This is a genomic window from Pseudomonas sp. AC532, from assembly GCF_979258965.1.
In genome coordinates this window covers 3837715-3894103 of sequence record NZ_OZ409888.1, presented here as the reverse complement: position 1 = coordinate 3894103, position 56389 = coordinate 3837715, and the positions used below count along the sequence as shown (strand labels likewise).

Here is a 56389-nt window from a genome sequence, read left to right as displayed (position 1 = left end):
AGCGACGCCGTGCGCATCATCGGCGCCTATGCCTACATCGACGCCGAGGTGACCAAGGGCGACGCGGCACTGCCGGCAGGCAGCGACCTGCTCGGCATCGCGCGCAACAGCGCCAGCCTGATGAGTGTGTATGAATTCCAGGACGGCGCCCTGCGCGGCTCCGACCTCGGCGCGGCGCTCAACTACGTCGGTGAACGCTCCGGCCAGGCCGGCAGCAGCTTCACGGTGCCGTCCTACAGCACGGTCGATCTGCTCGCGCACTACAAGGCCAGCGAGGACGTCACCGTCGGCCTCAACCTCAACAACCTGTTCGACCGCAAATATTACGAGCGCGCCTTCAACAGCGTCTGGGTGCAACCTGGCGAGCCGCGCAACCTCAGTGTCAGCCTGACCCTCAACCTCTGATCGAAAGGACGCATCATGCGCATCTCAAGCAAAACCGCCGCCCTGCTGGCACTTCTCACCCTGGCCGGCCAGGCCGGCGCCCACGGCCTGTGGACCGAACAACGACGCGGCAACATCGAAGTCGTTTATGGCCACGGCGCCGAAGACGACGCTTTCAAGGCCGACAAGGTCAGTCGCGCGTGGGCCTTCAATGCGGCGGGCAAGACCATCCCGGTGACCATCGAGCGCCTGGCTGACCACGCCCGCCTCAACCCCCTCAGCGCCCCGGCCTCGTTGGCAGTGGCACTGGACAATGGCGCCTGGTCGAAAACCGCCGACGGCAAGTGGCTCAACCAGGGTCGCAGCCAGGTAAGCAATGCCGTGGAGGCTCTGCACACCTATAAATACAGCCTGTCGATCCTCGAGGCGCATGCCCACCTGCCAGACCTCAAAGGCCTGCGCATGGTAATCGTGCCCCTGGCCGATCCGCTTGAAATCGGGGTCGGCAAGCCGCTGCCCGTGCGTGTGCTGATCGATGGCAAGCCGGCCGCCGGCATCAAGCTGATCGGTGATTACCGCAGCGCGCCGGACCAGGTCAGCGCCACAACCGATGCCAAGGGTGAAGCACAGGTCGTGGTGCGCAACGAAGGCCTGAACATCATCGCCGCCGAGGCCAGCCAGGCCGTCAAAGGCGATGCCGACATCGACAGCAACGGCTATTTCACGTCGCTGACGTTCATCGGCCAAGGGCATCATCACTGATCCGATACCCCGCGGTTCGCGCCAAGCGTGGCGGCGAACCGGCAGAAAAAAGCCAGGGCATTTGCCCTGGCTTTTCCGTTCACGCCGACAATCAGACTGAGGCGAGGGCGTCGAGCAGCGCCTGATTCTGCTCTGGCGAACCGATGCTGATACGCAGGAACTGGGCGATGCGTTCCTGCTTGAAGTGACGCACGATCACCCCCTGCTCGCGCAGCGCCGCAGCGATACCCGCGGCGTCATGCTGCGGGTGGCGGGCAAAGATAAAGTTGGCCGCCGACGGCAGCACCTCGAAACCCAGCGCCTGCAAACCGGCGGTGACCTGCTCGCGGCTGTCGATCACCGCGGCGCAGGTCTGCTCGAAATAGCCACGGTCCTCGAAGGCTGCCGCGGCGCCGGCGATGGCGATGCGGTCCAGCGGATAGGAGTTGAAGCTGTTCTTGATCCGCTCCAGCGCCTCGATCAGGTCCACGTGCCCAACCGCCAGGCCGACGCGCAGGCCGGCCAGGGAGCGAGACTTGGACAGCGTCTGGGTGACCAGCAGGTTCGGGTACCTGTCCACCAGGCTGATCGCCGAAACCCCGCCAAAGTCGATATAGGCCTCGTCGACCAGCACCACACTGTCCGGGTTGCCCTGCAGCAACCGCTCGATGGCCTCCAGCGGCAGCAGGCAGCCGGTCGGCGCATTGGGGTTGGGGAAGATGATGCCGCCATTGGGCCGGGCGTAATCCTCGATGCGGATCTGGAACTGCTCGTCCAGCGCCAGCGGCTCGGCCTGAATGCCATACAGCCCGCAGTAGACCGGGTAGAAGCTGTAGCTGATGTCCGGGAACAGCAGCGGCTTGCCGTGCTGGAACAGGCCATGAAACGCGTGGGCCAGCACCTCGTCCGAACCGTTGCCGACGAATACCTGAGCCGGCTGCACGCCGTAGAAGTCGGCAACGGCCAGTTTCAGGCGGTCACCATTGGGGTCGGGGTACAGACGCAGGTCGTCGTTCAGCTCTTCGCGCATGGCAGCGATTGCCTTGGGCGACGGACCATAGGGGTTTTCATTGGTATTGAGCTTGACCAGCTTGCTCAGCTTGGGCTGCTCGCCGGGCACATAAGGCACCAGGTTCTTGACGAAGGGGCTCCAGAATCTGCTCATTTACCCTTCTCTCCTCGCATTCGATGGGGTCACTGGGGGACCGGCTGACGAACCGGTTCCACCCTGCCTGCAATCAGTTCTTGATGCGGTATTCGGCGCTACGTGCGTGGGCGGTCAACGACTCGCCACGGGCCAGCACCGACGCGACCTTGCCAAGCTCGGACGCGCCTTCGGCCGAACACTGGATGATCGACGAACGCTTCTGGAAGTCGTACACCCCCAGCGGCGACGAAAACCGCGCCGTGCCCGAGGTCGGCAGCACGTGGTTGGGACCTGCGCAGTAATCGCCCAGCGCTTCGGCCGTGTAGCGACCCATGAAGATGGCGCCTGCATGACGGATCTGCGGCAGGTAGTGCTCGGGGTCCTCGATCGAGAGTTCCAGATGCTCCGGTGCGATGCGGTTGGCCACTTCGATGGCCTGCGCCATATCGGCTACCTGAATCAACGCTCCGCGGCCTTCGAGCGAGGTGCGGGCAATCGTCTCGCGCTCCAGGCTGGGCAGCAACCGCTCGATGCTCTCGGCGACCCGGTCGAGGAACGCCGCATCAGGGCTGACCAGGATCGACTGCGCGTCTTCGTCGTGCTCGGCCTGGGAGAACAGGTCCATGGCGATCCAGTCGGGATCGGTCTGGCCGTCGCAGACGACGAGGATTTCCGACGGCCCGGCGATCATGTCGATGCCCACCTTGCCGAACACGTGGCGCTTGGCGGTGGCCACGTAGATATTGCCGGGACCGACGATCTTGTCCACCGGCGGTACGCTCTCGGTGCCATACGCCAGCGCGGCTACGGCCTGGGCACCACCGATGGTGAACACCCGATCGACACCGGCGATCGCTGCCGCGGCCAGCACGATCTCGTTGATTTCACCGCGCGGGGTGGGCACCACCATGACCACTTCCGACACCCCGGCGACCTTGGCCGGAATCGCATTCATGAGTACCGAAGACGGGTAGGACGCCTTACCGCCCGGCACGTAAAGACCGGCACGGTCCAGCGGCGTGACCTTCTGCCCCAGCACCGTGCCGTCGGCCTCGGTGTAGGTCCAGGAATCCTGCTTCTGCTTTTCGTGGTAACTGCGCACCCGCTCGGCAGCGATTTCCAACGCCTGACGCTGCTCGGCGGTAATGCGCGTGAGCGCCAGCTCCAGGCGCTCGCGAGGCAGGATCAGGTCGGCCATCGATGCCACCTCGAGCGCATCGAAACGCTGGGTGAATTCGACCAGCGCCGCATCGCCGCGCTCACGCACGGCCTTGATGATGTCCAGCACACGCTGATTGACGCCCTCGTCCGACACGCTTTCCCAGCTCAGCAGATGATCCAGATGATGAGCGAAATCCGCGTCGGCAGCGTTGAGTCGGCGAATGGCAACTGGAGCGGTCATGGCTGAAGCCTCATCTGGAGTTTTTTCAGGCGCCACATTAACAGGCCTCTCCGTGTGGGCACCTGAAAAATTGGCTATGGCACGGATAGGCGTTGCGCGGCCCAGAGCAGGCCGCGCCGGAGAGCATCAATGCGGATGGTGCGTCTCGACCGCTTCGCGCAGCGTATCGATGAGGGCCTGGATACGGCCATGCTGCATCTTCATGGACGCCTTGTTGACCACCAGGCGCGAACTGATGTGGGCGATCAGCTCCTGCGCTTCCAGGCCGTTGGCACGCAGCGTGTTGCCGGTGTCGACCACGTCGATGATCTTGTCGGCCAGGCCCACCAGCGGGGCCAGCTCCATGGAGCCGTACAGCTTGATGATATCGACCTGGCGCCCTTGCTCGGCGTAGTAGCGCTTGGCGACATTGACGAACTTGGTGGCCACGCGCAGACGGCCCTTGGGCTCAGCGGCGCCGACCGCACCGGCGGTCATCAGCTTGCAGCGGGCGATGCGCAGGTCCAGCGGCTCGTAGAGGCCCTGGCCGCCGTATTCGAGCAGCACGTCCTTGCCGGCGACGCCGAGATCGGCAGCGCCGTGCTCGACGTACGTCGGCACATCGGTGGCCCGCACGATCAGCAGGCGAACGTCGTCCTGGGTGGTGGGGATGATCAGCTTGCGGCTCTTGTCCGGATTCTCGGTCGGCACGATGCCTGCCGCCGCGAGCAGCGGCAGGGTGTCATCGAGAATGCGGCCTTTGGACAGGGCAATGGTCAGCATGGGGTCAGCCCGGCACGCGGCGAATCTTCGCCCCCAGTAATTGCAGTTTCTCCTCGATGCATTCGTAGCCACGGTCGATGTGGTAGATGCGATCGATCAGCGTGTCACCCTCGGCTACCAGCGCGGCGATCACCAGGCTCGCCGAAGCGCGCAGGTCGGTGGCCATCACGGGCGCGCCTTTGAGCTGCGCGGTGCCGGTAACGATGGCGGTGTTGCCTTCGACCTGGATCTGCGCGCCCATGCGGCTCATTTCGTAAACGTGCATGAAGCGGTTTTCGAAGATCGTCTCGATCACCGTGCCCGTGCCTTCGGCAATGGCATTGAGGGCAATGAACTGCGCCTGCATGTCGGTCGGGAACGCCGGGTACGGCGCGGTGCGTAGGCTCACGGCTTTGGGCCGCTTGCCTTTCATGTCCAGTTCGATCCAGTCGGGACCGGTGGTGATCTCGGCGCCCGCTTCCTGCAGCTTGGCGAGCACCGCTTCCAGGGTGCTCGGGTCGGCGTCCTTGACCTTGACACGACCGCCGGTGGCGGCAGCGGCGACCAGATAAGTGCCGGTTTCGATCCGATCGGGCATCACGTTGAAACGCGCGCCGTGCAGGCGCTCCACGCCATCGATGGTGATGGTGTCGGTGCCGGCGCCCTGAATCTTCGCGCCCATGGCGATCAGGCAGTTGGCCAGGTCCACCACTTCCGGTTCACGGGCGGCGTTCTCCAGCACGGTACGACCCTTGGCCAGGGTGGCGGCCATCAGGATGTTCTCGGTGCCGGTAACGCTGACCATGTCGAAGAAGAAGTGCGCGCCGCGCAAACCGCCTTCCGGCGCCTTGGCCTTGATGTAACCACCTTCGACGTCGATCACCGCGCCCATGGCTTCGAGGCCGCGGATGTGCAGATCGACCGGACGCGAACCGATGGCGCAGCCGCCGGGCAGCGCCACTTCGGCTTCACCGAAACGCGCGACCATGGGGCCGAGCACCAGGATCGAGGCGCGCATGGTCTTCACCAGCTCGTACGGCGCGACCAGGGTTTTCATGGTGCGTGCGTCGACTTCGACGCTGAGCTTTTCGTCGATGATCGGCTCGATGCCCATACGGCCGAACAGCTCGATCATCGTGGTGATGTCGTGCAGGTGCGGCAGGTTGCAGATGGTCACCGGCGCATCGCCAAGCAGGGTCGCTGCCAGAATCGGCAACGCGGAGTTCTTGGCGCCGGATATGCGGATCTCGCCGTCGAGGCGCACGCCACCGGTAATGCTTAATTTATCCATAGCTAATTCGTCGTCTCAGGAGCGCGCGGCCCAATCGGCACGGCTGAAGAATTTCATGCTCACGGCGTGGATACTGCCATCGGCGATCCAGGGATTGAGGTGAGCGTAGACTTGCTGTTGACGCTTGACCGGGCTGAGGCCCGCCAGCTCATCGCTGATCAGGTTGAGCTGAAAATTGCAGCCTTCGCCCTCGACCTCCACCTGAACATCCGGCAGTTGGGTCTCCAAGAAACTTTTTACCTCAAGGGCCTGCATGCTCAACCTCGATCAACGTATTCAATAAGCGTAAACGCCGCAGAGCAGCGCCTGTTTACTGCGTTTGCCGGACATTGCGCGGAGGTCGGGCAGCTACGATGCTGGCCACACGATCCGCCTGCGGCCTCGGCAAGCGCCTGTAGACATGGGGGCAGGCATCATACCAAAAATTTGCCGGGAGCAATTTTCGGCGTGGTCAGTGTCGCCAAAGGCCGCGGCCCGAGCCGAAGCGCCAACTGGCCGACGGCGCCTTCAGGCTTGCAGGGGCAGCACGTGGTGCAATTCGCACACCTTGGCGATCCCACTCATGTCCTGCGGCAGGTTGCGAATGCTCAGCACCTTGCCCGCAGCCCGGGCGTCTCGGGTGTAGCACAGCAGCAGGGACAGGCCGACGCTGCTGGACTTCTCCACTGCCGAACAATCCACCACACAGGCATCACCCCGGGTGTCGCGAATCAGCCGGCCGCCCTGCTCGCGCAACGCGGGGCCACTCTGGTAGTCGAGCACACCGCAAAGCGCCAGCAGACCCGGCGCCTGTTCGACGATCGCTGACGAACTCACGACGTACCCCGCGCCTGACGGGCCCGTGCCACGGTGTCGGCCCAGGTGTCGATAACCTTGTCGAGGTCGTTGCGGTTGGTCTGCATAGACTGGGCGAACTGGTCGCGGAACAGCTTGCCGACGTTGATGCCGTTGATCACCACGTTGCGCAATTTCCAGGTACCGTCCATGGCGACCATGGTGTACGACAGCGGGTAGACCGTGCCCTTGCCGTCGCGGATTTCCATGTTCACCGAGGTGCGCTGCGGATCCTGCTTGCCGGACGCCGGGATCACGCGGATGTCCTGATTGTTGTATTCGAGCAGCGCGTTGCCATAGAACTGCATCAGGCTGCGCTTGAAGTTTTCCTGGAAGCGGGCCATCTGCTCGGGCGTGGCGTCACGCGAGTAGCGCACCGTCATCACGCTGCGCGACACGCCGTCGACATCCACCACCGGCCCGAGGATCTCGTTGAGCGAGTTGTAGAAGGCATCCGGGTTCTTGCGGTATTCGTCCTTGTTGGCCTTGAGGTCGGCCAGCAGCGTATCGGTGGTTTCCCGCACGACCTCGTGGGCGGCGGGTGCGGCCAGGGCGAGCAGCGGCAAGCTGGCCAGCAGAGCGACTAGGCTGTTGCGCACGGTCTTGATCATCGTCGGGTACCTCATTGGCTGTCCTGATCCCGGTTGACCGAATTGAGCAGGAACTTGCCAATCAGGTCTTCGAGCACCAGAGAAGACTGGGTGTCGTGAATGGTTCCACCATCGGCCAGCAGCTCTTCGTCGCCGCCAACGCTGATGCCCACGTACTTTTCACCGAGCAGCCCTGCGGTCAGGATCGACGCGGTGGAGTCCACCGGAAGATTGTCGACATTGCCATCAAGTTCCATCGTTACGCGCCCGGTGTAGCTGTCGCGGTCCAGATCGATGGCCGTCACACGGCCGATGCTGACGCCCGCCATGGTCACCTTGGCACGCATGGTGAGCCCGGCGATATTGTCGAAGTGCGCATACACCTTGTAAGTATCCACGGCACTGCCAGGGGCCAGACCACTGACCCGCAGCGCCAGCAGCAGCAGGGCCAGCAAGCCGGCGAGGAGGAACAGGCCGACACCGATTTCCATCGTGCGGTTTTGCATCAGAAATCTCCAAACATCAAAGCGGTCAGAATGAAATCCAGCCCCAAAACGGCCAGCGAGGCGTACACCACCGTACGGGTGGTGGCGCGGCTGATGCCTTCCGAAGTCGGCTCGCAGTCGTATCCCTGAAACACGGCGATCCAGGTGACGACGAAAGCGAAGACCAGGCTTTTGATTATCCCGTTGAGTACGTCTTCGCGGAACGAAACACTGTTTTGCATATTGGCCCAGAACGAGCCCTCGTAAACGCCCAGCCAGTCGACGGCGACCATCGCGCCGCCCCAGATGCCCACCACGCTGAAGATCATGGTCAGCAGTGGCATGGAAATGAACCCGGCCCACAGCCGCGGTGCGACGATGTGCTTGAGCGGGTCGACGCCGATCATCGCCAGGCTCGACAACTGCTCGGTGGATTTCATGTTGCCGATCTCGGCCGTCAGCGCCGATCCGGCGCGCCCGGCGAACAGCAGCGCCGTGACCACCGGCCCCAGCTCACGCAGCAGGGTCAGCGCCACCATTTGCCCCACCGCCTGCTCGGAGCCGTACTTGGCGAGGATGCTGAAGCCCTGCAGCGACAGCACCATGCCGATGAACAGCCCGGAGACGATGATGATGGCCAGCGATAGCACGCCAACCGAATACAGCTGCTTGATCAGCAGTTGCAGCGAATTGCCCGATGTGCCGCGCCCGAACAGCGCGCGCAACAGAAAGATCGTCGAACGCCCCAGCGCGGCGACCACATCGATGCCCGCACGCCCGAACAGGCGCACGCGCTCGAGTGAAGATGTCCTGCGCATCAGCGCCCTCCCAATAGATCGTCGTGGTAGCTAGGCGCTTGAAAATGGAAAGGTACCGGTCCGTCCGGTGTGCCCTGCATGAATTGACGCACTCGTGGATTATCCGAGTCACGCAGCTCGGCCGGCGTTCCCTGGCCCAACACCTGGCTGTCGCCCACCACATAGATGTAGTCGGCAATGCTCGCGGTCTCGGCCAGATCGTGAGACACCACGATACTGGTGATGCCCAGCGCGTCGTTGAGCAGACGGATCAGGCGCACCAGCACGCCCATGGCGATCGGGTCCTGCCCGACGAACGGCTCGTCGTACATGAGGATCTGCGGGTCCAGGGCGATCGCCCTGGCCAGCGCGACCCGTCGCTTCATGCCGCCGGAGAGCTCATCGGGCATCAATTCGATGGCCCCACGCAAGCCAACCGCCTGCAGCTTCATCAGAACAATGTCACGAATCATTTCTTCGGGAAGCTGGGTATGCACACGCAGCGGGAAGGCCACGTTTTCGAACACATCGAGGTCGGTGAACAGCGCGCCACTCTGAAACAGCACGCCCATCTGCTTGCGCATGTCGAACAGCTCGCTGCGCGACAGATCGGGCAGGTTCAGGCCATTGACGTGGATTTCCCCGGCACTGGGGCGCAACTCGGCGGCGATCAGCCGCAACAGGGTGGTCTTGCCGCAGCCCGAGGGCCCCATGATCCCGGTGACCTTGCCCCGCGGGATGCAGATGTCGACATTCTTGAAGATATGACGCGCGCCGCGCTGGAAACTCACGTTTCTCAGTTCGACCGCGTACTGATTTTCGGCGCTCATCGGAACTCCATTGCGTACAGCCTTCCTAATAGACGCCGTGCATGGGGATAAGGGCACGACCATCAGTCATACGGGCCGAAAATTGGCTGCGGACTATAGCATTTGCACTATGGCCCGCCAAAGCCAAGCGGCGCGCACGTTCAGGTATGTGACAGTTTTACCATTTCGCAGGCGCAGCATGAATGGTGAGTCCGGTGGCCTTTCCCGCTATAATCCCTGTCTTTTTCGTCCAGCAGCCCAAGCCGAGCATGAACCAGACCCGCGACCTTATTGATTCCGCCCAACGCACCATCCGCCTCGAGATCGAGGCGGTACAGGAGCTGCTGCCTCGCATCGACGCCAATTTCGTCAAGGCCTGCGAGCTTATCCTGGCCAGCAAGGGTCGCGTGGTCGTGGTAGGGATGGGCAAATCCGGGCACATCGGCAACAAGATCGCGGCGACCCTGGCGAGCACCGGCACCACCGCCTTTTTCGTTCACCCGGCCGAAGCCAGCCATGGCGACATGGGCATGATCACCCGTGAAGATGTGGTGCTCGCACTCTCCAACTCGGGCTCCACGGCCGAGATCGTCACCCTGCTGCCGCTCATCAAACGCCTCGGCATCACCCTGATCAGCATGACCGGCAACCCGGAGTCGCCGCTGTCCAAGGCCGCCGAGGTGAACCTCGACACCCGCGTCGCCAAGGAAGCCTGCCCGCTCAATCTGGCGCCGACCTCCTCGACCACCGCTTCACTGGTGCTCGGTGACGCACTGGCCATCGCCCTGCTGGAAGCCCGCGGCTTCACCGCCGAAGACTTTGCCTTCTCGCACCCGGGCGGCGCCCTCGGCCGGCGCCTGCTGCTCAAGGTCGAGAACGTCATGCACGCCGGCGCCAGCCTGCCGCAGGTCAAGCGTGGTACCGGGCTGCGCGATGCGCTGCTGGAAATGACCCAGAAAGGCCTGGGCATGACCGCCGTGCTCGAAGAAGACGGCCGCCTGGCCGGTGTATTCACCGATGGCGACCTGCGCCGCGCCCTGGACAAGGGCATCGACGTGCGTGACGCGCGCATCGACGACGTCATGACCCCGCGCGGCAAGACCGCCCGCGCCGACATGCTTGCCGCCGAGGCCCTGAAGATAATGGAAGACAACAAGATCAGCGCCCTGGTGGTGGTCGACTCGAATGGCTACCCGGTAGGCGCCTTCAACCTTGGCGACCTGCTGCGTGCGGGGGTAATGTGATGAACGAACTGCTACAGCGCACGCGCGCCATCAAACTGGCCATCTTCGATGTGGATGGCGTGCTCACCGACGGCAAGCTGTACTTTCTGGTCGACGGCAGCGAGTTCAAGACCTTCAACACCCTGGACGGCCAGGGCATCAAGATGCTCATCAACTCGGGCGTGCGCACCGCCATCATCAGCGGCCGCAAGACTCCGGTCGTCGAGCGCCGCGCACAGAACCTCGGCATCCAGCACCTGTACCAGGGCCGCGAAGACAAACTCGACGTGCTCGACGAACTGCTCGCCGAGCTCGGCCTGGACTACCAGCAGGTCGCGTACCTGGGCGATGACCTGCCCGACCTGCCGGTGATTCGCCGGGTCGGCCTGGGCATGGCGGTCGCCAGCGCCAACGACTTCGTCCGCGAACACGCCCACGGCGTCACCCAGGCCCGCGGCGGCGAAGGTGCGGCGCGCGAATTCTGCGAACTCATCATGCGTGGCCAGGGCACTCTCGAAGCCGCCCAGTCCGCCTACCTCTAGGGCCTGCCGATGCTGCGCAAATTCATCACTCCCGTCCTGCTGATCCTTGGCGCCCTGCTGCTGGTCGCCGCAGGCTACTGGAACATCAACCCGGACAGCTTTTCCGGCCGCCCCCAGCAGACAGGCCCGGACAACCCGATCGATTTCTACGCCATCAACGCCCGTAGCGTGCAGTACCTGCCGGACGGCAAGGTACAGAGCGATATCACCAGTGACCGCCTCGAGCATGTGCAGAGCACCGATGTGACGATGCTCACCGAGCCGCGCATGAACCTCTTTCGCGGCACCGAGTTTCCCTGGAAGGTACGCAGCGCGCGCGGCGAAGTCGGCCCCGATGGCGATCAGGTCGAACTGATCGACCAGGTACGCGTGGAGCGCACCGACGAAAAAGGCCGCCCCACTATACTCACCACCAGCCGCCTGACCGTATTCCCGCAGAAGGAATATGCGCAGACCGAGCAAGCCGTTAGAATCGACGCAGCCAACGGGGTGACCACGGCACAAGGAATGAAAGCGTACTTGAATGACGGCAGGATGCTCCTGCAGTCCAACGTAAGAGGCCAGCATGAGGTTCGTTAAAACCCTCCCCCTACTTCTCAGCCTCGGCGCAACGCTAGGAAGCGCAAGCGCCTGGGCTCTGCCGAGCGATCGCGATCAGCCGATCCGCGTGCAGGCCGACAGCGCCGAACTGGACGACAAGCAAGGCGTGGCGGTGTACCGCGGCGACGTGGTGATCACCCAGGGCACCCTGAAGATCACCGGCGACACCGTCACCATCACCCAGAACGCCCAGGGCGATATCGACGTGTTCACGTCGGTCGGCAAGCCGGCCTATTACGAGCAGCAGCCAGCGGCCGACAAGCAGATCGTCAAGGCCTATGGCCTGACCATCCAGTACTTCGCGGCCAATGAGCGCATCGTGCTGATCGACCAGGCCAAGGTCGTGCAGGAAGGCAATACCTTCGAAGGCGAGAAGATCGTCTACGACACGCGCCGCCAGATCGTCAACGCCGGCCGCGCCACAGGCACCAACGTGTCGAGCCCGCGCCCGCGCATCGACATGGTGATCCAGCCGCAGAAAAAACCCGCAGCCGAGCAGGGCCAATAACCATGGCCACCTTGAAAGCCCAGCATCTGGCCAAGAGCTACAAGGGCCGCCAGGTCGTGCGCGACGTCAGCCTGAGCATCGACAGCGGACAGATCGTCGGCCTGCTAGGCCCCAACGGCGCAGGCAAGACCACCTGCTTCTACATGATCGTGGGCCTGGTTCAGGCTGACCAGGGTCGGGTACTGATCGACGATCTGGACATCAGCCACCAACCCATGCACGGCCGTGCTCGCGCCGGGATCGGCTACCTGCCGCAGGAAGCCTCAATCTTCCGCAAGCTCAGCGTCGCCGATAACATCATGGCCATCCTGGAGACGCGCAAGGACCTGAACCGCGACCAGCGGCTGCAGGAACTCGAGAGCCTGCTGCAGGAATTCCACATCACGCACATCCGCGACAACCTGGGCATGAGCCTGTCCGGCGGTGAACGCCGCCGCGTGGAAATCGCCCGGGCGCTTGCCACCTCGCCGAAATTCATTCTGCTCGATGAACCCTTTGCCGGTGTCGACCCGATCTCCGTTGGCGACATCAAGCAGATCATCCATCACCTCAAGGCCAAGGGCATCGGCGTACTGATCACCGATCACAACGTGCGTGAAACCCTGGATATCTGCGAAACCGCCTATATCGTCAGCGACGGGCAACTGATCGCCGAAGGTGACTCCGCCGCCATCCTCGCCAATCAGGTGGTCAAGGAAGTCTATCTGGGCCACGAATTCCGTCTGTGACAGGCTTCCCCATCGATGAGCGCCTGCTGGAGCCAGCTACCATCGCCGCCGTATCGGTGTGACGAAATGGTAACAGCCCCTAGGCAAAGCGCTCGGGTTCAGGCATATAATTTGCTTTATAGTGGCGCTTTGTCGCCATGCCGTCGATTGCGCACAGACGCCGGATAAGGTCTGCAATGAAACCATCGCTAGTCCTGAAAATGGGCCAGCAGCTGACGATGACACCGCAGCTGCAACAAGCCATTCGCCTGCTCCAATTGTCGACCCTGGACCTTCAACAGGAAATCCAGGAGGCGCTGGAGTCCAACCCGATGCTCGAGCGTCAGGAGGAAGGCGACGACTTCGACAATTCGGACCCCATGGCCGATGGCGCAGAAAGCGCCACGACCGCCGCCGCCCAGGAAGAAAAGTTTCAGGAACCGACCTTCCAGGAAAATACGCAGACCGTCGACAACCTGGAAGAAGGCGAATGGGGCGAACGCATTCCCAGCGAGCTGCCTGTCGACACCGCCTGGGAAGACGTCTACCAGACCAGCGCCAGCAGCCTGCCAAGCAGCGACGACGACGAATGGGACTTCACCACCCGCACCTCGGCAGGGGAAAGCCTGCAGAGCCACATGCTCTGGCAGCTCAACCTGGCACCGATGTCGGACAAGGATCGCCTGATCGCCGTGACCCTGATTGATTGCATCAATGGTCAGGGCTACCTGGAAGAGACGCTCGAAGAAATTACCGATGCCTTCGACCCCGAACTCGATGTCGAGCTCGACGAGGTCGAGGCGGTGCTGCACCGCATCCAGCAGTTCGAGCCCTCGGGCATCGCGGCGCGCGACCTGCGTGAATGCCTGCTGCTGCAACTGCGCCAGTTGCCTTCCAGCACGCCATGGCTGAGCGAAGCCCTGCGCCTGACCAGCGATTACCTCGACCTTCTCGGCGGCCGCGATTACAGCCAGCTGATGCGCCGCATGAAGCTCAAGGAAGATGAGCTGCGCCCGGTCATCGAGCTGATCCAGAGCCTCAACCCGCGGCCCGGCTCGCAGATCGAATCCAGCGAGCCCGAGTACGTGGTGCCTGACGTCATCGTGCGCAAACACAACGACCGCTGGCTGGTGGAGCTCAACCAGGAAGCCATGCCGCGCCTGCGCGTCAATGCCCAGTACGCCGGCTTCGTCAAACGCGCCGACTCCAGCGCCGACAACACCTTCATGCGCAATCAGTTGCAGGAAGCACGCTGGTTCATCAAGAGCCTGCAGAGCCGCAACGAAACCCTGATGAAGGTCGCTACGCAGATCGTCGAGCATCAGCGTGGTTTCCTCGACTACGGCGACGAGGCCATGAAGCCGCTCGTGCTGCACGACATCGCCGAGGCGGTGGGCATGCACGAGTCGACCATTTCACGCGTCACCACGCAAAAGTACATGCACACCCCGCGTGGTATTTACGAGCTGAAGTATTTCTTCTCCAGCCATGTGAGCACCTCCGAAGGCGGTGAATGTTCTTCCACCGCCATCCGCGCGATCATCAAGAAACTGGTCGCGGCGGAAAATGCGAAAAAGCCATTGAGCGATAGCAAGATCGCTGGTTTACTGGAAGCACAGGGCATTCAAGTGGCGCGCCGAACAGTCGCCAAGTACCGTGAATCGCTCGGTATAGCACCTTCGAGCGAACGCAAGCGACTGATGTAAGGTGCCCTTGTAGCGGTATCTCTAAAGACGTTGGCGAGGCAGTTAGCGCAAGGAAAAAACAGGCGAAAAGCGCAGTTTACGAGCTGTAAATGAGCATTTGAGTCTGTTTTTGACGCAGATGGCAACGTAGGTAGTTTTTAGAGGTACCGCGTAGCAAGCCCCAGTGTTCCTGTGGCAGGTTCTCCAACCTGCCACTCACACACGGCAACAAGGAGAAGCGGTATGCAAGTCAACATCAGTGGGCACCAGCTGGATGTGACAGACGCACTACGCAGCTACATCGAGGAGAAACTCGGACGCCTCGAGCGGCACTTCGACAAGATCACCAACGTGCAGGTCATCCTGGAGGTCGAGAAGCTCAAGCAGAAGGTCGAAGCGACCTTGCACATTGCCGGAGGCGAAGTGGTCGCCAACGCCGAGCACGACGACATGTATGCAGCCATTGATCTACTGACCGACAAACTCGACCGCCAACTCATCAAGCACAAGGAAAAACAGCTCGACCGTCAGCAGGGTGCAATGGCCCGCTGACCTCGTCCTTCTCCTATGATCCGACTTGAAAACATACTGACCCCCGGCCGTTCCCTCGTGAACGTGCCGGGCGGCAGCAAGAAGCGTGTACTCGAACAGATTGCCGCCGTGATCGCGCGTGACCTGCCCGATCTCGATGGCCAGATCATCTATGAAAGCCTCGTCGCCCGGGAGAAACTGGGGTCGACCGGCTTTGGCAATGGCATCGCCATCCCGCACTGCCGCCTGCCTGGCTGCACCACCCCCATCAGCGCCTTGCTCAAGTTGAGCACCGCGGTCGACTTCGACGCCATCGACGGCGCTCCCGTCGATCTGCTGTTCGTCCTGCTGGTTCCTGAGGCAGCGACCGACGAGCACCTCGAGCTGCTGCGTCAGATTGCGAGCATGTTCGACCGTGAAGAAGTTCGTGAGCAACTTCGCCAGGCCCAGGACAGCGCCTCCCTGTACCAGACCGTCGTGAACGTGCAGAACGGCCACTAGCCCCACAGGATGAGCCCATGCGCCTGATCATCGTCAGTGGCCGTTCCGGCTCGGGCAAGAGCACAGCCCTCGACGTGCTCGAGGACAACGGTTTCTATTGCATCGACAACCTCCCCGCCGGCCTGCTGCCCGAGTTGGCGGAACGTGCGTTGTTGCATACCGAGCTGTTGCACCCGCAGGTGGCGGTATCGATCGATGCGCGCAACCTGCCCAGCCAGCTGAAGCGTTTTTCCGAATTGCTCGACGAGGTGCGAGGTCGCAACATCCACTGCGATGTGCTGTACCTCGATGCCAGCGAAGAAACCCTGCTCAAGCGCTTTTCGGAAACCCGCAGGCGTCATCCGCTGACCAACGAACAACGTTCGCTGGCCGAAGCGATGAGCGCCGAAACCAAGCTGCTGACGCCGATCATCGACCGTGCCGACCTGAAGATCGACACCACCCACCTCAACCTCTACCAGTTGCGCGACACGCTCAAGCTGCGCCTGCTCAACCAGCCGGAGCCGGGAACCGCCTACCTGATCGAATCCTTTGGCTTCAAGCGCGGCATGCCGGTCGACGCCGACCTGGTGTTCGACGTGCGCTGCCTGCCCAACCCCTACTGGAAACCCGAGCTGCGTGATTTCACCGGCCTCGAGCAGCCTGTCGAGGAGTACCTGGCAGCCCAGGCCGATGTCGAGGACATGTACCAGGATATCTTTGCCTACCTGCATAAGTGGTTGCCGCGTTTTGCCGCCAGCAATCGCTCCTACGTTACGGTCGCGATAGGCTGTACCGGCGGCCATCATCGCTCGGTCTACCTCGCCAACCGTCTGGGCAACGCCCTCAAGCCACTGCTGAAGAATGTTCAGATCCGCCACCGCGACCTCAGTTAAGGAACAGCCGCGATGCCTGCCCGTGAAATCACCATCATCAACAAACTCGGTTTGCACGCACGCGCGGCCGCCAAGTTCGTCGGCGTGGCGGGGCGCTTCCCGTGCCAGGTGAAAATCGGTCGCGACCCGCAGAGTCTGGTCGACGGCAAAAGCATCATGGCGGTGATGATGCTGGCTGCAGGCAAAGGTACTCCGGTGCACCTGCACACCGACGGCGAGCGGGACGAGGAAGCACTGCAGGCGCTTGTCGACCTGATCAACAACTACTTCGACGAGGGCGAATGAAGGCTGGGCGCAGGAAGGGTAGCGCGCGGGATTTCAGCCTGCATACATGAAGAAGGGCCGGCAATTGCCGGCCCTTCTCATATCCAGGCCTGAAACTTCGAGGCAAGAACGATCACGCCCACGAAGAGCAGCATCACACCCAGCGCGTAACGCAACCAACGACGATTGGCGACGATGAACCCGTGAAACGGGCCCATGCGTAATCCGGGTCGATTGCGCTGCATCGCTCAGGCCAGGGCAGCCTGGTAACGACGCGCCACTTCGGCCCAGTCGACGACATTGTAGAATGCGCCGATGTACTCCGGACGGCGGTTCTGATAACGCAGGTAGTACGCGTGCTCCCAAACGTCCAGGCCGAGAATCGGCGTATTGCCATTCATCAACGGGCTGTCCTGGTTACCGGTGCTTTCGACCACCAGCTTCTTCTGCGGCGTTACGCTGAGCCAGGCCCAGCCGCTGCCGAAACGGGTCAATGCAGCCTTGGTGAAGGCTTCCTTGAACGCTTCCAGGCCACCGAGCTGGCTGTCAATCGCAGCTTTCAGTTCACCCTGGGGTTCGCCACCGCCGTTGGTGCTCATCACCGTCCAGAACAGCGAGTGGTTAGCATGCCCACCACCGTTGTTGATGACCGCACCACGCTTGTCCTCGGGTACTTCCTTGAGGCGGGTCAGCAGCTCTTCGACTGGCAGCTCGCCAAGCGAATTGCCTTCGAGTGCCGCGTTGAGGTTGTTGACGTAGGTCTGGTGGTGCTTGCTGTGATGGATCTCCATGGTTTGCGCATCGATGTGCGGCTCCAGGGCATCGTAGGCGTAAGGCAGAGCAGGCAGGCTATACGGCATGGTTTCACTCCTTCTAATGGTACTGACGAATGACAGACGCCGAGCGTGCTGTCGGTGATGCATCGCCAGGCGCATGGGCACCCAGCACTCGATCTGTACGGGGGTAGGCCCCGTGCTCGGCCACAAAGTTCAACAGACTGACGTAGGTGTGTCTGCTGTGATTCAGTGCAGCCTGGCGCAGGGCTGGCGTCAGCTGTTCGCTGCTCACGCAGCGCAACAGGTATTCATGGCACGCGCAAAGGTGCTCGGCCGCCTCCTCCGGGTGGCCGATCGTCACCTGCAGGTCGGCCAGGTTGTGCTGGGACACGACGAGCGCCGCCACCGCGGTATCGGCATCCCGCCAGCGCTCGAACAGCACCTGCACCAGGGCCAGCGCCTGCAGGTACTGCTCACGCGCCTCGACCCACGCGCCTTCGTTGAAGTAGCGGTTACCAGCCTCGACGAGTCGTTTCCACTGCTCCATGAGTGTGCCCCCGTGCCTTGGCAAACGTTGCAATGACCGGCGTTACAGGCCGCCTTCGGTGAGCCGCTCGGGGTTGAGCAATTGCTCCAGTTCGGCGCGCCCCAGCTCGGTCATTTCTTCGGCTACATCGATGATCGGCCGGCCTTCCCGATAAGCCTTCTTGGCGATTTCCGCGGCCTTCTGGTAGCCGATCAGCGGGTTCAGTGCCGTAACCAGAATCGGGTTGCGGCCCAGCGCTTCCCTCAGCTTGGGCTCATTGACCTTGAAGCTGGCGATGGCACGGTCCGCCAACAGATGGCTGACGTTGGTCAGCAACTCGATGCTGCCGAGCAGGTTGTGAGCTATCACCGGCAACATCACGTTCAGCTCGAAATTGCCGGACTGGCCAGCCACCGCTATCGCAGCGTCGTTGCCGATCACCTGCGCGGCGACCATCGCCGTCGCTTCCGGGATCACCGGATTGACCTTGCCCGGCATGATCGAGGAGCCAGGCTGCAGCGCTTCGAGTTCGATTTCGCCGAGGCCGGCCAGCGGCCCGGAGTTCATCCAGCGCAGATCGTTGGCGATTTTCATCAGCGACACCGCGGTGGTCTTGAGTTGCCCGGAAAGCGCCACGGCGGTGTCCTGCGAGCCGATCAGGGCAAAGAAGTTGCTGCCAGGCGTGAACTGCCGTCCGGTCAGCGCATTGAGCTCCTGACAGAACAGTTCGGAAAAGCGTGGATGGGCATTGATGCCCGTGCCGACCGCGGTGCCACCCTGGGCGAGGGCCTGCAGCGCCGGCAGGAGGCTGCTGAGCAGCTGGATATTGCCCTGGATCTGCTGCGCCCAGCCGTCGAGCACCTGACTCATGCGCACGGGCATGGCGTCCATCAGGTGGGTGCGCCCGGTCTTCACATAGGGCTGGACCTCGAGCGACTTCTCGCACAGCACCTTGAGCAGGTGACCCAGGGCCGGCAACAGGCGTTCGCTCACCTCGATCGCCGCGCTGACGTGGATGGTGGTTGGAATGATGTCGTTGCTACTCTGCCCGCAGTTGACGTGGTCGTTGGGGTTGACCGGCTCGCCGAGAACGCGCGTGGCCAGGGTGGCGATCACCTCGTTGGCATTCATGTTCGAGCTGGTGCCGGACCCGGTCTGGAACACGTCCACCGGAAAATGCTGCATGAAGTCTTCGGCCAGCAGTTGCTGACATGCCGAGACGATGGCGTCGCCCTGGGCAGGCAGAATCTGTTCCAGGTCGACGTTGGCGCGGGCGGCGGCGGCCTTGGCCAACACCAGCGCGCGAATGAAGGCTTTCGGCATGGCCAGGCCGGACACTGGGAAGTTGTTGACCGCGCGCTGGGTCTGGGCGCCAAACAGGGCCTCGGCGGGAACCGCCAGTTCGCCCATGCTGTCGCGTTCAATACGGGTGTTATTCATAAGGATTTCCTTCTGCCAATTCGGCGATAGAAAGTGACGGCTGCAGGCGCAGGCCGGCCAGACGATTGCGAACGCGGTTCAGGCTATGCTGCTGATCACGTTCGACCGCCAGGTGCTGCAGCGCGTAGAGGGAGCGATAGGTATGGTCCAGACACAGGCTGCGCCAGTGCCAGGGCAGCGCGGTGTCGCAGGCGGTATCCATGAGCAGGCTGAGGGTCGTCAGCGACATCCGCCAGGGGCACAGGCGGCCATGCTCGACCAACTGCCGGCCTTGCGACCAGTGGAGCTCGAGCAGCCGCGGCTCATCCGGAAGCAGGGCGCAGCGAATTCGAAAACCCAGCCAGTGCCAGCAATCCGGACAGGGCGTAGTGCTCGAGCGAAATCTCATGGCTCACCTTTCAGAAGATAATAATATTAATTCCTAAACAGAAAGAATAATCAATACCGCAGTAAATGGAAGCGCCATCCATCCTCGGCAACCCTGGTCACGCTTGAAGACATGCGCTCAGTGAAATGCAGAAAAATCGGCGAAAACCGGTCAAGAACAGGGGAAAAGGCGACAATTTTCTGAAAATACGGAGTTCACGAAAAAGCGCGACATAGCGCCACCTTGCGTGGCTGCCCCGAAAGAACGGGCGCCGATTGGCGCCCGGATACTTCAACTACCCGCGACTGTCATCTTTTCGATCAGCACCGAGCCGGTGCGAATGTTGCTCCGCAGTTCCAGATCGCTGCCGACCGCGACGATCTGCCTGAGCATGTCACGCAGGTTGCCGGCGATGGTCACCTCCTGCACGGCAAACTGGATCTCGCCGTTTTCCACCCAGTAGCCACCGGCGCCACGCGAATAGTCACCGGTAACCATGTTCAGGCCATGCCCCATCAACTCGGTAACCAGCAGGCCGCGGCCCATGCGCTTGATCAGCGCCTGCTGGTCTTCATCACCATGGCTGACGAACAGGTTGTGCACACCGCCTGCGTTGGCGGTGCTGGGCATGCCCAGCTTGCGCCCGGCGTAGGTTCCGAGGATGTAGGAAACCAGCCGGCCACCCTCGACGAAGGGCTTTGCGTAGGTGGCCAGGCCATCGCCATCGAACGCGGCGCTGCCCATGGCACGAGGAATGTGCGGCCGCTCGTCGAGGTTGAGCCAGGACGGAAACAGCTGCTCACCCAGGGAGCCTTCGAGGAATGACGACTTGCGGTACAGCGCACCACCGGAGATGGCACCAAGGAAGCTGCCGAACAGCCCGGTCGCCAGTTCTGCAGAGAACAGCACCGGCACTTCGCAGGTCGGCACCGGACGGGCACCAAGGCGGCTGACCGCACGTTGCGCCGCGCGGCGACCGATGCTTGCAGCATCAGCCAGCAGCTCGCCTTGGCGGTTCACGTCGTACCAGTAGTCGCGCTGCATCTGCCCATCGCTTTCGGCAATCATCACGCAGCTGAGGCTGTGCCGGGTGCTGGCGTAACCACCAATGAAGCCGTGGCTGTTGCCGTATATGCGGCAGCCCTGATGGGTGCCCAAGCTGGTGCCGTCGGCATTGCGGATGCGTGAATCGGCCTCGAACGCCGCAGCCTCGCACACCAGCGCGCGCTCGATGGCTTGCTCCGGGGTTATGTCCCAGGCGTGATACAGGTCCAGTTCGGGCAGATCGCGGGCCATCAGCGCGGCGTCGGCGAGGCCGGCGCTTTCGTCTTCGGAGGCATGCTTGGCGATGGCCAGGGCGGCCGCCACGGTCTCGCGGATCGCCGCATCGCCGGTGGCCGATGTGCTGGCCGAGCCCTTGCGCTGGCCGACGTACAGGGTGATGCCGAACCCCTGATCGCGGTTGAACTCGACCGTCTCCACCTCACGCTGGCGCACCGTGGTAGACAGCCCCTGCTCCACCGACACCGCCACTTCACAGGCACTGGCGCCCTGCTTCTTGGCCTCGGCGAGAATCTGTTCGACCTGTGCCTGCAGGCCCGCTAGCGCGCCTGGTCCGACTACTTCCACTTCACTCATAACGACTCCTGAACATTGGCCGCAGCGGCAACGACTCGGGTCGCGCATGCGGCAAGAAACTTGCTGCTATCATGGCGGCGTTTCCCATTGGATCACCGCAAAATGTCTGATTACCTCGACGACTTCTCCGGCGAGAAGAGCAAAACCCAGATCAAGCGTGAATTCCACGCCCTGCAGGACCTTGGCCAACGTCTCGCCGCCCTCAAGCCCGATCTGCAGAACAAGCTGCCGCTGACCGACGGCCTGCGTCGTGCGCTGGAAGAATCCCCCAAGCACACCGCCAATGCCGCGAAGAAGCGCCATATGCAGTTCATCGGCAAGCTGATGCGCGACCAGGACATTGAAGCAATCCTGACGCTACTCGATCAGCTCGACGCTTCCACGCGCCAGTACAACGAACGCTTCCACAATCTCGAGCGCTGGCGTGATCGCCTGATCGCCGGTAATGACGAGGTGCTGGAGAAATTCGTTGCCGAATACCCCGAAGCCGACCGTCAACACCTGCGTGGGCTGATCCGCCATGCCCAGCATGAAGCGGCGCAGGAAAAAGCCCCGGCCTCGTCACGCAAAATCTTCAAATACATCCGCGAACTCGACGAATCCCAGCGCGGCCTGCGCTAGGTTTCGCTCGCTCGCACGGCCGGGGCGAGCCCCGGCTGACCGTTCAGGCGCCGGTGCCACCTACCGTGATCGCATCGATCTTGAGGGTCGGCTGGCCGACGCCGACCGGCACCGACTGCCCGTCCTTGCCGCAAGTGCCCACGCCGCTGTCCAGCGCCAGGTCGTTGCCGACCATCGACACTTTGCTCATTGCCTCCGGGCCATTGCCGATCAGCGTCGCGCCCTTGACCGGTGCGGTGATCTTGCCGTCCTCGATCAGGTAGGCCTCGCTGGTGGAGAACACGAACTTGCCGCTGGTGATGTCGACCTGACCACCGCCGAGGTTGGCGCAGTAGATGCCCTTCTTCACCGAACGGATGATTTCCTCGGGGTCGCTCTCGCCGGCCAGCATGTAGGTGTTGGTCATGCGCGGCATCGGCAGGTGCGCGTAGGACTCACGGCGACCGTTGCCGGTGCGCGCCACGCCCATCAGACGCGCGTTGAGTTTGTCCTGCATATAGCCCTTGAGCACGCCGTTCTCGATCAGCGTGGTGCACTGCGTCGGCGTGCCCTCGTCGTCCATGCTCAGCGAACCGCGGCGCTGGGCCAGGGTGCCGTCATCGACGATGGTGCACAGCTTGGACGCCACCTGCTGGCCGATCTTGCCGCTGTAGTTGGAGCTGCCCTTGCGGTTGAAATCGCCTTCCAGGCCATGCCCGACCGCCTCGTGCAGCAGCACGCCAGACCAACCGGCGCCCATCACCACCGGCATGCTGCCAGCGGGCGCGGCTACCGCTTCGAGGTTGACCAGCGCCTGACGCAGCGCTTCACGGGCATAACCCATGGCGCGATCCTCGCTGAGGAAATAGCTGTAGTCGGTACGCCCACCGCCACCATGGCCGCCACGTTCGCGACGACCGTTCTGCTCGACTATAACGCTGACATTGAAACGCACCAGCGGACGGATATCGGCGCCGAGGCTGCCATCGGTGGCGGCAACCAGGATGCGATCCCAGACGCCGGCGAGGCTCACCGTTACCTGCTTGATGCGCGAGTCCAGAGCACGGGTTGCCTGGTCAATACGCTTGAGCAACTCGACCTTCTGCGCGCGGTCGATGACATCCAGCGGATTTTCCGGTGCATACAGCGGCGTCACCTGGGTTGCCGAAAATGCCTGCACCCGACCCTGCTGCCCGGCGCGAGCGATGGAGCGTGCGGCACGGGCTGCCTGGCTCAGCGCCTCGGGCGTAATGGCGTTGCTGTAGGCGAAACCGGTCTTTTCCCCGGATTGAGCGCGTACGCCCACACCTTGATCGAGGTTGAAGCTGCCTTCCTTGACGATGCCGTCTTCCAGCACCCAGGTCTCGGAAACCTGAGTCTGGAAATACAGGTCAGCCGCATCGATACCCGGCCCGGCCAGCTCACCGAGCACGCCAGGCAGATGATTCAGGGTGAGACCGCCTGGGCTGAGCATCTGCTCGCTGACGGTCAACAACATGTCGCTCATAACGTCTCCACATCAGGCTGCCGCGGCTCGGCCGCAGCGAAAAATCGTTTGTGTCGCAGCACCGGCATGCGTTCACGGATCGCGGTCTGCTCGGCGGTATCGCGTTCGGCCAGCAGGGCCGCCTCGCCATCCGCCTGTTCTGCCAGCTTACGCCCCCAGGGGTCGATAATGCTGGAGTGGCCGTAGGTTTCCCGGCCGCCGGGGTGAATACCGCCCTGAGCGGCGGCCAGCAGGTAACACTGGGTCTCGATGGCGCGGGCGCGGATCAGCACGTCCCAGTGGGCGGCGCCGGTAACCCGAGTAAACGCCGACGGTGCACTGATCAGCTCGGCGCCAGCGTCGCGCAGCGCACCATAGAGCTCAGGAAAGCGCAGGTCGTAGCAGATGGTCAAACCCAGGCGCCCGACGGGGGTGTCGGCCACCACCAACTGTTCGCCATGGGCATAGTCATCGGACTCGCGATAATGGCCACGGCTATCACTTACATCGACATCGAACAGGTGCAGCTTGTCATAGCGGGCCACGCGCTCGCCGTGCTCGTCGATGAGCAGCGAGCAGGCCCTTGGCTTGCCCCGCGGTTGGCCTTCCGGCGGCAGTGGCAGGGTACCGGCCACTATCCACAACCTGAGGGCGCGAGCGGTACGTTTCAACCAGGGCAGCACCGGGCCTTCACCGCAGGCTTCCAGGTACCCGAGCTCGCCGGCATCGCGGCGGCCAAGGGCGGAGAAGTTTTCCGGCAGCACGGCCAGCCGCGCGCCACCGGCCGCCGCCTGTTCCAGCAAACGCTGCGCCTGCAGCAGATTGGCGACGATATCCGCCTGGCTGGTCATCTGGATGACGGCAAGTGACATCACGGCTCCTCGTTCGGGTAGGGCTGCACGTCAGTTGGGTTTCTCGAACGGCTTGTCGAAGGTCAGCTGCGGATCATGCAGCGTGCCCTTCACGTCGTATTGCACGCTGGCGAAACGCGCGACCCGATCACCGAGCAGCTTGTCAGCCACGAACAGCGCCCCGCCAATCGCCGGCGCGCCGACGATCAGTGCGGCGAGTGGCAGGTTGTTGGTGACTGGCAGCGTTACCAGCAGCTTGGCGTCGATGCCCTGGTTGATCATGTTCAGGGTGCCGTTGAGCTCCAGGTTGCTCGACGGCCCGGTCATGGTGATCGGCTCCTGGGTGACGAACACGCCATCGGTAGCGCTCAGGTTACCTTTGACCCGGTCATAGCTCAGGCCTTTGCCAAGCAGGTCGGAGAAGTCCAGCCGCAACCGGCGACCAATCGAGTTGAAGTTGAGCAGGCCAAACACCCGCAGCGCCGAAGCCGAGCCCTGTATCTCGACGAACTGACCCTTGCGCAGCGCCGCATCGAGGCTCCCGGAATAGCGCTTGAGGCTGAAGTAAGCCGGCGAACCGGGCCAGTGACCGTCCGCATCCAGGCGAAAGCTTTCGCTGGTAGCCGAAGGCGCGTAGCCCCAGGCCTTGAGCACCTCGGAGAGCTTTTCACCCTGCATGCGCCCCTTGTACCAGCTGCGCGTCTGCCCGGGCACGCCCTGCCAGCCGATGGCGCCCCCGAGGTGCAGGCCCTTGAGGTTGATGTCCAGGTCACTGAACTGTACGCCCTGAGCATCCGGCCGCGCCTTGAGCGACCAGGCGCCCATGTCGTCGTCGCCCTGGAACACGTGGGCGACACGCACATCCAGCGCGGGAATCTGCCGTGGGTCGAAATTGGCCAGCGGGTCAGGCGCTTCCGGCTCCGTCGCGCCCTCGGTTTTCGGCTTGGCCGCTGGCAGGCGCACATACTCCAGGTCGGCGATGATCGGACGGCCAGACGCGTCGAACAGGCTCACACGCCCCTTGGCCAGCGCGCTGTCGACGCTGAGCGACCAGCCACCGTCGATGGGCCACAAGCCGACATCGAGGTCATCGAGCTGTTGGCCGAACCCTTCGAAGCGACCAATGCGCAATTGCGCGTCGGTGAACAGTTGCTGAGCATCCTCGCCGGACGACTGCTGGTAGGGTTTGACCGCCTCCTGCCAGGCAGCCAGGTCGACCTGCGCGACCCGCCCACGAACCCGCACGCCGCAGCTGGTCGGCAGAATCGCCGGGCCGTCGCCCAGGCGCAATTCGCCCCGGCTCTTCTCGAACTGCCCGGGCGGCGTCGCCAGGGTGAAGCTGGCCACGTCCGCATAATCGAACCAGTAACGCTGTTCGCTGCCACCGAAGTTCATCCGCCAGTCGGCATAACGCTCTTCGCCAGCCGCCTTGCCGAACGGCGCCGGCAACGCGATGCCGAGGCCCTTGAGGTTGGAGTCGACGCGCAGTTGACTGTCCTCCCCCTCGAGGCTCAGGCGCAGGCGATACGGCAGGCTGCCCTCGGCCGGCAACGGTTGTTTCACGCCCAGCCAGCCGGCGAGGTTGGCCAGGGGGACCACCCCGTTGGCCTCGATGCGGCTACGCGCGCGGCCTGGCTGCCCATCGGCGACCGCCTTGCCGCGCACCGCGTGGCCCAGCGCACGAGCGCTGATCGCAGGTGCACTCAATCCCTTGCTGGTGTCGTAGCGGAAATCACCGCTCACCTCGGTCAGCTCCAGCGCCGGCTTGCTGATGGCCAGCGAGGCCTTGTCGGCCGTGAAGTCGACGATCACCTTGGGCTGCTGGCCCTTGCCCAGCGGGATATCCAGGTCCAGCGCACCGTCGAGGGCACCCTTGCCCTTCCAGCCGGCAAAGGTGTCGGCCACTCCCAGCGGCGTGTCCTGGAGAATTTTCAGACCATCGCCGACGCTGCTCTGCAGCTTGCCCTTGAGCTTGAGGCGCGGTGTTTCACCCGGGTCGACGCGGGCGATATCGGCAACGGCCTCGCGCACCTGGCTGTCGAGAATGCGCCCCTGCGATACGCGCACGCGCACGCCGCTGTCTTCGATCAACACCTGGCCACGGGCGTCCTTGAGCGTCGGCCATCCCGGCTGGAAGGCAAGCTCGGCATCCTCCACGTCGAAGAACAGGCTGATGCTGCGCACGGCCGGGTCTGGGTTGCGGTTGATCGACCCCTGGTACTGGAAATAGCCTTCATTGACCTTGCCGCCGCGAATCGCGGTTTTCAGCCACTCGTCGAGCGCAGGGCTGAGTGCTGGCGTCGGCAGGTATTTCTCGGTGAAGCGCGCATCGCCGTCACGGATGCCGACCCGCAAGTCCATGTAATCCTCGCGCTCGGGATCCTTGAGCAGGCGGATCAGGAAGTCGCCGGCGACCTTGCCCTCGTCACCCACCACCTGCAGGTAGGGCGCGCGCAGCGTGAAGCCCTGGTCATCGAGCGTCCAGGTCAGTCGTCCCCGGGCCTGCTGATACTTCCAGGCCTTGGGAAACAGCGTGGTGAGGTGCAGGGAGAAGTCTTCGCTGTCGACTTTCAGCTCGCCCTGGCCTAGGTCACCGGTGATGCTGCCGCTGCCATTTTCCACGGCCGGTGACGCATGCCAGGCGGAGAACCCCACGCGCTCCAGGTTGGCGGCGAACTGCAGACGCTGCGGCCCCGCGAACTCCGGCCTGAAGCTGGCCGTGAGGTTACGCAGGGCGCCATGGGGCTTGAGGGTCTGCAGCAGCTCCAGCGCGGTATCCGGCATCGGCGCCAGGCCCTCGACCAGCGGCACCAGCAGGCCGACATCGAGGCGGTCGGCGCTCAGGCTCCAGCGCTGCAGGTCCTCGCCCCTGGCCGCCTGATGGTCGAGGGCGATGCGCGCTTCACCCCAGCGCTGGTCGCCACGGCTGAAGGCGAAATCGTCGAGCAGCAGCTGGAAATCATTCTCCTCGCGTTCGAAGTAGGCATTCAGCGAAAGGTCCTTTATCGCCACCGTTTCGCGCTCGGCGTAGCGCCCCGCCAGCTGGGGGGCGTGCAGGCGGGTGGCGGCGGCCTGCAAACGGCGATGCTCCCAGAGCCCCCACGCCTCACCGCCCAGTTGCAGGTGGTCGAGGTGCCAGCCACGGGTCACGGCCGGCGGCAGCCAGGCCGCCCAGTCGCTCTGCGGCCCGCTCAGGTAGAACTCGGCACGCGCGTCCTGCCAGTGCTCGGCCTGCATGCGGGTACGCAGCTGCAGGGCGAGGGGTTGGCCATCGGGCAGTTGCACGCGAGCGTCCACCCGCTGTCGAGTGCTGCCATTGCGAATGCTGAGATTGATGGCGCTGAGCGTGATGGGTTTCAGACCCTGAGCCTGAACGCTCACCTGGCTGTCGAACAGGGAAAGCCGGTTGACCATCTGCGACTGACGCAGCACCTTGGCCACGTCCAGCGGCGGCTGATTCTGCCGCTGTGGAATGCCTTCCACCTGCCAGGCGCCGTCTTCGCCCTGACGCACCGTCAGGCTCAGGCCGTCGAGCTGCAAATCGGCGATGCGCGGCTGCCAGGCGAGCAGGCTTGCCAGCAGGTCAGGCACCACACGAACCTGCTGCAGCGCCAGGCTCTGATCGCCTTCACCCAGGCGCAGGTCGCGCACCAGCAGCAGCGGCGAGAAACCGCTCCACTGGCCTTCCAGCGTGCCGATGCTGACGGGCAGGCCGAGTGCCTGGGTGGCGCGGGCTTCGACGTCCTCTCGGTACTCGGCGACCAGCGGTACCAGCTGGCGGCCCAGGCTGACATAAAAGGCAGCCAGCACCAGGCCCAGGGCGCACAGCCCCAGACTCCAGCGCAACAGCGTGGCAAACGCCTGCCCGAACCGCTCCATTCAGCTCATGCCCCGGCCCGGCCGGGCATTTTCATAGCAACACCACATCGTATTGTTCCTGGGAGTACATGGTTTCGACCTGGAACTTGATGGTTCGGCCAATGAATGCCTCGAGGTCGGCGACGTTGCCCGATTCCTCGTCGAGCAGGCGATCGACCACCTTCTGGTTGGCCAGCACGCGATAACCCTCGGGTTGATAGGCACGCGCTTCGCGTAGAATCTCCCTGAAAATCTCGTAACAGGTGGTTTCCGCCGTTTTCAGCTTGCCCCGCCCCTGACAATGGCTGCAGGGCTCGCATAGCACCTGTTCGAGGCTTTCGCGGGTGCGCTTGCGGGTCATCTGCACCAGGCCCAGTTCGGTGATGCCGATGATGTTGGTCTTGGCGTGATCGCGCTCCAGTTGCTTTTCCAGCGTGCGCAACACCTGACGCTGGTGCTCTTCGTCTTCCATGTCGATGAAGTCGATGATGATGATGCCGCCGAGGTTGCGCAGGCGCAGCTGCCGGGCGATGGCGGTGGCCGCTTCGAGGTTGGTCTTGAAGATGGTCTCTTCGAGCGTGCGATGACCGACGAAGGCGCCGGTATTGACGTCGATGGTGCTCATCGCCTCGGCCGGGTCGATGATCAGGTAGCCGCCGGACTTGAGCGGCACCTTGCGCTCCAGGGCCTTCTGGATCTCGTCCTCGATGCCGTGCAGGTCGAAAATAGGCCGTTCACCGGGGTAGTGCTCCAGGCGGTCGGAGATTTCCGGCATGAGTTCGTCGACGAACTGCGTGATCTTCTGGAAGGTTTCCCGCGAATCGACGCGAATCTTCTCGGTGCGCGCGCTGACCAGGTCACGCAGGGTGCGCAGCGCCAGGCTGAGGTCTTCGTAGATCACCGACGGGGTTGGCGCGCTCTTCATCTGCTCGGCGATCTGCGTCCACAGGCGGCGCAGGTAGCGAATGTCGACCAGGATCTCTTCGGCCCGCGCGCCGTCGGCAGCGGTGCGCAGGATGAAGCCGCCGGCTTCCTCGATGCCTTCGGCCGCCACGCAGTCGGTGACCACCTGCTTGAGGCGCTCGCGCTCGGCTTCGTCCTCGATCTTCAGGGAAATGCCGACATGGCTGGTGCGCGGCATGTACACCAGGTAGCGAGACGGGATCGACAGTTGGGTGGTCAGCCGCGCGCCCTTGCTGCCGATCGGGTCCTTGGTGACCTGCACCGTCAGGCTCTGGCCCTCGTGCACCAGCGCGCTGATGGTTTCGACCGCGCTGCCTTCGCGGCTGGAGATTTCCGAGGCGTGGATGAATGCGGCCCGCTCCAGGCCGATGTCGACGAACGCCGCCTGCATGCCCGGCAGTACGCGCACCACTTTGCCCTTGTAGATGTTGCCGACGATGCCACGGCGCTGGGTGCGTTCGACGTGCACTTCCTGCAGGACACCGTTTTCCACCACCGCCACGCGCGATTCCATCGGCGTGATGTTGATCAGGATCTCTTCACTCATGCGCCCATCTCTGCTTGAGATGAAGCTGAAAGCAGCGGCAGGCTCCACCGAGCCTGGCACATCGCGGCCTGCAACCTCTGGGTTATGCGCTGGCAGTCATTGCCAGCACGGAATCGCGAATTCCGCGAGCAGCTCCGCAGTCTCGCACAACGGCAGGCCGACCACCGCTGAATAACTGCCCTGCATCTGGCTGACGAAGACCGCCGCCAGCCCCTGAATACCATAACCGCCCGCCTTGTCGCGTGGCTCGCCGGTGGCCCAATAGGCTTCGATCTGCGCCGGGCTGAGCACCTTGAAGCGCACGCTGCTGGTGACCACGCGAGTGGCGGCGCGCGTTTCGCTAAGCAGCGCGACGGCGGTCAGTACCTGGTGTTCACGCCCGGACAGCGCAGCGAGCGTGGCCAGCGCATCGGCTCGGTCGACCGGCTTGCCGAGAATGCGACCGTCGAGCACCACCGCCGTGTCCGAGCCGAGCACCACGGCGCCCTCACGCTCGGGCAGGCCCTCCAGCACGGCCGCGGCCTTGGCTCTCGCCAGGCGCTCGACATAGGCATCCGGCGACTCGGCCGCCAGCGGCGTTTCATCGATGGGCATCACCCGGGTGAGGAAGGGCACGCCAATCTGCGTCAGCAGTTCACGGCGCCGTGGCGATGCCGAGGCCAGGTAGAGCGTTGCCATGCAGACGTCTCGCAATCAGGCGCCGCAGCGCGTTTCAGTTGACACCCAGGCGGCGGTGCAAGGCCCGCAGCAGCGTACAGACCCATGGCCAGAGCAGTGCGCTGACCAGCACCGGCAACACGAAGGCCAGGGTGGGCGGGCGGTTTCCGGTCAGGGCGTTGAGCCACAGCTGCACCAGTTGCGCGACCCCGAACACCACCAGCAACACCATGCTCTGCTGCCACATGGGGAACATGCGCAGGCGTTGGTGCAGGCTCAGCACCAGAAAGGTGATCAGGGTGAGAATCAGCGCGTTCTGGCCCAGCAGTGTGCCGTTGAGCACATCGGCGAGCAGCCCCACGCACCAGGCACTGGTCATGCCGACGCGGTGCGGCACGGCCAGCACCCAGTAGGTGAGAAACAGCGCCAGCCAAAGCGGCCGGCCGATTTCCATGAAGCGCGGCAGGGTGGATACGCTGAGCAACAGTGCCAGGCCCATGGTCACCCAGATGACCCAGACATTGTTGGAACGGGCGGCAATCATTGGCTGGCCTCCTCGCCACCGGCTGGAACCACAGGCGCACTGTCGGGAGACGGCGCATCGGCAGGCGCTGGGGGGTCGGCGGGAATCTCGTCACCGGGCTCCTGCAATGCCTGACGATCGACCTCTTCCTGCGCCTCCGCCGACTCGGCGGCGCGTTGCTCGGGCGTGCGCGGGTCAGTGAACACCAGCAGCATGTAACGGGTTCGATTAAGGTTGGCGGTCGGCACGGCGCGCACGATGGCGAAGGGCTGACCGGAGTCATGTACTACCTCCGTCACGGTAGCCACCGGGTAACCCGCCGGAAAACGCTGCCCGAGGCCGGAGCTGACCAGCAGATCACCCTCGCGGATGTCTGCCGTGTCGGCGACATGGCGCAGTTCCAGGCGTTCCGGGTTGCCCGTACCGGTGGCAATGGCGCGTAGCCCGTTGCGGTTGACCTGTACCGGAATGCTGTGGGTGGTGTCGGTGAGCAGCAGCACCCGCGAGGTGTAGGGCATCACCTCCACCACCTGGCCCATCAGGCCACGGGCATCGAGCACCGGTTGGCCGAGCACGACACCATCCTTCTCGCCCTTGTCGATGAGAATGCGGTGGGTGAAGGGGTTGGGATCGATGCCGATCAGCTCGGTGGCCAGCACCTCGTCATCGACCAGGGCCGACGAATTGAGCAGCTCGCGCAGGCGCACGTTCTGCTCGGTGAGAGCGGCCAGCTTCTGCAGACGCCGCTGCATCATCAACTGCTCGGCCTTGAGTTTCTCGTTCTCGGCCGCCAGTTCATTGCGCGAACTGAGCTCCTGGGTCGCGCTTTCCCACAGGGTCACGGGGAAACGGCCCAGCCAGTAAACCGGCTCGACGATCAGGCCGAGCTGGCTGCGTACCGACTGCAGGACGGTGAGGCGCGCGTCGACGACCATCAGCGCGGCCGACAGCACGGCGAACACCAGCAGGCGTACACCGAGCGAAGGGCCTTTGGCGAATAGCGGCTTTATGGTGAGTACCTCTCGACTGCCAGCCAGAAAGCTGCATGCGGCTTCAGGCTGCTGCAGCGCAAGGTGTGCAGCTTATTCGGTGGACAACAGATCCATGGTGTGGCGATCCATCATTTCCAGCGCCTTGCCGCCGCCACGGGCCACGCAGGTCAGCGGGTCTTCGGCGACGATCACCGGCAGGCCGGTTTCCTGGGACAGCAGCTTGTCGAGGTCACGCAGCAAGGCGCCACCACCAGTCAGCACCAGGCCGCGCTCGGCGATGTCCGACGCCAGTTCCGGCGGCGACTGCTCCAGTGCGCTCTTGACCGCCTGGACGATGGTCGCCAGGGACTCCTGCAACGCTTCGAGCACTTCGTTGGAATTGAGGGTAAAGCTGCGCGGTACGCCTTCGGCCAGGTTACGGCCACGTACGTCGACTTCACGGACCTCGCCACCTGGGTAGGCGGTACCGATTTCCTGCTTGATGCGTTCGGCGGTGGACTCGCCGATCAGCGAACCGTAGTTGCGGCGCACGTAGGTGATGATGGCTTCATCGAAGCGGTCGCCACCGACGCGTACGGATTCGGCGTAAACCACGCCATTGAGGGAGATCAGCGCGATTTCGGTGGTACCACCGCCGATATCGACGACCATCGACCCACGGGCCTCTTCGACCGGCAGGCCGGCGCCGATGGCAGCGGCCATGGGCTCCTCGATCAGGAACACTTCACGGGCACCGGCGCCCAGCGCCGACTCGCGAATGGCGCGACGCTCGACCTGGGTCGATTTGCACGGCACGCAGATCAGCACGCGCGGCGACGGCTGCAGGAAGCTGTTTTCGTGAACCTTGTTGATGAAGTACTGCAGCATCTTCTCGCACACGCTGAAATCGGCGATCACGCCGTCCTTCATCGGGCGGATGGCGGCGATATTGCCCGGTGTACGACCGAGCATGCGCTTGGCGTCGGTGCCGACGGCTACAACACTTTTCTGATTGCCATGGGTACGAATGGCGACGACCGACGGCTCGTTCAGGACGATGCCGCGCTCGCGAACATAAATAAGGGTATTGGCAGTGCCCAGGTCAATCGACAGATCGCTGGAAAACATGCCACGCAGTTTTTTGAACATGGGATAAGGACCCTAGGCAACGCGTGGGTAAAGATACAGCGCAAGAAAACACGCAGGTAAAAAAGTGCGGCAAACTCTAACAACGGCAGGGATTTTGAGCAAGGCACCAATATGTTAGATTGCCTGTTTTTCCCGGGCTTTGGGGCATCTTCGACATTGGTGGCGACTGCGGCAAATTTTGCCGGGCGCTGCGGGTACCTGCCCTGAGCCACACATCGCCGCCTTTGACCGCCGGCTAGACGCATCCGTTCCCTGCCCTCCGTGCACGGCACCTGCTCATATTTTCACTGGCGGCCCGACAGCGGCTGCCTTTACAGGAGAACCCGATGGCGCTTGAACGCTCCGAGGTGGAAAAGATCGCACACCTGGCCCGACTGGGCCTGAGTGAAGGCGAACTGCCCCACACCACCGCAACCCTGAACAGCATCCTCGGCCTGATCGACAGCATGCAGGCGGTCGATACCGACGGCATCGAGCCGTTGGCGCACCCGCTGGAAACCACCCAGCGCCTGCGCGCCGACGCCGTTACCGAAGCGAACCAGCGCGACGCCTACCAGGCCATCGCCCCGGCCGTGGAAAGCGGCCTGTATCTGGTTCCCAAAGTCATCGAGTAAGGAAAGCCTTCCGCCATGCATCACCTGACCCTGGCCGAGATCGCCCGCGCACTCGCCGACAAGCAATTCTCATCCGCCGAGCTGACCCAGAGCCTGCTGACGCGCATCGAGCAGCTCGACCCGCAGCTCAACAGCTTCATCACCGTGACCGCCGACCAGGCCCTCGAGCAGGCCAAGGCCGCCGATGCACGCCGCGCCGCAGGTGAAAGCAGCCCGCTGCTCGGCGCGCCGATCGCCCACAAGGACCTGTTCTGCACGCAGGGCGTGCTGACCAGTTGCGGCTCGAAGATCCTCACCGGTTTCAAGGCGCCCTACGATGCCACCGTGGTCGACAAGCTCAAGGCCGCTGGCACCGTGACCCTCGGCAAGCTGAACATGGACGAGTTCGCCATGGGCTCGGCCAACGAATCCAGCCACTATGGCCCGGTCAAGAACCCCTGGGACACCAGCCGCGTACCTGGCGGCTCGTCGGGCGGTTCGGCTGCTGCCGTGGCCGCGCGCCTGCTGCCAGCCGCTACCGGCACCGACACCGGCGGCTCGATCCGCCAGCCGGCGGCGCTGACCAACCTCACCGGCATCAAGCCGACCTACGGGCGCGTGTCGCGCTGGGGCATGATCGCCTATGCCTCCAGCCTCGACCAAGGCGGCCCGCTGGCCCGCACCGCTGAAGACTGCGCACTGCTGCTGCACGCCATGGCCGGTTTCGACGCCAAGGACAGCACCAGTGTCGATCAGCCGGTCGACGACTACCTGGCCGCCCTCGCCCAGCCGCTGGCAGGCCTGCGCATCGGCCTGCCGCAGGAATACTTCGGCGCCGGCCTCGATGCACGCATCGGCGAGAAGGTCATGGCCGTGGTCGAAGAGCTGAAAAAGCTCGGTGCCACGGTCAAGGACATCAGCCTGCCGAACATGCAACACGCCATCCCGGCCTACTACGTGATCGCCCCGGCGGAAGCCAGCTCCAACCTGTCGCGCTTCGACGGCGTGCGTTTCGGCTATCGCTGCGAGAACCCGAAGGATCTGCAGGACCTGTACAAGCGCTCCCGTGAGGAAGGCTTCGGCGCCGAGGTGAAGCGCCGCATCATGGTCGGCACCTACGCGCTATCGGCCGGTTACTACGACGCCTACTACCTCAAGGCGCAGAAGATTCGCCGCCTGATCAAGAACGACTTCGTCGCGGCCTTCAAGGACGTGGACGTGATCCTCGGCCCGACCACGCCGAACCTGGCCTGGAAACTCGGCGAGAAGAACGCCGATCCGGTATCCGCCTACCTGGAAGACATCTACACCATCACCGCCAACCTGGCCGGTATTCCGGGCCTGTCGATGCCAGCCGGTTTCGTCGACGGCCTGCCGGTGGGCGTGCAGTTGCTCGGCAACTACTTCCAGGAAGGTCGTCTGCTCAATGTCGCGCACCAGTACCAGCAGGTCAGCGACTGGCATAAACAAGCACCGAGCGGCTTCTGAGGAATACTTTTATGCAATGGGAAACCGTCATCGGGCTCGAGATTCACGCTCAGCTCAGCACCCAATCGAAGATTTTCTCGGCCAGCGCCACCACCTTTGGCGCCGAGCCCAACACCCAGGCCAGCCTGGTCGACCTCGGCATGCCCGGCACCCTGCCGGTGCTCAATGCCGAAGCCGTACGCATGGCCTGCCAGTTCGGCCTGGCCATCGACGCCGAGATCGCCGGGCGTAACGTCTTCGCGCGCAAGAACTACTTCTACCCGGATCTGCCGAAGGGCTACCAGACCAGCCAGATGGATCACCCCATCGTCGGCAAGGGCTTCCTCGACATCACCCTGGAAGACGGCACCGTCAAGCGTATCGGCATCACCCGTGCGCACCTCGAAGAAGACGCCGGCAAGAGCCTGCACGAAGACTTCCAGGGCATGAGCGGCATCGACCTGAACCGCGCCGGCACGCCGCTGCTGGAAATCGTTTCCGAACCGGACATCCGTTCGGCCAAGGAAGCGGTGGCCTATGTCAAAGCCATCCACGCGCTGGTGCGTTACCTGGGCATCTGCGACGGCAACATGGCCGAAGGCTCGCTGCGCTGCGACTGCAACGTGTCGGTACGCCCCAGGGGCCAGGCCGAGTACGGCACCCGCGCCGAGATCAAGAACGTCAACTCGTTCCGCTTCATCGAAAAAGCCATCAACCATGAAGTGCAGCGCCAGATCGAGCTGATCGAAGACGGCGGCAAGGTGGTGCAGGAAACCCGCCTGTACGATCCCAACAAGGATCAGACCCGCTCCATGCGCAGCAAGGAAGAAGCCAACGACTACCGTTACTTCCCCTGCCCGGACCTGCTGCCGGTGGTGATCGAGCAAAGCTTCCTCGATGACCTGCGCAGCCAGCTGCCCGAGCTGCCGCCGCAGAAGCGCGAGCGTTTCGAAAGCCAGTACGCGCTGTCGACCTACGATGCCAGCGTGCTCAGCGCCAGCCGCGAGCTGGCCGACTACTTCGAAGTGGTCGCGAAAACCTGTGGCGACGCCAAGCTGGCCGCCAACTGGGTGATGGGCGAGCTGTCCAGCCTGCTCAACAAGGACAACCTGGAGATCGACCAGTCGCCCGTGTCCGCCGAGCAATTGGGCGGCATGATCCTGCGCATCAAGGACAACACCATCAGCGGCAAGATCGCCAAGATGGTCTTCGAGGCCCTGGCTGCCGGTGAAGGCGCAACGGCCGATGAGGTGATCGACAAGAAGGGCCTCAAGCAGGTCACCGATTCCGGCGCCATCGAAGCGATGCTCGACGAGGTGCTGGCCGCCAATGCCGAGCAGGTCGAACAGTATCGCGCCAGCGACGAAGCCAAGCGCGGCAAGATGTTCGGTTTCTTCGTCGGTCAGGCCATGAAAGCCTCCAAAGGCAAGGCCAACCCGGGGCAAGTGAACGAACTGCTGAAGAAAAAGCTCGAAGGCTGAGCGATTTGAAAACGCCGGGACTCCCCGGCGTTTTTGTGTCTGACGCGAGCATATGAATGGGAGAGAAGTGATGCGTCGATTATCGGCTCTGCTGATGCTGTCCGGATTGCTCGCAGGTTGTAGCGGCCTGCCCTTTGGCGGCGGCACACCCGGCGATTACCGGGCCGAGGGCAAGGCGTCCTACTACGGCAAGGCGCACCACGGCAACAAGACCGCCAGTGGCGAGCGCTTCGACCAGAACGCGCTGACCGCCGCCCACCGCACCCTGCCTTTCGGCACAAGGGTCAAGGTCACCAACCTGAATAATGACCGCAGCGTGGTGGTGCGCATCAACGACCGTGGGCCTTTCGCACGCGGGCGGATCATCGATGTGTCGCGCAAGGCGGCTGAATCCCTGAACATGATCCGCTCTGGCGTGGTGCCGGTGCGCGTCGAGGCGCTGGACTGAAACGGCCTCACTCACAATAGCGCCCCCACTGGCGCGGCGATACGCCATCGCGACACTAGCCGCACTTTTCGGAGTTTTTCTGCAATGACAACGATGACTTACGTCTACCTGATCGCCGGCCTGGTGTTGCTGGTCGGCGGCGCCGAAGTGCTGGTGCGCGGTGCCGCCAAGCTGGCGGCACAGTTCGGCATCCCTCCGCTGGTGATCGGTCTGACCGTGGTGGCCTTCGGCACCAGCGCACCGGAAACTGCGGTCAGCGTGCAGTCAGCGTGGAACGGCAGTGGTGACCTGGCCATCGGTAACGTGATCGGCAGCAATATCGCTAACGTCCTGCTGATTCTCGGCCTGACCGCCCTGGTGACGCCGCTGATCGTCTCGCGCCAGCTTATCCGCCTCGACGTGCCGATCATGATCGGCGCCAGCCTGGTGGTCTACGCCCTGGCCTGGGATGGCGCGCTGAGCCGCCTCGACGGCGCTCTGCTGTTCGTCGCCGTACTGATCTACACCGGCTTTCTGATCTACAGCGCGCGCAAGGACAGTGGCGGCGAAGACGACGAGTTCGCCAAGGAATTCGGCCTCGAGGAAAAACCCAAACCCCATGCCTGGATCATCAATCTCGGGCTGATCATCGCCGGTCTGGCGCTGCTGGTGCTGGGCTCGAACTTCCTGGTGGAGGGCGCCGTGACCCTGGCGCGCGCGCTTGGCCTGTCGGAGCTGGTGATCGGCCTGACGGTGATCGCCATCGGTACCTCGCTGCCGGAACTGGCCACCTCGATCATCGCGGCGTTCAAGGGCGAGCGCGATATCGCCGTGGGCAACATCGTCGGCAGCAACATCTTCAACCTGCTGATGGTGCTGGGCTTGGCCTCGCTGGTGGCACCGGCGACCATCTCGGTCTCGCCCAACGCCCTGGCCTTCGACTTCCCGGTGATGATCGCCGTGGCCGTGGCCTGCCTGCCGATCTTCTTCACCGGCTTTCGCATCAACCGCTGGGAAGGCGCCCTGTTTCTCGCCTACTACATGGCCTATACCGGCTATCTGGTGCTGTTTGCCACCGGCCGGCCGTTCGCCCAGACGTTCGGCGACGCCATGCTCGGTTACGTGCTGCCACTGACCGTCATCACCCTGGTCATCATCGCCGGGCGCTCCTGGCGCAATCATCGCAAGGAGGGCATCTGAACATGAGCGATAACCACGAGCGCGGCGTGCAGGTCCGCATCAACGACCGCGGCCCCTTCACCCGCGGGCGGATCATCGATGTGTCGCGCAAGGCGGCTGAATCCCTGAACATGATCCGCTCGGGCGTGGTCCCGGTGAGAGTGGAAAGCCTGAAGTAGTACGGAGCGGTCCTTTAGGCGACATTAAAGAGGCTGCTACAAGGCAGTAGCAGCCGTAGGGTGGATGACGCTCTTTTCATCCACCATTGCGATCGCAGAGCGGTGGACGGGTCGGGCCGCGTAGGTGAGGCGTCGTCCACCCTACGACTGTGGGAGCGGGCCATGCCCGCGAAAAATCACGGGCATGGCCCGTTCCCACAATGAATCACCGAACGTCTGCTCTCGCCACTTTGCAGGCAAAGCGCTGAATTCGAGCCGAAAGACCGTGAATAGCCGCTCAGACCGCCGGGTCCCAGCGCTGCGACCAGTCCGGTCCCTGGGCGACGATCTCGCGCAGCAGCGTGAAGCTTTGCTGCAGGGCCGCCGAATCGCGCTCGCGGGAATAGACGAGGTAGGTCGGATAGCTGAATTCCGGCGCCCTGCTCACGCGCTTGAGTACCTGTTTGTCCAGGTAGCTTTGCACCACCCGGGTCCGAAAATAGCCCGAGCCGCCGTGCTCCAGAATGTACTGCAGCGCCAGCGGCCCCAGGTTGAAGGACACCGGCGCGCGGGCCTTGTCCGGCAACGCGCGGTCGTGCTGGGCGCGGAAGCTGTTGCCCCAGTCGATGTACACATAGGGCTCGGGGTTGGCGGCCTCCACCAGAATCAGCTTTTCTTCCAGTATCTGCTCGACCTGCAGGCCGGCCCAGTAAGTGGGCTGGTAGACCAGCGCGGCATCCAGCACGCCAAGCTCAAGCTGGCGCAGCAAGCCCGCGCCGTCGCCAATCTGCGCACGCACCGCATAACCGTCGATGGCCTCGCGGATCGCGCTGACCCAGCGCAGCATCAGCGGGTTGCACAGGCTCACCTCGCCGCCGACATGCAGCACGTTGTGGTAGCCGTCCGGCAGCGGCAGGTCGCGCTGGGCGGCCTCCCAGGTCTGCTGGATCTGGTTGGCATAGGTGACGAAGGCCTCACCATCGGCAGTCAGTCGCGCGCCGGCGCGGTTGCGCACGAACAGCGTGCTGCCCAGGTGGCTTTCGAGCTTCTGGATGCGCGCGGTGATTGCCGTCTGGGTGACATGCATGCGCTCGGCGGCGGCAATGAAACTGCCGCTGCGGACGATTTCCAGAAAGGTGCGGGTAAGGTCGATATCCATCTTCGCTGAGCCAGTGCGCAGGGCACTGGCGACTCCTCATGCCTGATCCGGCGAACAGTGTACGGATGCGCGGCGGATGATTCGATGCCTCAGTCGAGGTGCCTGAGCAGATCACGGTGCAGCGCGGCGACCAGGTCGGTCTGGGTGATCACCCCGACCAGCGCGCCCTTGTCCAGCACCGGCAGGCAATGCAGGCCGTCGTCGGAGAGCAGCGCGATCAGGTCGACCACATGGGCATCGACGTCCACCGTCTGTACCGGCGAGGTCATCAGCTCGCCCAGCACCTGCTGCTTTTGCAGGCCGAGTATCGCCCGCAGGTTGAAGGTGTTGCCACGCACGGCGCCGACCAGATCCACCAGGCTGACGATGCCGACCAGTTGCCGGTGGCGGTCGAGAATCGGCAGCGCCTTGAGCTGATGGTGAGTGAGCAGGTACAGCCCCTCGGCAACGCGAGTATCGGGCGCGGCGTGAATCAGGTCACGGGACATCACCTGCCCGGCACGGATGTCCCCCATGCTGCGGCGCAACGCGTGCTTCTCGGTGCTGCGCACGATCAGCTCGAGGTCCTCGCGGGTGACGTCGACGAACGATCCCAGCTCATCCAGGGCGTGATCGAGGTCATCGGCATTGATACCGGCGCGCTCGCTGGGTAGCGGGTCGCCCGTGCGATGCAGGGTGGCCGCGGCCGGATGTGGGCGCGGATAGGGCACGCGGGTCAGGTTGTTGTAGAACAGCGCACAGGCCAGCAGCCCGACGCCGGCGGTCATCACTGCCAGGGCCGGCTGCCAGAACGGCGCGCCAGGCCCGGGGGTGGCGAACACCATGCAGAAGGCGATCGCGCCCGCCGGCGGATGCAGGCAGCGCAGCGGGCACATCAACAGCAGGCTGAGGCCCAGGGCCAGGGCGGCGCCCAGCAGGCTGTGGTCAATGAAATGGGTGACCGCCAACGCGACCCCACAAGCGCACAGGTAGCTGCCGAGAACCGCCCAGGGCTGCGCCAGCGCACCGGACGAAACGGCGAACAGCAGCACTGCGGACGCCGCCAGTGGCCCGGAAAAATGCACCGCCATCTGCAGACCGAACAACTGGCTGCACACCCAGGTGCTGAACAGGAAGCCGATGGCGGCACCAAGCGCGGCGCGGCTCCATTCACGGGGGCGGGTATGCAGGGAATCGGGGAGAAAGGCAGACAGCCAGGCAGAAAGATACGCGGGGGATTTCATCGATACCGTCGAAAAAAACCGAGCCTTTCAACCGAAAGGCCCGCTGGTTACCGCCATTGGCGGGGCAGGAGTATCCATCCCTGGATGATGTAACCGTCTGTTTGCAACCTTGCCTGGCTCAGCAGAGAAACTGATTCAGGCAATGGAAAGCAGTCTGCCGCAGCCGAAGAGATTCATCCAACGAATAATAATGAATGATACGTAAGCTTTTATTGATATTAAACCATAGAGAGGATGAAGCGATGCCTTGTAGCCCGGGTTGAGCGCAGCGATACCCGGGAGAGGGCGCCCTGGGTATCGCTGTGCTCAACCCAGGCTACGTTTGGATAGCAGCCGCTTACGGGTAGCTGAAGCTTTTCACCAGCGTCAGCTCGCCCGGCGTACGCATCGGCACGAGGAAGCTCTGTTGCTTTTCGTTGACCGAGCCTTCTTCGCTGATCACGGTGATCTGTCCGGTGGTGAGAATCTGCCCGGCGCTGCTCTCGCCGTCTTCGCCGGAACTGTAGCCGCCGCCGTAGTAGTTCACGTAGACCAGGTACTGGCCCTTGAGCGGGGTCGGTGAGGCGATCATTTCCGGACCGTAGCCGGTGGTCACGTCGACATCCAGGGCCGCGCCGTTGGCCAGCGAGCGATTGCCGTACCAGACATGCTCGCCGTCCGGGGTTACCAAGTGCAGGTCCAGGTCGGTGTTGTCGCTGTCCCACGACAGCACCACCCGCAGGCGCGCCGGGGTTTCGCCACTGCCGTTGTTGTAGAACTGCACGCGGCGGCGCTGGCTGCCATCCGGGCTGCGCACCTCGACGTTGTTGCTGCCGGCCGGGAACACGAACGGGCGGTCGAAGCCACCGTCTTCGCCGATCTTCAGCGGCATGCTGGCGCCATTGACCACCAGGCGGCCCGGCGCCTGGCTTTCGTCCTTGCCCAGCGTGCTGATCGCGCCCTTGATGCGCGCGGTGTCAGCCTGGTTGGCGGCGCTGTTGACGGACGAGGCAGGGTAATTGACCTCTTGCATGAACTGCGCACCATCGCCACCTCCTACGCGCCAGCCGCTGCGTGGCGTGTCGAGCTGCACCTCGGCCAGCGCGCAGAGCGGTAGCAACGTCAGGCAAAGGGCGAAACGGGGGTTGATCAGAGCCATGGTGTCATTCCAGTAACAGAGAGCGGGCGAGGCCTTCGACATAGGCTTCGTCCTGTCCATTGGGGTGGGCGACGAACGCCAGGTGCAGGTATTCGTGAGTCAGGTCGAGGCGGTCCTGCAGGGAGAAGAAGCCGCGCACGAAAATGCGCTGGCGCTCTCGGTCCACGTAGGGCCGGCCGGCCGCCAGCTGGCAAACGGTGAATTGCGTGATCTCCTCATAGCCCGGTTCGCGGTCCAGGCGCGGTCGCCAGTCGCGGCGTTGCTTGCGCAGCCACTGCTCGGCGGCGGCGAGCGGCTGGCAGGCGGCCACGGGGTTGTCCCAACGGCTCAGGGTCGCACGCGGGAAGGCACGGGCGAGGATGGCGTCGTAACGCAGGCCGCTGCCCGCCTGCTCGACTGCCTGGGTCCAGGCCAGGCGATCGGGGCCGGGCTGGGTAGTGTGATAGGTCACGGGGGTGCCGGCCAGCACCAGGTCGGCCGTCCACGCCGCGATATCCCGCGCGCCCTGGCTGGCCGGGCGCGGCGCCACCCGCTGGCTGGCGCTGCTGTCGTCGATACGCAGGCACTCGCCACGGCGTCCGGCGCTCTGCAGCAGGTAGGTACGCGCCGCGATGGCCAGGGCCTTGGCCGCTTCGGCAGGCTGCGCCGCGGCTTCACGGTCCAGCACGCGAGCCACGTAGTCTTCGCGGTTCAGGTGGGCGGTGAGCTGCAGGCCCTCCCCCGTACGCTCGAGAAACAGCTCGCCGTGGCTTTCGATGGGCAGGCGATTGCCGTTGACGAACTCGACCTCGTAACGACCAGCAAGCGCGCCAGGCTCCACTGCTGCGTTACTGCCCTCAAGCTTGAGCTGGCGCAACGGATAGCGGGCGAACAGACGCACCTCGACGCAACTGCCGGCTTCGCGCGGCCAGGGTGTTGGCAGCTCTTGGCCGAGCGACTCGGCATAGCGCTTGAACACCATCACGCTGGTGCCCGAGCCGCCGGCCCAGACCGGCGTGCCGTCGGCCAACCAGCCGGCGAAACCACCCTGGCGCGCCTGGGCATCACCATCGGCCAGCCAGCTCCAGGTCTTCACGCGCAAGCGACTACCGAGGACGCTGACGGCAGAGCCGTCGACACTGTTCAGCACCACGTCCAGCAAAACCTGGCGCGCATCCGCCTGGGCCGGCAATTGCGCGAGCTGCGTGAGCAACTGCTGAACCGAGACGCGGGTATCTGGCGCCAGGCGTTGCCGCTCGCTGATCCAGGCCGGCGCCCGGCGCGCCTGCCAATAACGCGACCAGTCGCCCTCGGCCAGCTGCAGATTACGTTGCTCGAAGTACAGGCCACAGGATTTGACCAGCGCCTGCTCCCGGTCGATACGCTCGCCCGGGTTGCAGCAATACACCTCTTCCTTGTTGCCGCCACGGCACTGGTAGCCGTTGTCCGGCTGCCCGGTGTCGACCAGATAAGCGTAAACGAACAGTTTCCACAGGCTGCCCAGCGGCGCCTGCAGGGTGTCGGGCAAGGGTTCGCGGCTGATCAATCGCTGCCCGTCCAGGCGCAGCAGTTCGCTGCCGCCAGCCGGTTGCCAGGCCAGCGACAGCGGCGCCTCGCCCGCCGTCGCAGAACCGCCGAGGGCGGCCAGCAGGGCTAGCGAAGCGAGCAGGCCGCGCTTACTCAACGGTGACATTCTGCAGGGCCGGCTCGGCTTCCAGTGCCTGCTGCCCCGGGGCGTACAGGCGCACGTAGCGGGCCGGCGGCAGCACGAACTGGCCTTTCTGCGAGAAGCGCACCAGGTGGCGCAGCACCAGCTCGCCCTGCAGGCTGTCGACCGGCACGGCATAGCTCAGCTCACCCGGCTCGTTGCGGGCCTTTTCCAGCGCCGAGGCTTCATCGCCGCCCAGGCCGCTGACCTGGATGCCCCAGGTGGTGCGCTCCACATCAGCACCGGGTGGCAGCGGCACTTCGAGCATGCCGTAACGCAGGGTCTGCTCGGATTCGCCGGTCAGGGTCACTTCATCCAGGTACAGATCGGCGCTGGATATTTCGTCCTTGCCGACTTCCTCGGCGCGGAACTCGAAGGCCTTGTCACCCGGCACCAGGCGCAGCAGGCGGCGCTTGAGGGTCACCGGCACAGTGCTCGGCGCCGCCTGGGCGCTCTGGTAATCGACGCGCACGTCGCTCGGCTGATCGAGGTCGCCGGCCAGCACCAGAGCCTGCGGCGGCTGGGCGCCGGTCCACTGCCAGTAGGTTTCGCCACTGAGGCCCTGCACGGCCTGCCAGTCACCTTCCAGGGCCAGCGGCGGTTGCGTTTCACGCAGGTCCAGCGAGGGCTGCAGCCAGGTCAGCGCCAGGGCGCGTTCCAGGCCGGCCTGGGCAGGCGCCATCACCGCCAGCAGGCGCTGGGCTTTCTGGCGATCAGGGCCATCGAGGTACAGCGCGACCGCATCGACGAAAGGTGACTCGCTCATCGCCAGGCGGCCACGGGCGGCCTCCAGCCGTGCACGCAGTTCCTCTGCCACCGGCACGCCGGCCTGCTGCGCCAGGCGCACGCCCAGCTCACGGGCGATCGCCAGGCCCAGGGCCGAATCCGGCGCCGCCATCACCAGGCTGTCGCCCTCGCCAAGCACCACTTCATCGCCTTCGCCTGCCGCCGCCAGGTCATATACCAGGCCTTCGAGCAGGGTTTTCACCGGCAGCCCCATGTCGCGGGCAAAGGCCAGGATCAGCGCACGCTGCAGCAGCGGCGTGTCCTGGGCGCGCTTGGCATACAGCTCCAGCACGCGCTGCCAGTGCTCGGCCGGCAACTGAATGGCCAGGGCGCGGCTGGCGTGCCAGTCGGCGAAATAGGCGTAGGTGGTCAGGAAAGCGTCGCCATCGGCATCACCGCCCCACCAAGTAAAGGTCGCCTCCGGCCCGGCCATCTGTACCAGGCGCAAACGGCTGTTCTGCATGATCAAGCGCAGGCGATCCTTGATGCGCGGCTCGCCAGCGGCCAGTGCCGGGTAGGCCAGGCTCAGCGGCAACAGGCGGCTGGCGGTCTGCTCGACGCCGCCATAGGGGTAGGCGAGCAGGTCATCCAGGGCGGCGCCGAACAGGCTGGCGCCACTGGTGTCCAGGCGCACGCGCACCTGGCTGGCGTCGGTCGGCAGCTGCAGCGGGGTGCTGCCCGGAAATGCCGAGACGTGCGTGCTGTGCACCTGCTGCCAGCCCGCTGCCACCGTGCTCAACTTGACGGCCAGCGCGTCAGCCACCTTGTCGGCCTGACGCAACTCGACACTGAAATCACCAGCGGCGATCACCGCCTCTTCGACGGGCAGGTAGTTGATGCCCTTGGCCAGCACCACTTCACGGCGCTGTTGCTGCTCGCCATGACGGATCAGCAGTTCGGCCTTGGTACCCTCCTCCCCCTGGTTGAAGGCGAACAGCCCAAGTGCCGGCTTGTCGCCGACACGGAAGCGACTCGGGCCGCTCCATTTCAGGTACAGCGGTTTTTCCGAACGCACGAACTGGCGCTTCTGGCCGACCTGGCCATCGGCGCTCACCGCGCGGGCAGTGATGCGCCAGCGAGTCAGCGAGTCCGGCATGCGGAAGCTGAAGCTGGCCTTGCCGTGCGCATCGGTCACCAGATCCGGTTGCCAGGACGCCGTGTCGACTTCCTCGCGGCGTGGCCGCTCCAGCACTTTAACGCCGCGCTCGCTGCGGTTGGCCCGGCCCGGCGCACTCGGCGTACCGGGCAGCGCGAGGTCGTAGCTGATGAACGACAGGCTGGCGCTGGTGCGCACGTTGTTGCGCCGTGGGTGATAGAAGAACTGGTCGATCCCCGGGGCGATTTCCGGCTGCAGGGCGTAGATCATTTCGTCCACCACGCTGACCGTCAGGCGCGTCGGCACCGGCTTGCCCTCGAACAGGGTGCTCAGCTCGACGGTGACAACCTCGCCCGGCTGCACCACGTCCTGGTCGGCCTTGATGGCGATGTCGATCTGCGGCGTGGCGACCTTGATGCCGGCGTTCTGGAAGCTGTAGTCACCGCCACGGGTGTACAGCGCCGAGAAGGTGATGTTCGGCGAGAAATCGTTGCCGACCGGAATCCGCGCGCGGTACTGGGTATCGGACAGGCGCTCGAGCTTGAGCCAGTCGCCGCCCTTGGAGAGCAGCGCAGTGGCCTCGACCTTGTCGCGTTCCAGGGTCAGCAGCGCATCGCTGACGGGTTCCGGGAAGGTGATCAGCGCCAGGGCTTCTTCGCCGGCCTGGTATTCGGCCTTGTCGAGGACGATCTCGATGGTGCCGGCTACCGACTTGACGCCCTCGCCACTGACCGAATGGCCGGTGGCGCCGAGGATCAGACCGCTGCTGTCCTTGAGGGTGATGCTGTAGGTGCCGGGGCGCTCGAAGTTCAGCTCGAAGCCCTTGGCATCCGCCGCCAGCTCGCCGTTGCCGGTGCTCTGGTCTTCCAGGCGCACCCACTCGTAACGGGCTGGTTTGCGCTCACTGGTGCCTTCGCTCTGAAACGCGAAGCTCACTGCCTGGCCAGCCGAGCTGAAACGCTGCGGCGCGCTCAGGCGATAGCGGGCGGCGCCACGCTCGATGAGGATTTCCTTGCTGGTCTTGACCCGATAGGCAGCGCCATCGCTGGCGAATACGCTGAGCAGGTAACGGCTCGGCTTGTCGGCTGCCGGCAAGTCGACCAGCGCACGGCCCTGGCTGTCGGTGCTCACTTCGCTGCTGGCCAGCTCGACCGGGAACTGACCGAGGTACTGCAGCTCGTTGTCGACCATCGACAGTTGCTGGGCACGCAGGCTCAGTTGCACCTTGGCATCGACCACCGGCTTGCCGTCCGGGTAGAGCAGCACCAGCGCGCCCTTGACCGGCTCGCCAGTGCGCAATTCCGGTTTATCCAGGTCCAGCGACACCTCGAAGTGCGGTTTGATGTACTCGGCGACGCGGAAGGCGCTGCTGTACAACTGGTCGCGGTAGGCGAAACGCAGCTCGTAGCCGCCGGCCACGGCGTTGTCCGGCAGTTGGAAGCGGCCCTGGCCGCCACGGGCGCTGTCGAAATCCAGCTTTTCGGTCTGCAGCACGGTGCCGTTGGCATCCAGCACGCTGAGGCTGATGGGCGCGGTGCCGGCCGCCACCGAGTCGCGGGCGTTCTTGAATTCGCGACCGACGATCTTCACTTCCACCCAATCACCGGGGCGATACAGCGGGCGGTCGGTGAAGGCGTACAGCTTGGTGTCGTAGATTTCACTGTCGTAGTAGAAGTTTTCCGAGACGAACACGCCGCCCTGGGCATCCTCGCCGATCACGTAGGAGCGCTCCGGGCTGGCGTGGCCCAGGCGCAGCAGGCCTTGTGCGTCGGTGGTACCACTGGTCATCACGCCCAGGCCATCGCTCCACAGCAGCTTGGCATCAGCCACTGGCGTGCCCTGATGCTTGTCGGCCGTCCACACCAGCAGTTCGCCACCGGCAATCTTGCTCACCGCCACGGTGTTGGAGACGAACACCACGGTGGTGGCGCGGTACTTGCCGATGATCGCCTCGGCCAGGTACAGGCCGGGCTCCAGTTTGCCCAGTGGCACGTAGACGTTGCCCGAGGCGACGCTGACGAAGTTGCTCGACGACCCAGACAGGTCAACGCCCTGGGGCGGCTCGATGGGCTTGGCTTCCCACAGCGGGTAACGGAACTCGGCCACCAGCGGCAGGCCCTTCATCGGCGCGAACTGCACCTGCGGGGTGTATTCGGTGGGCGCGTCGATGGCGCTGCCCATCTTCAGCTCCGGCGCCTCTTCGGTGACCTGCTTGCGCGACTCGTAGGAGAACGCTCGCTGCATCACCCGACGGGATTTGCGGTACCAGTTGTCCCACAGATACGACAGGGTGTTGGACAACCCCTCGCCCTTGAACTGGCCCTCCGCGACCACGCGGTGCAGGTTCTTCTGGCGCTTGAGGAATTCCAGCGGCTGCTCGATGCGGTACAGGCGCATATCCACGCCGCCGTAGCCTTCCATGCGATAACGGCGGTAATCACGGCCTGGCGCCTCGAGGCGCACCGTGGCCACTTCATCGGCGGCGAAGCTCGAGTCGGCAAGCAGGAAGAACGACTCGCCGGCCAGCGGCGTGTAGCCGCTCGCCGGCACGTCATCCTCGGCCTGGGCAGCCAGGGGCAACAGGGCCAGCAGCGCGACAGCCAGCAAGCGATTCATCGCGCGAGGAAATTCAGTCGATAGATGCCGATAAAGTTGGGGTTGGCGTCGTCGGGTATCCATCGGGTGTCCTTCCATGTCATGAGTTGTTGCAGGCTGACGGCACGCATGCCGTTGTCCGTGGGAGTGGTGGTGCCGGTGTGGTAAACGATGTCGCGGCCCATCCAGATCATCAGGTGCTGGTCATCGCCCTGGTCGAAGAACATCAGGTCGCCGGGGCGGGCCTGGTTCAGGTCGCGGCCGACCAACTGGCTGTTGAACTGGATCATCTTGATCGCATTGACGTACGGGCCCTGCTGGCCACCGCCCTGCTGCCAGTTCTGTGCCAGGCGGCGCTGGGCGTCATCCAGCTCCAGTTCGGGCGGCAGGTAGCGATTGGACAGGCCGTTGGCATGCAGCCACTTGGCGTCATGCACCTTGAGCGCTTCGTTGGCCGCGAAGCGCACCAGGCCGACACAGTCCTGCTGGTGCCAACGCGGGCTCGGCCCCTGGCGCAGCTGCTCCTGGGCGATACGCACGAACCAGGCGCGAAAGATCTGCGACTGCTCGGGGTTCAGCCCGGGCGCAGGTTCGGCACGCGCGGCCAGGCCGAACGCGAGCAGCGCCACGCCCAGCAGAGCGCGCCAGCCGGCCAGGGGAGCGATTACAGTGCGCGCCATTGCAGGGGTATCCACGTCCAGTCGTCATCGGCTTCAGCGCCTGTCGGCAGCGTCAACGCAAACGGGCCGTAACCGCCCAGGGCGCGCAGCTTGGGCAGTAGATGGGTGTCGGCGGCGTTGCGAAACACCGGCTCGTAGTTGGCCGGCAGGCTGTCCAGGGTTTCCTGTTCGAGCAGGCGCGCTAGCCCCTCGGGTGCCAGGTAGCCGGGCACCAGGCCATCAGCGGGCAACACTTCGGCCAGCGGTGGGTAGCGCTTGTCGAGGGTGTCCAGCGCCCTGATCACCAGCGTGTCATCCAGTGAGAACAACAGCGTCTGACCCTGGCGCGCCAGGCTGACGTTGAAGAATGCGCGAGAAGCCAGGGCGTCAGGGGTGTTGCTGTCTTCGGCCGGGTACTGACCGAAGTTGGAGCCCACCTGGCGGTGCCAGATATGGCCATCGGCGATGCTCTGGCTTTGCACCGGGAAGCGGCCGTTTTCGGCATTGGGTTCGAAGGCGCCGACCATCCCGTCGAACAACCCACCGATGGCCTGGTCCAGCTCCGGCGTCGCGGCTTCGTCGAGCTGCGCGACCAGCAGCGGCGAATGCAGCCGCGAGTCGGCGTACCAGCACAGGCCTGCGGTGCTGCCCAGGCGCTTGTGCAGGTCTTCGCTGGCTTGCTTGCTCGCGCCGACCCGTGCCAGCAGTTTCTCGGCACTACCCGGCGCCACGGGTACTGCCACGCAGGCGCTGGCGCCCATCGGCATGGCTTTCCAGATCGGGGTGAAATCCATGGCCGGTTGATCGTCCACTTCGTTCAGGGCCAGAAAACTGCTCCAGTCGCCCGCGTCCTTTTCGAAGCGCAGGCCTGCAAACGCCGGGAAAAACCGCTGGTAACCGAACGCCACGTATTCGCCACTCAAGGAAATGCGCTGCTGCTCGGTCTCCCGGGCCTTGAGACCGAAGCGCTTGGCGAACGGATTGTCGCCATCGAGCAGGGCCTCGACCGACTCGGTCGCGGCACGGCCAAGCTTGTCGTCCTCGCCGAACAGCATGCCCGGCGACGACAGCACCAGCAGCTTGTCACCATGGCTGGCCAGCAGCAGGGCGCGATCGCCCAGGTAGTTGAGGCGATACAACGGCACGCTGCTGCCATCGACACGCAACTCGCCGGCCTTGCTGAGCTGGGTGTCGTCCAGGGCGACATGGGCCAGCGGCTCCAACACCTTGGCCAGGCCACCACGCTGCATGACCATCACGAAGTGCTTGAGCTTGCCGTCGGCGCCCTTCCACAGCGCCACGTCTGCGGGCTGGTCGAGCAGTTCGTCGAGCAGGTTGTCACGCAGTTTCAGGTCGCGCTCATAGATGATCCGCCGCAGGCTGCCGACCAACCCGAGGCGGTCGGCGTTGTGCTCGTAATAGAACACGAAGTCTTCGGTGAGGGTGTCGCGCAGCAGCGGCACCGCCAGCAGGTCCCTGGGCAGATGGCTGAGCGAGGCGCTCTCGATCAGCGCATCGGGGCGTTGCAGATCCAGGCCCAGGGTGCTGCGCTCCCCCAGTTCGCGCGAGTCCTGGCCACAGGCGGCGAGCAGGCCAGCCGCCAGCAGGAGAGCGACGTGGCGCAGGTGGGCATTGGTATTCCGGTTCATCCGAGCCTCGGGATATCAGTAATTGAAAGATTTAACGAAAAGCAGCTCGCCAATGGCGCGCAGTGGCACCAGGAAGGTTTCGCGCTTCTCGTTGACGGTGTTCTCGTTGAAGATCAGGTTGATCTGCGCGGTGATGATCTCGTTCTGGTTGCTACCGGTCTCGAAGTTGTACCCCTGGCTGCCCAGGTTGCCCCAGTAGTTCACGTAGATCAGGTAGGTGCCCTGCAGCGGCGCGGTCATGGTGAACATTTCCGGGCCCGGACCGTCGACGCTGTCGACATCCAGGCCGCCGCCGTTGGTCAGTACCGGCTGGCTCCAGAACGCGTGCTGGCCATCCGGGGTGACCACGTGCAGGTCGAGCTCGGCCTTGGGGTCGTCCCAGCCGAGGACCATGCGTATGCGCGCCGGCGTGCGCAGGTTGTTGGCCTCGTAGAACTGAATGCGCTTGAGTGATTGCCCCTCGCCTGCCACAAGTTCCACGCTGTTGGAACCGGCGCCAAAGGCGTAGGGCCGGGCGAAGCGGCCCCGCTCGTCGGCGTAGAGCGGCAGCGGGTTGCCGTTGACTACCAGCCGGTGCGGCGCACGCAGGTGGCCAATGTTCTGCAGGGTGCCCTCGATCAGGCTGCGCCCGCGCTGGGCACCACGGTCGATGGGCGGCGTCGGATAGGCGACGCGCGCCTCGTTGTCGCCTTCATCGAGGCCGTGGTAGCGCCAGCCACCACCGGGGCCCTGCATTGATACGGCAGGCTCTGCCCAGCCAGTAGCCGGCAGCAGCGAAACGCACAGGAGCAGCACACGGGTCGGCAACCAGGCGCGGGCACGGGCGAGTCGACACGCCCCGTGTCGCGAAAGCGGATGAACCACTGCACTGCACTCCTTGTGCGTGTGCCAAGGCTGTCTGCCCGGCCTCTGCACTTCACATCGACGGCCCATCAACGGTGACGAGGCGCCTTCACGGACATTCCCAAATCGGCATTGTCACATGAGGTTACACGCTGGCCGGTGATGCTAGCGACTTGCCCGGTCACTGACAATCGTGGCAGTTGCGAATCGGCACTGGATCACAGAGACAAGTGCTGATGAAAGGTGAGAAGCGGGCGTGGGCATACAGCGCTGCTGTCCACCTCGCCTCCAGGCCGCCTGGCTAGATCCAGGCCGCCCACTGCAACAGCAGCAACCCGACGTTGGTGGTCACCACCGCGGCCAGGGTGGTGATGACGATGATCGCCGCCGCCAACTGATAGTTGCCATTCATCGCGCGTGCCATGACGAAGCTGGCAGCTGCCGTGGGGCTGGCGAAGTACAGGAAGAGAATCGCCAGGTCCGCACCACGAAAGCCCAGCGCCCAGGCGCCCAGGGTCGAGAACAGCGGCAGCCAGACCATTTTCATCAGGCTGGAACCCACTGCCACGCCGCTGCTCTCGCGCAGCGAGGTAAGCGACAGGGTGCCGCCGATGCAGATCAGGGCCAGCGGCAAGGTCATCTGCGCGAAGTACTCCCCGGACACCATCGCCCACTGCGGCAGGGGAATTTGCCAGTAGGCAAAGGGGATGGCCAGCAGCACGCCGATGATCGGCGGGTTGGTGATGATGCCTTTGCACAGTGCCCGCCAGTCAGACTTCACGCCCGGTGCATAGACAGTCAGAACGATTGCCGAAAGCACGTTGTAGCAAACGATCACCACACCGCCGAGCACCGCGCCGACCGACAGGCCGTAATCGCCATACATGCTGGCCGCCAGGGCCAGGCCGACGATGCCATTGTTGCCGCGAAAGGCGCCCTGGGTGTAGATACCGCGATCGGCCATCGGGCAGCGCCAGATGGCCCAGCCCCAGGCGATGGCGAAGCTGATCAGCGTGGCGAGTACGAAATAGCCGATCAATGCCGGTTTGAGCGCTGCCCCGAGATCCGCGTTGACGATGCTGAGAAACAGCAGGGTCGGCATGGTGCCGCGAAACACCAGTGACGATGCGGTATCGATGAACGAATCGTTGATCCAGCGCAGCCGCTTGAGCAGCACGCCGAGAAACAGCATGGAAAAGACCGGGGCGGTAATGCCGAGGGTTTGCTGAAGCACGGCGAGCATGGAAGTCCCGGAGCAGAAAGGTGGCGGCTGGAAGCGACGACGTGCCGGGTTGCCAGGCACGTCGGTAGCAGGCTAATGATAGCAAAGCTTCAGCCGCTGCAACCTGCAGCGTCAGTGCCGCTCAGCGGCGAACGGGACGCTTCTGCAGTTTGCGCTGCAGGGTACGCCGGTGCATGCCAAGGGCGCGGGCGGTCGCCGAGATGTTGCCTTCGTGCTCAGCCAGCACGCGCTGGATGTGCTCCCACTGCAGGCGATCCACCGACATGGGGTTTTCCGGCACCAGGGTGTCCAGGTCGGCGTGCTGGGTCAACAGGGCCGCGAGCACATCGTCGGCGTCCGCCGGCTTGCACAGGTAGTTGCAGGCGCCGCGCTTGATGGCCTCCACGGCGGTGGCGATGCTCGAATAGCCAGTGAGGATCACCACGCGCATTTCCGCATCCAGTTCCAGCAGCTTGGGCAGCAGCACCAGGCCGGAATCACCTTCCATCTTCAGGTCCAGCACGGCGTAGTCGGGCAGATCCTGGGCGGCGATGGCCAGGCCCTCTTCGGCCGACGCGGCCGTCGACACGCGCAGGCCGCGGTTGCTCATGGCCCGGGCCATGACGCGGGTGAAGGTAGGGTCGTCGTCGACCAGCAGCAGATGGGGTTGTTCTTCGCTTTCCAACAGCGCTTCGTCACTCATACATCACTCCTTAACTCAGGCCCGAACGTAAGCCCTTGGCAGCTTGAGCTCGGTGAGCGTGCCGCCTTCTTCATGGTTATACAACTTCACGGTACCGCCGGCACGGGTCACGCTGGCCTGGCTTAAGAACAGCCCGAGGCCAAAACCTTTGCCCTTGCCCTTGGTGGTGAAGAACGGCCGACCCAGCTGCTCGGCGATGGCCAAGGGTACACCCGCGCCGTAGTCCCGTATGCTCAGGCGCACCCATTGATGGTCCCAGTCCAGGCAGATCTCCAGGTTTTCCGGGCAGGCATCGGCGGCGTTGTTGAGCAGGTTGAGCAGCGCCTGGGTGAGGTCCGCCGGCGGCATCAGCTGCGGCGGTTTGCCAACCCCGGTGCACTCGTAACGATAGCTCGCCTCGGGGCGCATCAGGTGCCAGCGATTGAGGGTGGTTTCCAGCCAGTCCACCGAGGACATCTCCACCACCGCCTGGCGACGGTCGGCTTCGGCGGCGCGTACCAGTTGCTGAAGGGTCTCCTTGCACAGCTTGACCTGCTCCTGCAGCAGCGCCAGGTCTTCCTGCAGCAACGGATTCTGGTGCTCGCGGCGCAACTCCTTGATCAGCACGCTCATGGTCGCCAGGGGTGTACCCAACTCGTGGGCGGCGCCCGCGGCCTGAGTCGCGACAGCGAGCAACTGCTGGTCGCGCATGCCCTCCTCGCGGCGCTCGGCGCGCAGCTTTTCCTGCTGACGCAGTTCCTCGGCCATCTTGGCGACGAAAAAGGTGATCAGCCCTGCCGCCAGGGCGAAGCTCAGCCACATGCCGTAGACCAGCAGGCTTTCCCGCGGCCCGACCGGCAACTCCAGCGGGTGCGACCACATCAGCAGCACGGTGTAGGACCCCAGCGCCATGCCGCCGAGGATCATGGTGAACAGCCACGGCAAGGTCGCCGCGGCAATGGTCAGCGGCACCAGGTAATAGGAAACGAAGGGGTTAGCCGAGCCACCCGAGTAGTACAGCAGCACGCTGTGGATGATCAGGTCGAAGCCCAGGTGGATGCCGTATTCGACCTCGGTCACTGGCCAGGGTCCACGCAGGCGAACGGCCGTCAGCAGGCACAGCACCAGCGATGCACCGAGGGTGATGCTCAGTTGCAGCCAGGGCAGCGGCAACAGTTCGGATTTGTAGGCCAGGCCAACCGAACCGGCTTGTGCGGCGAGCACCAGGAAGCGGATCAGGGTCAGGCGCCACAGGTTCTGGCGACTGGCCGACAGCAGTTGTACGGGGGCGAGCATCGGATTTCCTCAAGGCTCATCGCGAGCCTGGCGAGTATAACCAAGCCCACCGACGGCCTGATGCGGCAACGCGCCGCAGTCGTACGATGATCGCCAGTGCAGCCGCCGGGCAAACAGATCACCTGCCGAAAACGAGGGTCAGAAGATGAGTAACTATTTTTCGACTGCCTTGACCCGAATCACCGGGTCAGCTCGTCTACCCTGATGAACACGGTCGTCAGCCGTGCCCGTTATCGATAAGGAACCGTCATGCAGCCACTGTCCCGCCTCGCCACCGTCCTGGCCTTCACCACTGCCGGCCTGTTGAGCGTCACCGCCCATGCCGAGGAGCCTCGCTACAACCAGATTTCCCTGAGCACTCAGGTCAGCCATGAAGTGGCCCATGATCTGATGCAGGTCACCCTGTACACCGAATCCCAACACAACGACCCAGCTGCTCTGGCCGCCGAGATCACTCGTACCCTCAATGCCGGCCTTACCCAGGCCCGCGGTGTGCAGGGCGTGACGGTTTCCCAAGGCAGCCGTAACAGCTACCCGGTCTACAGCGAGAAAGGCGAGGCCATCAGCGCCTGGCGCGAGCGCGCCGAAATCCGCCTGGAGAGCGCCGATTTCGCCGCGCTCTCGAAACTGACCGGCGACATGCTCAAGACGCTCAAGATGGGCGGCATGAGCTTCAGCATTGCCGACGCCACGCGCAAGAAAGAGGAAGACGCGCTGATCAAGGACGCCGTCGCGGCATTCAAGGAACGTGCGCAACTGACCACCGAAGCGCTGGGCGGCAAGAGCTACAAGCTGGTCAGCCTGGGCCTCAACAGCGGCGGTTTCGTGCGCCCGCCGATGCGCATGGAGGCCATGAAAGCGGCATCGTTTTCCAGCGACAGCGTGACGCCCGAAGTCGAAGCCGGCACCAGCCAGGTGACCCTCAGCGCCGACGGCGTGATCGAAGTACAGATGTAAAGCGCCTGCCTGCCACCCACCGTGCCAGGCATCCGCCCAGGACGTTGCGATAGGGGTCGCGATGCCCTGGGCGCCCCGCTCGAATTTTTCTGCCCGTTTCGGCACATCCCGTGCATAGCGTAAAACAAGGTCTAGGGTTAACGCAGGCTCGTCAGCGTCTGACACGCCCCGTTTCCCAGCAGCAGACCCCTCACGAAAAAGCACAATAGACATGAGGTAACCATGCACAAGAACGCCTTTATCCAGGCTTTTGTCGTCGCCGGCCTGATCGCCAGCGCCCCCTTCGCACAGGCCGCCGGCAACCTGGTGTACTGCTCCGAAGGCAGCCCAGCGGGCTTCGACCCGGGGCTCTACACCACCGGTACCGACTTTGACGCCGGCGCCGAAACCGTTTTCAACCGTCTCTCGCAGTTCGAGCGTGGCGGCACCTCGGTGATCCCCGGTCTCGCCGAGAAATGGGATGTCAGCGATGACGGCCTGACCTACACCTTCCACCTGCGTGAAGGGGTGAAATTCCACACCACCGAGTACTTCAAGCCGAGCCGGGAATTCAACGCCGACGACGTGCTGTTCACCTTCAACCGGATGCTCAACAAGGATGATCCCTTCCGCAAGGCGTACCCCACCGAGTTCCCGTACTTCACCGACATGGGCATGGACAAGAACATCGCCAGGATCGAAAAAGTCGACGAGCACACGGTGCGCTTCACCCTCAACACCGTCGATGCTGCGTTCATCCAGAACATGGCAATGAGCTTCGCCTCGATCCACTCGGCCGAGTACGCCGCCCAGTTGCTCAAGGCCGGCAAGGCCTCGGACATCAACCAGAAGCCCATCGGCACCGGCCCGTTCGTGTTCAGCCGTTATCAAAAGGACGCGCAGATCCGCTACAAGGGCAACAAGGAATACTGGAACCCGGATGACGTGAAGATCGACAACCTGATCTTCGCCATCAACACCGACCCCTCGGTGCGTATGCAGAAGCTGCGGGCCGGCGAGTGTCACGTCAGCGTGTTCCCCCGCCCGGCGGACCTGGAAACGCTGAAGAAGGACCCCAAGCTGCAGATGCCCGAGCAGGCCGGT

At 64.0% G+C, this 56389-nt stretch carries 54 protein-coding genes and 1 pseudogene (2 of these 55 running past the window's edge); 21 read left to right on the top strand and 34 right to left on the bottom strand.

The window, feature by feature from the left end; all coding sequences use genetic code 11:
• Positions 1 to 405 carry the 3' end of a TonB-dependent siderophore receptor gene (locus tag ACZ0AV_RS18095; RefSeq protein ID WP_499153390.1) on the top strand. 1650 nt of this gene lie to the left of the window's left edge, so only the last 405 of its 2055 coding nucleotides appear in the window; its start codon lies off the left edge, out of view; it ends in the stop codon at positions 403 to 405.
• Between the two features lie 15 nt (positions 406 to 420).
• Positions 421 to 1146, top strand: coding sequence for a DUF4198 domain-containing protein (locus tag ACZ0AV_RS18090; protein ID WP_499152311.1), 726 nt, complete (start codon positions 421 to 423; stop codon positions 1144 to 1146).
• Positions 1147 to 1237: 91 nt separating this feature from the next.
• Here the strand turns inward: ACZ0AV_RS18090 and hisC are convergent, their stop codons facing one another.
• From hisC to ACZ0AV_RS18040, 10 genes are all read right to left on the bottom strand, one after another.
• The gene (gene hisC, locus ACZ0AV_RS18085) at positions 1238 to 2290 is read right to left on the bottom strand and encodes a histidinol-phosphate transaminase (protein WP_499152310.1); all 1053 of its coding nucleotides are present in this window, start codon (positions 2288 to 2290) and stop codon (positions 1238 to 1240) included.
• Between the two features lie 73 nt (positions 2291 to 2363).
• Positions 2364 to 3674: a histidinol dehydrogenase gene (hisD, locus tag ACZ0AV_RS18080; RefSeq protein ID WP_499152309.1), complete on the bottom strand. Its 1311-nt coding sequence runs from the start codon at positions 3672 to 3674 to the stop codon at positions 2364 to 2366.
• Between the two features lie 126 nt (positions 3675 to 3800).
• Positions 3801 to 4436 (bottom strand): ATP phosphoribosyltransferase, encoded by a 636-nt coding sequence (gene hisG, locus ACZ0AV_RS18075; RefSeq protein WP_131178722.1) that lies wholly within the window; start codon positions 4434 to 4436, stop codon positions 3801 to 3803.
• A 4-nt stretch (positions 4437 to 4440) separates the two neighbouring features.
• The gene (gene murA / locus ACZ0AV_RS18070; RefSeq protein WP_499152308.1) at positions 4441 to 5706 is read right to left on the bottom strand and encodes a UDP-N-acetylglucosamine 1-carboxyvinyltransferase; all 1266 of its coding nucleotides are present in this window, start codon (positions 5704 to 5706) and stop codon (positions 4441 to 4443) included.
• Between the two features lie 15 nt (positions 5707 to 5721).
• The gene (locus ACZ0AV_RS18065; RefSeq protein WP_499152307.1) at positions 5722 to 5961 is read right to left on the bottom strand and encodes a BolA family protein; all 240 of its coding nucleotides are present in this window, start codon (positions 5959 to 5961) and stop codon (positions 5722 to 5724) included.
• Between the two features lie 252 nt (positions 5962 to 6213).
• Positions 6214 to 6522 (bottom strand): STAS domain-containing protein, encoded by a 309-nt coding sequence (locus ACZ0AV_RS18060; protein WP_499152306.1) that lies wholly within the window; start codon positions 6520 to 6522, stop codon positions 6214 to 6216.
• Positions 6519 to 7151 carry an MlaC/ttg2D family ABC transporter substrate-binding protein gene (locus ACZ0AV_RS18055; protein ID WP_499153389.1) on the bottom strand — a complete coding sequence of 211 codons (633 nt, stop codon included), beginning with the start codon at positions 7149 to 7151 and terminating at the stop codon, positions 6519 to 6521. The genes ACZ0AV_RS18060 and ACZ0AV_RS18055 overlap by 4 nt, the downstream gene beginning before the upstream one ends.
• A gap of 11 nt (positions 7152 to 7162) precedes the next feature.
• Positions 7163 to 7636, bottom strand: coding sequence for an outer membrane lipid asymmetry maintenance protein MlaD (mlaD, locus tag ACZ0AV_RS18050; protein WP_499152305.1), 474 nt, complete (start codon positions 7634 to 7636; stop codon positions 7163 to 7165).
• Positions 7636 to 8433, bottom strand: coding sequence for a lipid asymmetry maintenance ABC transporter permease subunit MlaE (gene mlaE, locus ACZ0AV_RS18045; RefSeq protein WP_499152304.1), 798 nt, complete (start codon positions 8431 to 8433; stop codon positions 7636 to 7638). Before mlaE ends, mlaD begins: the two co-directional genes overlap by 1 nt.
• On the bottom strand, positions 8433 to 9242 hold the full coding sequence (locus tag ACZ0AV_RS18040; RefSeq protein WP_499152303.1) for an ATP-binding cassette domain-containing protein: 810 nt from the start codon (positions 9240 to 9242) through the stop codon (positions 8433 to 8435). The genes mlaE and ACZ0AV_RS18040 overlap by 1 nt, the downstream gene beginning before the upstream one ends.
• Positions 9243 to 9490: 248 nt before the next feature.
• On the opposite strand from ACZ0AV_RS18040, the gene ACZ0AV_RS18035 reads away from it, so the two are divergent.
• The 10 genes from ACZ0AV_RS18035 to ACZ0AV_RS17990 all read left to right on the top strand — a co-directional run bounded on the left by ACZ0AV_RS18035 (position 9491) and on the right by ACZ0AV_RS17990 (position 16678).
• On the top strand, positions 9491 to 10465 hold the full coding sequence (locus ACZ0AV_RS18035; protein ID WP_499152302.1) for a KpsF/GutQ family sugar-phosphate isomerase: 975 nt from the start codon (positions 9491 to 9493) through the stop codon (positions 10463 to 10465).
• On the top strand, positions 10465 to 10986 hold the full coding sequence (locus ACZ0AV_RS18030; RefSeq protein ID WP_499152301.1) for a KdsC family phosphatase: 522 nt from the start codon (positions 10465 to 10467) through the stop codon (positions 10984 to 10986). The genes ACZ0AV_RS18035 and ACZ0AV_RS18030 overlap by 1 nt, the downstream gene beginning before the upstream one ends.
• Positions 10987 to 10995: 9 nt before the next feature.
• A complete protein-coding gene (gene lptC / locus ACZ0AV_RS18025; protein WP_499152300.1) occupies positions 10996 to 11565 on the top strand; it encodes an LPS export ABC transporter periplasmic protein LptC in 570 nt (189 codons plus the stop codon).
• Positions 11552 to 12094, top strand: a complete 543-nt coding sequence (gene lptA, locus ACZ0AV_RS18020; RefSeq protein WP_499152299.1) for a lipopolysaccharide transport periplasmic protein LptA — start codon at positions 11552 to 11554, stop codon at positions 12092 to 12094. Before lptC ends, lptA begins: the two co-directional genes overlap by 14 nt.
• A 2-nt stretch (positions 12095 to 12096) precedes the next feature.
• Entirely contained in the window at positions 12097 to 12822 is a 726-nt protein-coding gene (lptB, locus tag ACZ0AV_RS18015; protein WP_499152298.1) for an LPS export ABC transporter ATP-binding protein, read from the top strand.
• Positions 12823 to 12998: 176 nt separating this feature from the next.
• Positions 12999 to 14507 carry an RNA polymerase factor sigma-54 gene (locus ACZ0AV_RS18010; protein ID WP_499152297.1) on the top strand — a complete coding sequence of 503 codons (1509 nt, stop codon included), beginning with the start codon at positions 12999 to 13001 and terminating at the stop codon, positions 14505 to 14507.
• 222 nt (positions 14508 to 14729) lie between these two features.
• The gene (hpf, locus tag ACZ0AV_RS18005; RefSeq protein WP_074881400.1) at positions 14730 to 15038 is read left to right on the top strand and encodes a ribosome hibernation-promoting factor, HPF/YfiA family; all 309 of its coding nucleotides are present in this window, start codon (positions 14730 to 14732) and stop codon (positions 15036 to 15038) included.
• 15 nt (positions 15039 to 15053) lie between these two features.
• Positions 15054 to 15518: a PTS IIA-like nitrogen regulatory protein PtsN gene (gene ptsN, locus ACZ0AV_RS18000; protein WP_499152296.1), complete on the top strand. Its 465-nt coding sequence runs from the start codon at positions 15054 to 15056 to the stop codon at positions 15516 to 15518.
• Positions 15519 to 15535: 17 nt separating this feature from the next.
• Entirely contained in the window at positions 15536 to 16393 is an 858-nt protein-coding gene (gene rapZ, locus ACZ0AV_RS17995; RefSeq protein ID WP_499152295.1) for an RNase adapter RapZ, read from the top strand.
• A gap of 12 nt (positions 16394 to 16405) precedes the next feature.
• Positions 16406 to 16678 carry an HPr family phosphocarrier protein gene (locus ACZ0AV_RS17990; RefSeq protein ID WP_499152294.1) on the top strand — a complete coding sequence of 91 codons (273 nt, stop codon included), beginning with the start codon at positions 16406 to 16408 and terminating at the stop codon, positions 16676 to 16678.
• Between the two features lie 227 nt (positions 16679 to 16905).
• Here the strand turns inward: ACZ0AV_RS17990 and ACZ0AV_RS17985 are convergent, their stop codons facing one another.
• The 5 genes from ACZ0AV_RS17985 to pmbA form a co-directional block, all read right to left on the bottom strand.
• The gene (locus ACZ0AV_RS17985; RefSeq protein WP_499152293.1) at positions 16906 to 17517 is read right to left on the bottom strand and encodes a superoxide dismutase; all 612 of its coding nucleotides are present in this window, start codon (positions 17515 to 17517) and stop codon (positions 16906 to 16908) included.
• Positions 17518 to 17530: 13 nt separating this feature from the next.
• A complete protein-coding gene (locus ACZ0AV_RS17980; RefSeq protein ID WP_499152292.1) occupies positions 17531 to 17980 on the bottom strand; it encodes a DUF2753 family protein in 450 nt (149 codons plus the stop codon).
• A 42-nt stretch (positions 17981 to 18022) separates the two neighbouring features.
• Positions 18023 to 19399, bottom strand: a complete 1377-nt coding sequence (gene fumC, locus ACZ0AV_RS17975) for a class II fumarate hydratase FumC (RefSeq protein WP_499152291.1) — start codon at positions 19397 to 19399, stop codon at positions 18023 to 18025.
• Entirely contained in the window at positions 19392 to 19787 is a 396-nt protein-coding gene (locus ACZ0AV_RS17970; protein ID WP_499152290.1) for a FagA protein, read from the bottom strand. The genes fumC and ACZ0AV_RS17970 overlap by 8 nt, the downstream gene beginning before the upstream one ends.
• A 270-nt stretch (positions 19788 to 20057) precedes the next feature.
• Positions 20058 to 21404, bottom strand: coding sequence for a metalloprotease PmbA (pmbA, locus tag ACZ0AV_RS17965; protein WP_499152289.1), 1347 nt, complete (start codon positions 21402 to 21404; stop codon positions 20058 to 20060).
• Positions 21405 to 21506: 102 nt separating this feature from the next.
• On the opposite strand from pmbA, the gene yjgA reads away from it, so the two are divergent.
• Positions 21507 to 22025: a ribosome biogenesis factor YjgA gene (gene yjgA, locus ACZ0AV_RS17960; RefSeq protein WP_499152288.1), complete on the top strand. Its 519-nt coding sequence runs from the start codon at positions 21507 to 21509 to the stop codon at positions 22023 to 22025.
• A 43-nt stretch (positions 22026 to 22068) separates the two neighbouring features.
• Here yjgA and tldD read toward each other — a convergent pair whose 3' ends face one another.
• The 8 genes from tldD to mreB form a co-directional block, all read right to left on the bottom strand.
• Positions 22069 to 23511, bottom strand: a complete 1443-nt coding sequence (gene tldD / locus ACZ0AV_RS17955; protein ID WP_499152287.1) for a metalloprotease TldD — start codon at positions 23509 to 23511, stop codon at positions 22069 to 22071.
• On the bottom strand, positions 23508 to 24362 hold the full coding sequence (locus ACZ0AV_RS17950; RefSeq protein WP_499152286.1) for a carbon-nitrogen hydrolase family protein: 855 nt from the start codon (positions 24360 to 24362) through the stop codon (positions 23508 to 23510). The genes tldD and ACZ0AV_RS17950 overlap by 4 nt, the downstream gene beginning before the upstream one ends.
• 30 nt (positions 24363 to 24392) lie before the next feature.
• Positions 24393 to 28220 (bottom strand): YhdP family protein, encoded by a 3828-nt coding sequence (locus ACZ0AV_RS17945; protein ID WP_499152285.1) that lies wholly within the window; start codon positions 28218 to 28220, stop codon positions 24393 to 24395.
• A 31-nt stretch (positions 28221 to 28251) separates the two neighbouring features.
• Complete coding sequence (gene rng, locus ACZ0AV_RS17940; protein WP_499152284.1) at positions 28252 to 29709, bottom strand: ribonuclease G; 1458 nt, start codon at positions 29707 to 29709, stop codon at positions 28252 to 28254.
• Positions 29710 to 29805: 96 nt separating this feature from the next.
• The gene (locus ACZ0AV_RS17935) at positions 29806 to 30387 is read right to left on the bottom strand and encodes a Maf family protein (RefSeq protein ID WP_499152283.1); all 582 of its coding nucleotides are present in this window, start codon (positions 30385 to 30387) and stop codon (positions 29806 to 29808) included.
• A 34-nt stretch (positions 30388 to 30421) separates the two neighbouring features.
• Positions 30422 to 30910, bottom strand: a complete 489-nt coding sequence (gene mreD, locus ACZ0AV_RS17930) for a rod shape-determining protein MreD (protein ID WP_499152282.1) — start codon at positions 30908 to 30910, stop codon at positions 30422 to 30424.
• Positions 30907 to 31851: a rod shape-determining protein MreC gene (mreC, locus tag ACZ0AV_RS17925; protein WP_499152281.1), complete on the bottom strand. Its 945-nt coding sequence runs from the start codon at positions 31849 to 31851 to the stop codon at positions 30907 to 30909. Before mreC ends, mreD begins: the two co-directional genes overlap by 4 nt.
• A gap of 120 nt (positions 31852 to 31971) precedes the next feature.
• Entirely contained in the window at positions 31972 to 33009 is a 1038-nt protein-coding gene (gene mreB, locus ACZ0AV_RS17920) for a rod shape-determining protein MreB (protein WP_499152280.1), read from the bottom strand.
• 326 nt (positions 33010 to 33335) lie between these two features.
• On the opposite strand from mreB, the gene gatC reads away from it, so the two are divergent.
• The 6 genes and pseudogenes from gatC to ACZ0AV_RS17890 all read left to right on the top strand — a co-directional run.
• The gene (gene gatC / locus ACZ0AV_RS17915) at positions 33336 to 33623 is read left to right on the top strand and encodes an Asp-tRNA(Asn)/Glu-tRNA(Gln) amidotransferase subunit GatC (RefSeq protein WP_499152279.1); all 288 of its coding nucleotides are present in this window, start codon (positions 33336 to 33338) and stop codon (positions 33621 to 33623) included.
• A 15-nt stretch (positions 33624 to 33638) separates the two neighbouring features.
• Positions 33639 to 35090 carry an Asp-tRNA(Asn)/Glu-tRNA(Gln) amidotransferase subunit GatA gene (gatA, locus tag ACZ0AV_RS17910; protein WP_499152278.1) on the top strand — a complete coding sequence of 484 codons (1452 nt, stop codon included), beginning with the start codon at positions 33639 to 33641 and terminating at the stop codon, positions 35088 to 35090.
• 11 nt (positions 35091 to 35101) lie between these two features.
• Complete coding sequence (gene gatB / locus ACZ0AV_RS17905; protein ID WP_499152277.1) at positions 35102 to 36550, top strand: Asp-tRNA(Asn)/Glu-tRNA(Gln) amidotransferase subunit GatB; 1449 nt, start codon at positions 35102 to 35104, stop codon at positions 36548 to 36550.
• 70 nt (positions 36551 to 36620) lie between these two features.
• Positions 36621 to 36998 carry a septal ring lytic transglycosylase RlpA family protein gene (locus tag ACZ0AV_RS17900; RefSeq protein ID WP_499152276.1) on the top strand — a complete coding sequence of 126 codons (378 nt, stop codon included), beginning with the start codon at positions 36621 to 36623 and terminating at the stop codon, positions 36996 to 36998.
• An 84-nt stretch (positions 36999 to 37082) separates the two neighbouring features.
• A complete protein-coding gene (locus tag ACZ0AV_RS17895) occupies positions 37083 to 38177 on the top strand; it encodes a calcium/sodium antiporter (protein ID WP_499152275.1) in 1095 nt (364 codons plus the stop codon).
• Positions 38178 to 38197: 20 nt separating this feature from the next.
• Positions 38198 to 38335: pseudogene (locus ACZ0AV_RS17890) on the top strand (RlpA-like double-psi beta-barrel domain-containing protein); the annotation flags it as partial.
• A 277-nt stretch (positions 38336 to 38612) separates the two neighbouring features.
• Here the strand turns inward: ACZ0AV_RS17890 and ACZ0AV_RS17885 are convergent.
• The 11 genes from ACZ0AV_RS17885 to ACZ0AV_RS17835 form a co-directional block, all read right to left on the bottom strand.
• Complete coding sequence (locus tag ACZ0AV_RS17885) at positions 38613 to 39473, bottom strand: LysR family transcriptional regulator (RefSeq protein WP_499152274.1); 861 nt, start codon at positions 39471 to 39473, stop codon at positions 38613 to 38615.
• 89 nt (positions 39474 to 39562) lie between these two features.
• Complete coding sequence (locus ACZ0AV_RS17880; RefSeq protein ID WP_499152273.1) at positions 39563 to 40696, bottom strand: HPP family protein; 1134 nt, start codon at positions 40694 to 40696, stop codon at positions 39563 to 39565.
• 337 nt (positions 40697 to 41033) lie between these two features.
• Positions 41034 to 41834 carry a YfaP family protein gene (locus ACZ0AV_RS17875; protein ID WP_499152272.1) on the bottom strand — a complete coding sequence of 267 codons (801 nt, stop codon included), beginning with the start codon at positions 41832 to 41834 and terminating at the stop codon, positions 41034 to 41036.
• Between the two features lie 4 nt (positions 41835 to 41838).
• Entirely contained in the window at positions 41839 to 43506 is a 1668-nt protein-coding gene (locus tag ACZ0AV_RS17870; RefSeq protein WP_499152271.1) for a DUF2300 domain-containing protein, read from the bottom strand.
• Entirely contained in the window at positions 43490 to 48019 is a 4530-nt protein-coding gene (locus ACZ0AV_RS17865) for an alpha-2-macroglobulin family protein (RefSeq protein ID WP_499152270.1), read from the bottom strand. Before ACZ0AV_RS17865 ends, ACZ0AV_RS17870 begins: the two co-directional genes overlap by 17 nt.
• Positions 48016 to 48678, bottom strand: coding sequence for a DUF1175 domain-containing protein (locus ACZ0AV_RS17860; RefSeq protein WP_499152269.1), 663 nt, complete (start codon positions 48676 to 48678; stop codon positions 48016 to 48018). Before ACZ0AV_RS17860 ends, ACZ0AV_RS17865 begins: the two co-directional genes overlap by 4 nt.
• The gene (locus tag ACZ0AV_RS17855) at positions 48663 to 50306 is read right to left on the bottom strand and encodes a DUF2138 domain-containing protein (RefSeq protein WP_499152268.1); all 1644 of its coding nucleotides are present in this window, start codon (positions 50304 to 50306) and stop codon (positions 48663 to 48665) included. The genes ACZ0AV_RS17860 and ACZ0AV_RS17855 overlap by 16 nt, the downstream gene beginning before the upstream one ends.
• 15 nt (positions 50307 to 50321) lie before the next feature.
• The gene (locus tag ACZ0AV_RS17850; RefSeq protein ID WP_499153388.1) at positions 50322 to 51092 is read right to left on the bottom strand and encodes a YfaP family protein; all 771 of its coding nucleotides are present in this window, start codon (positions 51090 to 51092) and stop codon (positions 50322 to 50324) included.
• A gap of 358 nt (positions 51093 to 51450) precedes the next feature.
• A complete protein-coding gene (locus ACZ0AV_RS17845; protein WP_499152267.1) occupies positions 51451 to 52392 on the bottom strand; it encodes an AEC family transporter in 942 nt (313 codons plus the stop codon).
• 121 nt (positions 52393 to 52513) lie between these two features.
• Entirely contained in the window at positions 52514 to 53074 is a 561-nt protein-coding gene (locus tag ACZ0AV_RS17840; protein ID WP_499152266.1) for a response regulator transcription factor, read from the bottom strand.
• A gap of 15 nt (positions 53075 to 53089) precedes the next feature.
• The gene (locus tag ACZ0AV_RS17835) at positions 53090 to 54349 is read right to left on the bottom strand and encodes an ATP-binding protein (protein WP_499152265.1); all 1260 of its coding nucleotides are present in this window, start codon (positions 54347 to 54349) and stop codon (positions 53090 to 53092) included.
• A 249-nt stretch (positions 54350 to 54598) separates the two neighbouring features.
• Between ACZ0AV_RS17835 and ACZ0AV_RS17830 the strand changes: the two genes are divergently transcribed.
• Together ACZ0AV_RS17830 and ACZ0AV_RS17825 are read left to right on the top strand one after the other, a co-directional pair.
• Positions 54599 to 55306 carry an SIMPL domain-containing protein gene (locus ACZ0AV_RS17830; RefSeq protein WP_499152264.1) on the top strand — a complete coding sequence of 236 codons (708 nt, stop codon included), beginning with the start codon at positions 54599 to 54601 and terminating at the stop codon, positions 55304 to 55306.
• Between the two features lie 222 nt (positions 55307 to 55528).
• Positions 55529 to 56389: the 5' portion of an ABC transporter substrate-binding protein gene (locus ACZ0AV_RS17825; protein ID WP_499152263.1), read on the top strand. Its footprint extends 738 nt past the window's final position; 861 of the gene's 1599 nt are visible here — the first part of the coding sequence; it begins with the start codon at positions 55529 to 55531; the stop codon falls past the right edge of the window.

Coding starts and splice junctions, on each gene's coding strand:
- ACZ0AV_RS18090 (WP_499152311.1), top strand. CDS start 421: ATGCGCATCTCAAGCAAAACCGCCGCCCTGCTGGCACTTCTCACCCTG.
- hisC (WP_499152310.1), bottom strand. CDS start 2,290: ATGAGCAGATTCTGGAGCCCCTTCGTCAAGAACCTGGTGCCTTATGTG.
- hisD (WP_499152309.1), bottom strand. CDS start 3,674: ATGACCGCTCCAGTTGCCATTCGCCGACTCAACGCTGCCGACGCGGAT.
- hisG (WP_131178722.1), bottom strand. CDS start 4,436: ATGCTGACCATTGCCCTGTCCAAAGGCCGCATTCTCGATGACACCCTG.
- murA (WP_499152308.1), bottom strand. CDS start 5,706: ATGGATAAATTAAGCATTACCGGTGGCGTGCGCCTCGACGGCGAGATC.
- ACZ0AV_RS18065 (WP_499152307.1), bottom strand. CDS start 5,961: ATGCAGGCCCTTGAGGTAAAAAGTTTCTTGGAGACCCAACTGCCGGAT.
- ACZ0AV_RS18055 (WP_499153389.1), bottom strand. CDS start 7,151: ATGATCAAGACCGTGCGCAACAGCCTAGTCGCTCTGCTGGCCAGCTTG.
- mlaD (WP_499152305.1), bottom strand. CDS start 7,636: ATGCAAAACCGCACGATGGAAATCGGTGTCGGCCTGTTCCTCCTCGCC.
- mlaE (WP_499152304.1), bottom strand. CDS start 8,433: ATGCGCAGGACATCTTCACTCGAGCGCGTGCGCCTGTTCGGGCGTGCG.
- ACZ0AV_RS18040 (WP_499152303.1), bottom strand. CDS start 9,242: ATGAGCGCCGAAAATCAGTACGCGGTCGAACTGAGAAACGTGAGTTTC.
- ACZ0AV_RS18035 (WP_499152302.1), top strand. CDS start 9,491: ATGAACCAGACCCGCGACCTTATTGATTCCGCCCAACGCACCATCCGC.
- ACZ0AV_RS18030 (WP_499152301.1), top strand. CDS start 10,465: ATGAACGAACTGCTACAGCGCACGCGCGCCATCAAACTGGCCATCTTC.
- lptC (WP_499152300.1), top strand. CDS start 10,996: ATGCTGCGCAAATTCATCACTCCCGTCCTGCTGATCCTTGGCGCCCTG.
- lptA (WP_499152299.1), top strand. CDS start 11,552: ATGAGGTTCGTTAAAACCCTCCCCCTACTTCTCAGCCTCGGCGCAACG.
- lptB (WP_499152298.1), top strand. CDS start 12,097: ATGGCCACCTTGAAAGCCCAGCATCTGGCCAAGAGCTACAAGGGCCGC.
- ACZ0AV_RS18010 (WP_499152297.1), top strand. CDS start 12,999: ATGAAACCATCGCTAGTCCTGAAAATGGGCCAGCAGCTGACGATGACA.
- hpf (WP_074881400.1), top strand. CDS start 14,730: ATGCAAGTCAACATCAGTGGGCACCAGCTGGATGTGACAGACGCACTA.
- ptsN (WP_499152296.1), top strand. CDS start 15,054: ATGATCCGACTTGAAAACATACTGACCCCCGGCCGTTCCCTCGTGAAC.
- rapZ (WP_499152295.1), top strand. CDS start 15,536: ATGCGCCTGATCATCGTCAGTGGCCGTTCCGGCTCGGGCAAGAGCACA.
- ACZ0AV_RS17990 (WP_499152294.1), top strand. CDS start 16,406: ATGCCTGCCCGTGAAATCACCATCATCAACAAACTCGGTTTGCACGCA.
- ACZ0AV_RS17985 (WP_499152293.1), bottom strand. CDS start 17,517: ATGCCGTATAGCCTGCCTGCTCTGCCTTACGCCTACGATGCCCTGGAG.
- ACZ0AV_RS17980 (WP_499152292.1), bottom strand. CDS start 17,980: ATGGAGCAGTGGAAACGACTCGTCGAGGCTGGTAACCGCTACTTCAAC.
- fumC (WP_499152291.1), bottom strand. CDS start 19,399: ATGAATAACACCCGTATTGAACGCGACAGCATGGGCGAACTGGCGGTT.
- ACZ0AV_RS17970 (WP_499152290.1), bottom strand. CDS start 19,787: ATGAGATTTCGCTCGAGCACTACGCCCTGTCCGGATTGCTGGCACTGG.
- pmbA (WP_499152289.1), bottom strand. CDS start 21,404: ATGAGTGAAGTGGAAGTAGTCGGACCAGGCGCGCTAGCGGGCCTGCAG.
- yjgA (WP_499152288.1), top strand. CDS start 21,507: ATGTCTGATTACCTCGACGACTTCTCCGGCGAGAAGAGCAAAACCCAG.
- tldD (WP_499152287.1), bottom strand. CDS start 23,511: ATGAGCGACATGTTGTTGACCGTCAGCGAGCAGATGCTCAGCCCAGGC.
- ACZ0AV_RS17950 (WP_499152286.1), bottom strand. CDS start 24,362: ATGTCACTTGCCGTCATCCAGATGACCAGCCAGGCGGATATCGTCGCC.
- ACZ0AV_RS17945 (WP_499152285.1), bottom strand. CDS start 28,220: ATGGAGCGGTTCGGGCAGGCGTTTGCCACGCTGTTGCGCTGGAGTCTG.
- rng (WP_499152284.1), bottom strand. CDS start 29,709: ATGAGTGAAGAGATCCTGATCAACATCACGCCGATGGAATCGCGCGTG.
- ACZ0AV_RS17935 (WP_499152283.1), bottom strand. CDS start 30,387: ATGGCAACGCTCTACCTGGCCTCGGCATCGCCACGGCGCCGTGAACTG.
- mreD (WP_499152282.1), bottom strand. CDS start 30,910: ATGATTGCCGCCCGTTCCAACAATGTCTGGGTCATCTGGGTGACCATG.
- mreB (WP_499152280.1), bottom strand. CDS start 33,009: ATGTTCAAAAAACTGCGTGGCATGTTTTCCAGCGATCTGTCGATTGAC.
- gatC (WP_499152279.1), top strand. CDS start 33,336: ATGGCGCTTGAACGCTCCGAGGTGGAAAAGATCGCACACCTGGCCCGA.
- gatA (WP_499152278.1), top strand. CDS start 33,639: ATGCATCACCTGACCCTGGCCGAGATCGCCCGCGCACTCGCCGACAAG.
- gatB (WP_499152277.1), top strand. CDS start 35,102: ATGCAATGGGAAACCGTCATCGGGCTCGAGATTCACGCTCAGCTCAGC.
- ACZ0AV_RS17900 (WP_499152276.1), top strand. CDS start 36,621: ATGCGTCGATTATCGGCTCTGCTGATGCTGTCCGGATTGCTCGCAGGT.
- ACZ0AV_RS17895 (WP_499152275.1), top strand. CDS start 37,083: ATGACAACGATGACTTACGTCTACCTGATCGCCGGCCTGGTGTTGCTG.
- ACZ0AV_RS17885 (WP_499152274.1), bottom strand. CDS start 39,473: ATGGATATCGACCTTACCCGCACCTTTCTGGAAATCGTCCGCAGCGGC.
- ACZ0AV_RS17880 (WP_499152273.1), bottom strand. CDS start 40,696: ATGAAATCCCCCGCGTATCTTTCTGCCTGGCTGTCTGCCTTTCTCCCC.
- ACZ0AV_RS17875 (WP_499152272.1), bottom strand. CDS start 41,834: ATGGCTCTGATCAACCCCCGTTTCGCCCTTTGCCTGACGTTGCTACCG.
- ACZ0AV_RS17870 (WP_499152271.1), bottom strand. CDS start 43,506: ATGTCACCGTTGAGTAAGCGCGGCCTGCTCGCTTCGCTAGCCCTGCTG.
- ACZ0AV_RS17865 (WP_499152270.1), bottom strand. CDS start 48,019: ATGAATCGCTTGCTGGCTGTCGCGCTGCTGGCCCTGTTGCCCCTGGCT.
- ACZ0AV_RS17860 (WP_499152269.1), bottom strand. CDS start 48,678: ATGGCGCGCACTGTAATCGCTCCCCTGGCCGGCTGGCGCGCTCTGCTG.
- ACZ0AV_RS17855 (WP_499152268.1), bottom strand. CDS start 50,306: ATGAACCGGAATACCAATGCCCACCTGCGCCACGTCGCTCTCCTGCTG.
- ACZ0AV_RS17845 (WP_499152267.1), bottom strand. CDS start 52,392: ATGCTCGCCGTGCTTCAGCAAACCCTCGGCATTACCGCCCCGGTCTTT.
- ACZ0AV_RS17840 (WP_499152266.1), bottom strand. CDS start 53,074: ATGAGTGACGAAGCGCTGTTGGAAAGCGAAGAACAACCCCATCTGCTG.
- ACZ0AV_RS17835 (WP_499152265.1), bottom strand. CDS start 54,349: ATGCTCGCCCCCGTACAACTGCTGTCGGCCAGTCGCCAGAACCTGTGG.
- ACZ0AV_RS17830 (WP_499152264.1), top strand. CDS start 54,599: ATGCAGCCACTGTCCCGCCTCGCCACCGTCCTGGCCTTCACCACTGCC.